Origin of the sequence: Streptobacillus canis, from assembly GCF_009733925.1 — a bacterium.
Classification (GTDB): Bacteria; Fusobacteriota; Fusobacteriia; order Fusobacteriales; family Leptotrichiaceae; genus Streptobacillus; species Streptobacillus canis.
In genome coordinates this window covers 1-57,671 of record NZ_WOEI01000005.1, presented here as the reverse complement: position 1 = coordinate 57,671, position 57,671 = coordinate 1, and the positions used below count along the sequence as shown (strand labels likewise).

60 protein-coding genes, 4 tRNA genes and 1 pseudogene (1 of these 65 running past the window's edge) are annotated in these 57,671 nt (G+C 26.6%); 15 read left to right on the top strand and 50 right to left on the bottom strand.

Annotation, left to right across the window (positions count from 1 at the left end):
- The 7 genes from GM111_RS02655 to pdxS all read right to left on the bottom strand — a co-directional run.
- On the bottom strand, positions 1–131 hold the 5' end (the start) of the coding sequence (locus GM111_RS02655; protein ID WP_156299341.1) for a hypothetical protein. Its footprint begins 1,969 nt before the window's first position; only the first 131 of its 2,100 coding nucleotides appear in the window; the start codon lies at positions 129–131; the stop codon falls past the left edge of the window.
- Positions 132–540: 409 nt separating this feature from the next.
- Entirely contained in the window at positions 541–1,320 is a 780-nt protein-coding gene (locus GM111_RS02650; protein ID WP_156299340.1) for an inositol monophosphatase family protein, read from the bottom strand.
- Positions 1,321–1,327: 7 nt separating this feature from the next.
- Positions 1,328–2,020 (bottom strand): peroxide stress protein YaaA, encoded by a 693-nt coding sequence (gene yaaA / locus GM111_RS02645; protein WP_156299339.1) that lies wholly within the window; start codon positions 2,018–2,020, stop codon positions 1,328–1,330.
- A gap of 1 nt (position 2,021) precedes the next feature.
- Positions 2,022–2,627, bottom strand: coding sequence for a class I SAM-dependent methyltransferase (locus tag GM111_RS02640; protein WP_156299338.1), 606 nt, complete (start codon positions 2,625–2,627; stop codon positions 2,022–2,024).
- An 8-nt stretch (positions 2,628–2,635) separates the two neighbouring features.
- On the bottom strand, positions 2,636–3,085 hold the full coding sequence (locus tag GM111_RS02635; protein WP_156299337.1) for a GNAT family N-acetyltransferase: 450 nt from the start codon (positions 3,083–3,085) through the stop codon (positions 2,636–2,638).
- Positions 3,072–3,650 (bottom strand): pyridoxal 5'-phosphate synthase glutaminase subunit PdxT, encoded by a 579-nt coding sequence (pdxT, locus tag GM111_RS02630; protein ID WP_156299336.1) that lies wholly within the window; start codon positions 3,648–3,650, stop codon positions 3,072–3,074. Before pdxT ends, GM111_RS02635 begins: the two co-directional genes overlap by 14 nt.
- 2 nt (positions 3,651–3,652) lie before the next feature.
- The gene (gene pdxS, locus GM111_RS02625; protein WP_156299335.1) at positions 3,653–4,528 is read right to left on the bottom strand and encodes a pyridoxal 5'-phosphate synthase lyase subunit PdxS; all 876 of its coding nucleotides are present in this window, start codon (positions 4,526–4,528) and stop codon (positions 3,653–3,655) included.
- A 122-nt stretch (positions 4,529–4,650) separates the two neighbouring features.
- Between pdxS and sppA the strand changes: the two genes are divergently transcribed.
- The 4 genes from sppA to GM111_RS02605 all read left to right on the top strand — a co-directional run bounded on the left by sppA (position 4,651) and on the right by GM111_RS02605 (position 10,137).
- Positions 4,651–6,402: a signal peptide peptidase SppA gene (gene sppA, locus GM111_RS02620; RefSeq protein ID WP_156299334.1), complete on the top strand. Its 1,752-nt coding sequence runs from the start codon at positions 4,651–4,653 to the stop codon at positions 6,400–6,402.
- A gap of 80 nt (positions 6,403–6,482) precedes the next feature.
- Positions 6,483–8,693: an ATP-dependent helicase gene (locus GM111_RS02615; RefSeq protein WP_156299333.1), complete on the top strand. Its 2,211-nt coding sequence runs from the start codon at positions 6,483–6,485 to the stop codon at positions 8,691–8,693.
- A complete protein-coding gene (locus GM111_RS02610) occupies positions 8,693–9,256 on the top strand; it encodes a hypothetical protein (RefSeq protein ID WP_156299332.1) in 564 nt (187 codons plus the stop codon). The genes GM111_RS02615 and GM111_RS02610 overlap by 1 nt, the downstream gene beginning before the upstream one ends.
- Positions 9,253–10,137, top strand: a complete 885-nt coding sequence (locus GM111_RS02605; RefSeq protein ID WP_156299331.1) for a DUF4300 family protein — start codon at positions 9,253–9,255, stop codon at positions 10,135–10,137. The genes GM111_RS02610 and GM111_RS02605 overlap by 4 nt, the downstream gene beginning before the upstream one ends.
- Positions 10,138–10,164: 27 nt before the next feature.
- On the opposite strand, the gene eno is transcribed toward GM111_RS02605, so the two are convergent.
- The 15 genes from eno to ruvC all read right to left on the bottom strand — a co-directional run bounded on the left by eno (position 10,165) and on the right by ruvC (position 26,216).
- On the bottom strand, positions 10,165–11,463 hold the full coding sequence (eno, locus tag GM111_RS02600; protein WP_156299330.1) for a phosphopyruvate hydratase: 1,299 nt from the start codon (positions 11,461–11,463) through the stop codon (positions 10,165–10,167).
- Between the two features lie 103 nt (positions 11,464–11,566).
- Positions 11,567–12,583 carry a MupG family TIM beta-alpha barrel fold protein gene (locus GM111_RS02595; protein WP_156299329.1) on the bottom strand — a complete coding sequence of 339 codons (1,017 nt, stop codon included), beginning with the start codon at positions 12,581–12,583 and terminating at the stop codon, positions 11,567–11,569.
- Positions 12,580–14,361: a penicillin binding protein PBP4B gene (pbp4b, locus tag GM111_RS02590; protein ID WP_156299328.1), complete on the bottom strand. Its 1,782-nt coding sequence runs from the start codon at positions 14,359–14,361 to the stop codon at positions 12,580–12,582. The genes GM111_RS02595 and pbp4b overlap by 4 nt, the downstream gene beginning before the upstream one ends.
- A gap of 14 nt (positions 14,362–14,375) precedes the next feature.
- Positions 14,376–15,161 carry an alpha/beta hydrolase gene (locus GM111_RS02585; RefSeq protein WP_156299327.1) on the bottom strand — a complete coding sequence of 262 codons (786 nt, stop codon included), beginning with the start codon at positions 15,159–15,161 and terminating at the stop codon, positions 14,376–14,378.
- A 38-nt stretch (positions 15,162–15,199) separates the two neighbouring features.
- Entirely contained in the window at positions 15,200–16,606 is a 1,407-nt protein-coding gene (locus GM111_RS02580) for a PTS transporter subunit EIIC (protein WP_156299326.1), read from the bottom strand.
- A gap of 16 nt (positions 16,607–16,622) precedes the next feature.
- Complete coding sequence (locus GM111_RS02575) at positions 16,623–17,468, bottom strand: MurR/RpiR family transcriptional regulator (protein ID WP_156299325.1); 846 nt, start codon at positions 17,466–17,468, stop codon at positions 16,623–16,625.
- Positions 17,446–18,360 (bottom strand): N-acetylmuramic acid 6-phosphate etherase, encoded by a 915-nt coding sequence (murQ, locus tag GM111_RS02570; RefSeq protein ID WP_156299324.1) that lies wholly within the window; start codon positions 18,358–18,360, stop codon positions 17,446–17,448. The genes GM111_RS02575 and murQ overlap by 23 nt, the downstream gene beginning before the upstream one ends.
- Positions 18,361–18,478: 118 nt before the next feature.
- Positions 18,479–19,096 (bottom strand): ABC transporter ATP-binding protein, encoded by a 618-nt coding sequence (locus GM111_RS02565; RefSeq protein WP_156299323.1) that lies wholly within the window; start codon positions 19,094–19,096, stop codon positions 18,479–18,481.
- Position 19,097: 1 nt separating this feature from the next.
- Complete coding sequence (locus GM111_RS02560) at positions 19,098–20,675, bottom strand: ABC transporter permease (RefSeq protein WP_156299322.1); 1,578 nt, start codon at positions 20,673–20,675, stop codon at positions 19,098–19,100.
- Positions 20,666–21,676, bottom strand: a complete 1,011-nt coding sequence (locus GM111_RS02555) for a Fe(3+) ABC transporter substrate-binding protein (protein WP_156299321.1) — start codon at positions 21,674–21,676, stop codon at positions 20,666–20,668. Before GM111_RS02555 ends, GM111_RS02560 begins: the two co-directional genes overlap by 10 nt.
- 105 nt (positions 21,677–21,781) lie before the next feature.
- Positions 21,782–22,855: a patatin-like phospholipase family protein gene (locus GM111_RS02550; protein ID WP_156299320.1), complete on the bottom strand. Its 1,074-nt coding sequence runs from the start codon at positions 22,853–22,855 to the stop codon at positions 21,782–21,784.
- 93 nt (positions 22,856–22,948) lie between these two features.
- On the bottom strand, positions 22,949–24,235 hold the full coding sequence (gene uraA, locus GM111_RS02545; protein WP_156299319.1) for a uracil permease: 1,287 nt from the start codon (positions 24,233–24,235) through the stop codon (positions 22,949–22,951).
- A gap of 143 nt (positions 24,236–24,378) precedes the next feature.
- Entirely contained in the window at positions 24,379–24,657 is a 279-nt protein-coding gene (locus tag GM111_RS02540) for a hypothetical protein (RefSeq protein WP_156299318.1), read from the bottom strand.
- The gene (locus GM111_RS02535; protein ID WP_156299317.1) at positions 24,657–25,607 is read right to left on the bottom strand and encodes a DHH family phosphoesterase; all 951 of its coding nucleotides are present in this window, start codon (positions 25,605–25,607) and stop codon (positions 24,657–24,659) included. Before GM111_RS02535 ends, GM111_RS02540 begins: the two co-directional genes overlap by 1 nt.
- A gap of 6 nt (positions 25,608–25,613) precedes the next feature.
- Positions 25,614–26,216, bottom strand: a complete 603-nt coding sequence (gene ruvC, locus GM111_RS02530; RefSeq protein WP_156299316.1) for a crossover junction endodeoxyribonuclease RuvC — start codon at positions 26,214–26,216, stop codon at positions 25,614–25,616.
- A 113-nt stretch (positions 26,217–26,329) separates the two neighbouring features.
- On the opposite strand from ruvC, the gene GM111_RS02525 reads away from it, so the two are divergent.
- The 4 genes from GM111_RS02525 (at position 26,330) to GM111_RS08150 (ending at position 29,062) form a co-directional block, all read left to right on the top strand.
- Positions 26,330–27,076, top strand: a complete 747-nt coding sequence (locus GM111_RS02525) for a YebC/PmpR family DNA-binding transcriptional regulator (protein WP_156299315.1) — start codon at positions 26,330–26,332, stop codon at positions 27,074–27,076.
- Between the two features lie 11 nt (positions 27,077–27,087).
- The gene (locus tag GM111_RS02520; protein ID WP_156299314.1) at positions 27,088–28,017 is read left to right on the top strand and encodes an L-lactate dehydrogenase; all 930 of its coding nucleotides are present in this window, start codon (positions 27,088–27,090) and stop codon (positions 28,015–28,017) included.
- Positions 28,018–28,170: 153 nt separating this feature from the next.
- Positions 28,171–28,524 (top strand): hypothetical protein, encoded by a 354-nt coding sequence (locus GM111_RS08155; protein WP_197034448.1) that lies wholly within the window; start codon positions 28,171–28,173, stop codon positions 28,522–28,524.
- Positions 28,525–28,534: 10 nt separating this feature from the next.
- On the top strand, positions 28,535–29,062 hold the full coding sequence (locus GM111_RS08150) for a transposase (RefSeq protein ID WP_197034447.1): 528 nt from the start codon (positions 28,535–28,537) through the stop codon (positions 29,060–29,062).
- A 190-nt stretch (positions 29,063–29,252) separates the two neighbouring features.
- Here GM111_RS08150 and GM111_RS02505 read toward each other — a convergent pair whose 3' ends face one another.
- From GM111_RS02505 to GM111_RS02415, 19 genes are all read right to left on the bottom strand, one after another.
- Positions 29,253–30,170, bottom strand: coding sequence for a nucleoside hydrolase (locus GM111_RS02505; RefSeq protein WP_156299313.1), 918 nt, complete (start codon positions 30,168–30,170; stop codon positions 29,253–29,255).
- Positions 30,171–30,635: a TlpA family protein disulfide reductase gene (locus tag GM111_RS02500; protein WP_156299312.1), complete on the bottom strand. Its 465-nt coding sequence runs from the start codon at positions 30,633–30,635 to the stop codon at positions 30,171–30,173.
- Between the two features lie 10 nt (positions 30,636–30,645).
- On the bottom strand, positions 30,646–32,004 hold the full coding sequence (locus GM111_RS02495; protein ID WP_156299311.1) for a tetratricopeptide repeat protein: 1,359 nt from the start codon (positions 32,002–32,004) through the stop codon (positions 30,646–30,648).
- A gap of 8 nt (positions 32,005–32,012) precedes the next feature.
- A complete protein-coding gene (metG, locus tag GM111_RS02490; protein ID WP_156299342.1) occupies positions 32,013–33,890 on the bottom strand; it encodes a methionine--tRNA ligase in 1,878 nt (625 codons plus the stop codon).
- Positions 33,880–34,350 carry a dihydrofolate reductase gene (locus GM111_RS02485; RefSeq protein ID WP_156299310.1) on the bottom strand — a complete coding sequence of 157 codons (471 nt, stop codon included), beginning with the start codon at positions 34,348–34,350 and terminating at the stop codon, positions 33,880–33,882. The genes metG and GM111_RS02485 overlap by 11 nt, the downstream gene beginning before the upstream one ends.
- Complete coding sequence (locus GM111_RS02480) at positions 34,347–34,865, bottom strand: tRNA (cytidine(34)-2'-O)-methyltransferase (protein WP_156299309.1); 519 nt, start codon at positions 34,863–34,865, stop codon at positions 34,347–34,349. The genes GM111_RS02485 and GM111_RS02480 overlap by 4 nt, the downstream gene beginning before the upstream one ends.
- A gap of 11 nt (positions 34,866–34,876) precedes the next feature.
- The gene (locus GM111_RS02475; RefSeq protein WP_156299308.1) at positions 34,877–35,659 is read right to left on the bottom strand and encodes a site-2 protease family protein; all 783 of its coding nucleotides are present in this window, start codon (positions 35,657–35,659) and stop codon (positions 34,877–34,879) included.
- Positions 35,659–36,300, bottom strand: coding sequence for a TrmB family transcriptional regulator (locus tag GM111_RS02470; RefSeq protein ID WP_156299307.1), 642 nt, complete (start codon positions 36,298–36,300; stop codon positions 35,659–35,661). The genes GM111_RS02475 and GM111_RS02470 overlap by 1 nt, the downstream gene beginning before the upstream one ends.
- Positions 36,300–37,826 (bottom strand): deoxyguanosinetriphosphate triphosphohydrolase, encoded by a 1,527-nt coding sequence (locus GM111_RS02465; RefSeq protein WP_156299306.1) that lies wholly within the window; start codon positions 37,824–37,826, stop codon positions 36,300–36,302. Before GM111_RS02465 ends, GM111_RS02470 begins: the two co-directional genes overlap by 1 nt.
- 10 nt (positions 37,827–37,836) lie before the next feature.
- The gene (locus GM111_RS02460) at positions 37,837–39,186 is read right to left on the bottom strand and encodes an MATE family efflux transporter (RefSeq protein WP_156299305.1); all 1,350 of its coding nucleotides are present in this window, start codon (positions 39,184–39,186) and stop codon (positions 37,837–37,839) included.
- Complete coding sequence (locus GM111_RS02455) at positions 39,173–40,006, bottom strand: endonuclease/exonuclease/phosphatase family protein (protein ID WP_156299304.1); 834 nt, start codon at positions 40,004–40,006, stop codon at positions 39,173–39,175. The genes GM111_RS02460 and GM111_RS02455 overlap by 14 nt, the downstream gene beginning before the upstream one ends.
- Before the next feature lie 98 nt (positions 40,007–40,104).
- Positions 40,105–40,605 carry a hypothetical protein gene (locus GM111_RS02450; protein WP_156299303.1) on the bottom strand — a complete coding sequence of 167 codons (501 nt, stop codon included), beginning with the start codon at positions 40,603–40,605 and terminating at the stop codon, positions 40,105–40,107.
- Entirely contained in the window at positions 40,605–41,156 is a 552-nt protein-coding gene (locus GM111_RS02445) for a hypothetical protein (protein ID WP_156299302.1), read from the bottom strand. The genes GM111_RS02450 and GM111_RS02445 overlap by 1 nt, the downstream gene beginning before the upstream one ends.
- A 53-nt stretch (positions 41,157–41,209) precedes the next feature.
- Positions 41,210–41,782, bottom strand: a complete 573-nt coding sequence (efp, locus tag GM111_RS02440; protein WP_156299301.1) for an elongation factor P — start codon at positions 41,780–41,782, stop codon at positions 41,210–41,212.
- Between the two features lie 58 nt (positions 41,783–41,840).
- A complete protein-coding gene (gene asd, locus GM111_RS02435) occupies positions 41,841–42,827 on the bottom strand; it encodes an aspartate-semialdehyde dehydrogenase (RefSeq protein ID WP_156299300.1) in 987 nt (328 codons plus the stop codon).
- Positions 42,827–43,609 carry a diaminopimelate epimerase gene (dapF, locus tag GM111_RS02430; RefSeq protein WP_156299299.1) on the bottom strand — a complete coding sequence of 261 codons (783 nt, stop codon included), beginning with the start codon at positions 43,607–43,609 and terminating at the stop codon, positions 42,827–42,829. The genes asd and dapF overlap by 1 nt, the downstream gene beginning before the upstream one ends.
- Positions 43,610–43,611: 2 nt before the next feature.
- Complete coding sequence (dapA, locus tag GM111_RS02425) at positions 43,612–44,478, bottom strand: 4-hydroxy-tetrahydrodipicolinate synthase (RefSeq protein WP_156299298.1); 867 nt, start codon at positions 44,476–44,478, stop codon at positions 43,612–43,614.
- 1 nt (position 44,479) lies between these two features.
- The gene (locus GM111_RS02420) at positions 44,480–45,307 is read right to left on the bottom strand and encodes a hypothetical protein (protein WP_156299297.1); all 828 of its coding nucleotides are present in this window, start codon (positions 45,305–45,307) and stop codon (positions 44,480–44,482) included.
- A 7-nt stretch (positions 45,308–45,314) separates the two neighbouring features.
- Complete coding sequence (locus GM111_RS02415; RefSeq protein WP_156299296.1) at positions 45,315–46,517, bottom strand: aspartate kinase; 1,203 nt, start codon at positions 46,515–46,517, stop codon at positions 45,315–45,317.
- A gap of 148 nt (positions 46,518–46,665) precedes the next feature.
- On the opposite strand from GM111_RS02415, the gene GM111_RS02410 reads away from it, so the two are divergent.
- The 4 genes from GM111_RS02410 to GM111_RS02395 all read left to right on the top strand — a co-directional run bounded on the left by GM111_RS02410 (position 46,666) and on the right by GM111_RS02395 (position 48,873).
- Positions 46,666–46,812 (top strand): hypothetical protein, encoded by a 147-nt coding sequence (locus GM111_RS02410; RefSeq protein WP_156299295.1) that lies wholly within the window; start codon positions 46,666–46,668, stop codon positions 46,810–46,812.
- An 81-nt stretch (positions 46,813–46,893) separates the two neighbouring features.
- Positions 46,894–47,352 carry a toxin-antitoxin system YwqK family antitoxin gene (locus GM111_RS02405; RefSeq protein ID WP_156299294.1) on the top strand — a complete coding sequence of 153 codons (459 nt, stop codon included), beginning with the start codon at positions 46,894–46,896 and terminating at the stop codon, positions 47,350–47,352.
- Positions 47,353–47,448: 96 nt separating this feature from the next.
- On the top strand, positions 47,449–48,735 hold the full coding sequence (locus GM111_RS02400; protein WP_156299293.1) for an FAD-dependent oxidoreductase: 1,287 nt from the start codon (positions 47,449–47,451) through the stop codon (positions 48,733–48,735).
- A gap of 62 nt (positions 48,736–48,797) precedes the next feature.
- A tRNA-Thr gene (locus GM111_RS02395) sits at positions 48,798–48,873 on the top strand.
- Between the two features lie 52 nt (positions 48,874–48,925).
- Here the strand turns inward: GM111_RS02395 and dapB are convergent.
- Genes dapB through GM111_RS02380 form a run of 3 tightly spaced genes read right to left on the bottom strand, consistent with a single transcriptional unit; the run spans position 48,926 to position 51,766 of the window.
- The gene (dapB, locus tag GM111_RS02390; RefSeq protein WP_156299292.1) at positions 48,926–49,642 is read right to left on the bottom strand and encodes a 4-hydroxy-tetrahydrodipicolinate reductase; all 717 of its coding nucleotides are present in this window, start codon (positions 49,640–49,642) and stop codon (positions 48,926–48,928) included.
- Complete coding sequence (locus GM111_RS02385; RefSeq protein ID WP_156299291.1) at positions 49,642–50,415, bottom strand: SDR family NAD(P)-dependent oxidoreductase; 774 nt, start codon at positions 50,413–50,415, stop codon at positions 49,642–49,644. Before GM111_RS02385 ends, dapB begins: the two co-directional genes overlap by 1 nt.
- Positions 50,405–51,766: an MATE family efflux transporter gene (locus GM111_RS02380; protein ID WP_156299290.1), complete on the bottom strand. Its 1,362-nt coding sequence runs from the start codon at positions 51,764–51,766 to the stop codon at positions 50,405–50,407. The genes GM111_RS02385 and GM111_RS02380 overlap by 11 nt, the downstream gene beginning before the upstream one ends.
- A 124-nt stretch (positions 51,767–51,890) precedes the next feature.
- Here GM111_RS02380 and GM111_RS02375 point away from each other — a divergent pair, with 124 nt between their 5' ends.
- A complete protein-coding gene (locus tag GM111_RS02375) occupies positions 51,891–53,003 on the top strand; it encodes an anaerobic sulfatase maturase (RefSeq protein WP_156299289.1) in 1,113 nt (370 codons plus the stop codon).
- Positions 53,004–53,031: 28 nt separating this feature from the next.
- On the opposite strand, the gene GM111_RS02370 is transcribed toward GM111_RS02375, so the two are convergent.
- The 6 genes from GM111_RS02370 to GM111_RS02345 all read right to left on the bottom strand — a co-directional run bounded on the left by GM111_RS02370 (position 53,032) and on the right by GM111_RS02345 (position 56,559).
- Positions 53,032–55,008, bottom strand: coding sequence for an elongation factor G (locus GM111_RS02370; protein WP_156299288.1), 1,977 nt, complete (start codon positions 55,006–55,008; stop codon positions 53,032–53,034).
- Between the two features lie 121 nt (positions 55,009–55,129).
- Positions 55,130–55,765, bottom strand: coding sequence for a C40 family peptidase (locus tag GM111_RS02365; RefSeq protein WP_156299287.1), 636 nt, complete (start codon positions 55,763–55,765; stop codon positions 55,130–55,132).
- Positions 55,765–56,217, bottom strand: a complete 453-nt coding sequence (gene dtd / locus GM111_RS02360; RefSeq protein ID WP_156299286.1) for a D-aminoacyl-tRNA deacylase — start codon at positions 56,215–56,217, stop codon at positions 55,765–55,767. Before dtd ends, GM111_RS02365 begins: the two co-directional genes overlap by 1 nt.
- A 96-nt stretch (positions 56,218–56,313) precedes the next feature.
- A tRNA-Lys gene (locus tag GM111_RS02355) sits at positions 56,314–56,389 on the bottom strand.
- 3 nt (positions 56,390–56,392) lie between these two features.
- Positions 56,393–56,468, bottom strand: a tRNA-Gly gene (locus GM111_RS02350).
- A 5-nt stretch (positions 56,469–56,473) separates the two neighbouring features.
- A tRNA-Leu gene (locus GM111_RS02345) sits at positions 56,474–56,559 on the bottom strand.
- 206 nt (positions 56,560–56,765) lie between these two features.
- Between GM111_RS02345 and GM111_RS02340 the strand changes: the two genes are divergently transcribed.
- Both GM111_RS02340 and GM111_RS02335 read left to right on the top strand, forming a co-directional pair.
- Positions 56,766–57,164: a hypothetical protein gene (locus GM111_RS02340; RefSeq protein ID WP_156299285.1), complete on the top strand. Its 399-nt coding sequence runs from the start codon at positions 56,766–56,768 to the stop codon at positions 57,162–57,164.
- Between the two features lie 136 nt (positions 57,165–57,300).
- Positions 57,301–57,671 (top strand): annotated as a pseudogene (locus tag GM111_RS02335) (DDE-type integrase/transposase/recombinase); the annotation flags it as partial.

Sequence of the window (57,671 nt, the reverse complement as noted above, 5' to 3'; positions counted from 1 at the left end):
TCTTCATAAGATACTGGTTTTTCAACAGATGCTTTACCATCTAATTCTAAGTATCCATGTAAATGTTCATATTTAGCACCAAAAGATGCAGCAGAAGTTAATGCAATAACTCCTAATAAGATTTTTTTCATTTCTTATCCTCCTATTTTTAATTATATATTTTCAAAAATATTATACCTTACTTCTTTTTTTTTGTCAATATTTATATTAAAAAAAAATCCCTTTATAAAAGGGAGTTTTAAACAAATGTTTACTAATATTTAAATATTTTTTTATCACTAATTTTTCTAACTTTTTAAAAATAACGCTATTTTAATATTTGTTTTTCTATATAGTAATTAATCTCTATCTTTAATTTCAATAATCATAAATTTATCTATAGAAAAAGAGTTACCCTGCCGGGCAACTCTTAAAGGGGGGGTTAATTGAGGTTGACTAACGCTATGTTAGTCAAAAATATTATACTCTAATTTTCATTTAAATGCAAGACTTTTTTTTACAATTTTATTTTAATTAAATAAAATTCGTTTTTATTAAATATTATTTACAATTTTTTTCTACAATTTCTCTTATTAAATCTATGTTTTTCTTATTTCCAGCTATAACTTTAACAGATTTCTTATCTCCCCAATTTCCATTTAGAATTTCTAAAACTCCTCCAGCTTCTTCCACTATTAGTTTCGCTGCTGCAAAATCCCAAAATGCTAATTCACCTTCATAAAAACCTTCTACCCTTCCTGCAGCTAAATAACATAAATCATTAACTGCTGAACCACTTCTTCTTACATCTTTCCCTTTTAAATAAAGTTCTTTCATAACAGCAAATGTTTCATCAGCCAATTCCTTTTTATATGGACTTGTTCCACACATAATTAAACTATTTTGTAAATCCGTTTCCCTAACCTCTATCTTTTCTCCATTTAAAAAAGCTCCATTTTCTTTTATTGCATAAAATATCTCTTCTAAATACGGATTATAACAAATACCTAAAATTACTACTTTATCTTTTAATAAAGCAACTGAAATTGCAGAATGTTTAAAATCATATATAAAATTTGTTGTTCCATCAATAGGATCTATTACCCATGTATATTCATCTGTTAATATTTCATTATCTTTTTCCTCTGCAAAAAAAATTGCATTTTCAATTAAAGGTTTTAAGCCTTTAATCAATAATTCTTGACTTTTAATATCAACATCAGTAACTACATTAACTAAATCTCCTTTTGAATATACATTAGTAATTTTACATTCTTCTATAAATTGACCTGCTTGTATAATAACTTCAACAACTTTAGTTATTAATTCATTAGTTAACATACATACCTCATCTTTCAAATATTAATATATTATCTTTTTCTTCTGTTAATTTATATCCATCAAACTCCAATTTTTTTATATCTTCAATTTTCATAACATTTTTTTCTATCATTGTAGTCAAAAATTTACCTCTTGCTTTTTTTGATATTGTTGAATGTATCTTTCCATCATCTTTAAAAATAATTTTTATCATTTTTTCTCTTAACTCTTTACTAAATACTTCTTCAAATTCACTTGATAATAAAGAAATTACAATTTTTTCATTTTCAATACTTTTATCAAAATTTTCTTGCCAATATTTTTTTAAGCTAATCCCATCAACATCCAAATTGTTTAAGAAATCCAATCTATGTAATGAAATATTTTCTTTACAATTTATCACTCCATAAAAAGAAGAAGTAATGTAAATGTTATCTAAATATTTCCATTCTAAATCATTTAAATTTTCTCTTTTTATATTTCTATACATTAAACCATCAAATAAATCAATAGCACTATATTCTTTAGCAATATTATTTCTAATTTCCTCAAATCTTTTTTTCTCTATTTTTGCTTGTTCACCTTTAATTTTAAAAAATTTAGAAAGATCATCTACTTTAAGTATAGACTCTAAAACTTTAAATGTTTTATTATTTATACCTTTTCTTTCTTTTTCATTTCTTTCTTTCATCTGCTTAGCAGTAGGTATTAATATTTTCATTTTATTTTTCCTTTTTACATAAATACACTCTATAACCGGAATGTATTCCTAAAGTTTTACAATTTCCAAAAACTTCTAGTAATTTTTTCTCTGTACTTTTAGCTCCATGTTTTGTTTGAATTACACAATAAAAATCTCCATCAGAGTTTAAATGTTTATATGCATTTTCATAAATATCAAAAATGATTGCCTTACCTGCTCTAATTGGAGGATTAGATATAATAATATCAAAACTTTTATCTATATTTTCAAAAGAATTAGATTTAAATATTTCATAATTTTTAACTTCATTATTTTTACAATTTACTTCTGCTAATTCTAAAGCCCTATCATTAACATCAGTTAATGTATATTCGCTATCTCTATATATTTTAGATAAAAGTACTGTTACTGTTCCATATCCACAACCTATATCTAATAATTTAAATTTTTGTTTTTTATTGTTTTTTATAAAATCTTCTAACATTACTTCAGTTCCATAGTCTAATTTATTTTTAGAAAATACCCCAATATCCGTTGTAAATAAATATTTATTATTAGAAAAAGTAATTTCCATATCTTTTCTATTAGTTTTTAAATCTGTATTATTTGTATAATAATGACTCATAATTCTCCTTAAATTAAAACTTCATATAGATATCTCTCTTCTCCATCTTTATACTCATCTTTTAGTAATTCTTTTACGTAGAAATTGTAATCTAAATATAGTTTATTTGCTTTAACATTTTGAGTACCTGTTGTTAATTGGACTTTTTTTATTCCTTCTTTTTTTAAATCATCTAATACTAATCCTAATATTCTATGGGCCATACCTTGATTTTGATATTTAGTATTAGTAAATAATCCATAAATATATGCCATTTCTCTATCAAATGAAGACATTACCTCAATAATTGAAACTATTTCTTTCCCATTTAATAAAGCATATACTCTCCCATACTTTGCCATAGGTTTAATATTATAGTTACCTATTGAGGCTCCTTCAAAAATAATATCTTCTAGCTCTACAATAGAATAAAGGATGTGCTCATCCTTTATTGGGTCTAATAATTTAAATTCTATCATTTTCTTTTACCATTTCTATAAAATATTCATGTATTCTAGTATCTTCTGTTAATTCAGGATGAAAAGCTGTAACTAGCATATTTCCTTGTCTTGCTGCAACAATTTTTTCATCTACAATTGATAATATCTCAACATTTCCACCAACATTTGTTGCATGTGGTGCTCTAATAAATACCATTGGATATTCAACTATACTCCCAAAATTTTCAAAAGCTTTAAATGAACCTAATTGTCTTCCATATGCATTCCTTTTTACAGTAATATCCATTAAAGCGAAATGTCTTCTATCATCATTATCTATTTCTTTTGCAAGTAATATCATTCCTGCACATGTTCCAAATACTGGCATACCTTTTTCTATTTTATTTTTTAATTCATCATATAAGTCAAGTTCTCTTAATAATTTCCCCATAACAGGACTTTCTCCACCTGGTAAAATTAGTCCATCAAACTCTTTTAAAACATCTTTTTTTTGTCTTATTTCAAAACTTTCGATACCTAATTTATCTAGCATTTTTTTATGCTCTGCAAAAGCACCTTGTAATGCTAAAATTCCTATTAACATTCCTATTTTCCTCTTTCTGCCATTAATATTTTAATTTCAGATTCATTTATACCTACCATAGCTTCTCCTAAATTGCTAGATACTTCTGCTAAAACTTTAGGATCATTATAATTTGTAACTGCTTTAACTATAGCTCTTGCTCTTGCTTCTGGATCTCCAGATTTAAATATACCTGAACCAACAAACACTCCTTCAGCTCCAAGTTGCATCATTAATGCTGCATCTGCTGGAGTTGCTACACCACCTGCTGCAAAGTTTACTACTGGTAATTTTTTATTTTCATGTACATATTTTAATAAATCATATGGAACTTGTAATTCTTTTGCTGCATTAAATAATTCTTTTTCATCAAGTGATGCAATTCTTTTTATTTCATTTTGCATAGATCTCATATGTCTAACAGCTTGAACTATATCTCCAGTACCTGGTTCTCCTTTTGTTCTTATCATAGAAGCTCCTTCATTTATTCTTCTTAAAGCTTCTCCTAAATCTTTTGCCCCACAAACAAATGGAACATTAAAGTCTCTTTTATTAATATGTAATACATCATCAGCTGGTGTTAATACTTCTGATTCATCTATATAATCAATTTCTATAGCCTCTAAAATTTGTGCTTCTACAAAATGTCCTATTCTTGCTTTTGCCATTACTGGTATACTTACCACTTCTTGAATACTTTTTATCATAGCTGGATCACTCATTCTTGCTACTCCACCAACTGCTCTGATATCTGCTGGTATTCTCTCAAGAGCCATTACAGCACATGCTCCAGCTCTTTCTGCTATTATTGCTTGTTCTGGTGTAGAAACATCCATAATTACTCCACCTTTAAGCATTTGTGCTAAATTCTTATTTAATTCATATCTGTTATTTTCCATCTCTCATTCTCCCTTAAATATATTTTTGTCTTAATTATATCATAAAACAATGTATTTTAACAACTTTAAATTGCTTTTAACTTATATATATGATATGATAAACAAAAGAAAAAGGAGGAATTATGTTTATATTTAGATTTATAAAAAATCTTTTTATATATACTATTAAAAAGATTTATTCATTTTTTGTGTATCTTTTCTTATTCTTTATATTAATTACAGGAATAATTGGTGCACTACTAGCTAAGGAGGAAATTACAAGAGATCATACAAATGTTTTAATTTCAGATGTATTCTTACCAGGTGATGATAAATTTACAAACAGCATCGAATATATTGATGGTAAAGGTATTTCTTTCTCTGATATATATACTTCATTAAACATCATTTCAAGTGATGATGATGTTCAAAATGTTTTCATTAATTTAGATACTACTGCTTTCTCACCTTCTCAACTTGAAGAATTAGAGCCTGTACTAAATAAAATAAAAGAAGCAAATAAAAAAATATATGCATATGGTACAGAAATTAATAATAGAAACTATGGAATTGCTACATTTGCAAATGAAATAATTGTACCAGATACACAAAATGCTGATATTCTTTTAACAGGATATTACAATACTGATATGTATTATAAAGATATTTTTGATAAATACGGATTTAAAATAGAAGTTATTCATGTTGGTACACACAAAAGTTTTGGACAAAACTATACTAGAAACAGTATTAGTCAAGAAGAAAAAGATACTTTAACAAGAATACTTGATAAAAGATTAGATATGTTTATTGAAAAAAATGCTAATGCTAGAAAGATTAAACCAGAAATATTTAAAGAAAAGCTTTTAAACGGAGAATATGTGTATATAAGTCCTGAAAAAGCTAGAGATTTATCATTAATTGACCATATGATGTTTTATGATAATCTAGCTGATAAAATTCAGTTAAATGATGATAATACTATTGCAATTCAAGATTATGCAATTAAAAAAATTAAAGAAATAGACACTAGCGATAATAAAATTGCAGTAATATACTTAGATGGTGAGATCTCAGAATTTAATTCAAATCCTTCTTTGCCATTTATTTCTTATGATAATTTCAGTCAAAAAATGGATAAAGCTGAAGAAATTAAAGGATTAAAAGGTATAGTAATAAGAGTTAATTCTCCTGGAGGATCTGCAATTGAGGCAAAACAAATATATAATAGAATAAGAGAATCAGAAGTTCCTGTATATATTTCTATAGGAGATATCGCAGCAAGTGGTGGATATTATATAGCTAGTGCTGGAGATAAAAGATATATTAATCCTTCTTCATTAACTGGATCAATTGGAGTTGTTTCAATGTTCCCTAAATATGGCCAAGTGCTTAATAAATTTGGGATAAACATAGATGGTGTAAGTAAAGGAAAATATGTAGGATTACTAAATCCAGAAAAAAATCTAACGGAAGAAGAAAGACAAGTTTATCAAAACAAACTTGAAGATGTATATAATGAATTCAAAGGAGATATATTAAGCAACAACAAAAAACTAACTCCTGTAAGTTTAGAAGAAATTGCTCAAGGTAAAGTTTGGTTAGGAACTGAAGCAATTGATTTAAAACTTGTTGATGAATTTGGTAGTTTAAATGATACAATTAATGCATTACAAAAAGATTTAAAACTTAATGAAAATTACAATGTTATTAACATCTACTCTGAAAAAAATTATGAAGATATGTTCTCAACGTTTAATAACCTATTAATAAGATTTAAATTAAAAAATAAAAAAGTTATCTTACTAGATGAATTAGAAGAAAAAATTAAATTTATAATCAATCAAGAAGGTAAAGCAATGTACTATTCTGATGTATTACCACTTGAATTCTAAAAATACTGTAACTTTATAGTTACAGTATTTTAATTTATATGATATAATTTACGTATAATTTTTAAAGGGAGTTGAATAAATTGAGCATTTTAGATAATTTAAATCCACAGCAAAAACAAGCAGCAGAGTTAATTGAAGGACAAACTTTAATATTAGCAGGAGCTGGAAGCGGTAAAACAAGAACATTAACATTTAAAATAGCACACATGATAAAGGAAAAAAATATAAATCCAAAAAATATATTAGCTTTAACATTCACAAATAAAGCTGCAAAAGAAATGAAAGAAAGAGTAGAAACTTTAGTCAATTCACACAACGAAGTACTAATATCTACATTCCACTCTTTTGCAGTTAGACTACTTAGAACATATTCTGAAAGAATCGGATATACAACTAATTTTAATATTTATGATAGTAATGACCAGAAGTCAATAATAAAAAAAATATTAAAAAGCCAAGGATATGAAAAGAAATACAAGGATTCACAAATTATTTCAAAAATTAGTAGATTAAAAGAATTAGGCCTAAATTATACTAATCTTGGACAAGAACTAGATATGAATTTACCATTCAACAGAGAATTTAAAGAAATATTCAAAGAATACCAAGAAAAACTTGAAAGAAGTAATGCAATGGACTTTTCAGATTTATTAGTTAATGCAAAAGCATTACTTGATGATGACTATGTATTAGATAAAATACAAAATAGATACATTTATATTCTTATAGATGAATATCAAGATACTAATGAAATTCAGTATCAAATTGTTAAAAAAATTGCAAAAAAATATAAGAATATATGTGTAGTTGGTGATGAAGATCAAAGTATTTATGCATTTAGAGGAGCTAATATACAAAATATCTTAAATTTTGAAAAAGACTATCCTAATGCTACAACAATAAAACTTGAACAAAACTACAGATCTACACAAACAATACTTAATGCAGCAAATTCTGTAATAAAAAACAATAAATCTTCTAAAGGTAAAAGACTATGGTCAGATAAAGATAAAGGAGAAAAAGTTGGAATATTTACAGCAATAAATGTAGCAGATGAAGCAAACTTTGTAACAAATAAGATAACAGAACTAAAAATAAAAAAAGAAAAGAATTTTAGAGACTTTACTATACTTTATAGAACAAATGCTCAATCAAGAGCACTTGAAGAAAGTTTAATGCAAAATAAAATACCATATAAAATATTTGGTGGTTTAAGATTCTTTGATAGAAAAGAAATCAAAGATTTAATTTCATATTTACTATTAATCAATAACACAAAAGATGATTTAAGTTTTGAAAGAATAATTAATTTTCCAAAAAGATCTATAGGTCCTAAAACATTAGAAGTTTTAGCACATATTGCAAACAAAAATCAGATTTCACTTTTTGACTCAATTTTACAAATTGAAAACGAAATATCTAACAATGCCAAGAAAAAACTTTTATCTTTCAAAGAATTAATCGATAAATATATAATTGAAAAAGAAGAATTAACAACTTCAGAAATTTTAAGAAATATAATGGATGATATCGACTATAACAATGCTTTAGAAACATATGAAAATAAAGAAGATAGGTCTGAAAATATACAAGAATTGATTAACTCTATTATATCTTTAGAAGAAGAAACAGGATTTTTATCTCTTCCAGAATATTTAGAGAATGTTGCTTTAAATTCTCCATCTGATAATTTAATCGAAGAAGAAAATTTTGTTAAATTAATGACTATACATGCTTCTAAAGGTTTAGAATTCGACACTGTTTTCTTAGTAGGAGTTGAAGAAGGCCTGTTTCCTTCTGAAGACAATACATATAATGATACAGAACTTGAAGAAGAAAGAAGAATATTTTATGTTGCCGTAACACGTGCAGAACATGACTTATTTATCTCTCATTCATTAGAAAGAAAAACTTGGGGCGCTATGACAAATTACTTTGTTAAACCTTCTAGATTCATTGAAGAAATAGATAAAGATTTAAAAACTGAAATATTTAACCCAAACAATAGACAGCCAAAAATAAATAATGATGAAGTTATCAAAATTGTAAATCCAAATAAAAAAAGTATTGAAAACTTTAATCCATTTAAGTTTATCAATAATCCAAAAATAAATATACCTACTAAAATTGATACAATATTTAAACTTAAAGACATCGTTAAACACAGTGAATATGGTAAAGGAGTCATTAAAGAAATAACTTCAAAATCAATATCTGTTGAATTCTCAGTAGGTGTAAAAAAAATAGCAATTAAATTTGCAGAAAAATTTTTAGAAAGGATTGATTATTAATGAAAAAAATATTACTTATATTATTTCTCTTTATTTCATTAAATTTATTCTCAAATCAAACAAAAACCCATTATTGGTATAGTTTTAAACATTTAAATAAAAATATAGAAAATCTTGAACCATTTGACATAGTTATATTAAGTAAAGGAAAAAAATTCGTACAACAATTTGGACATTTATTTATGGTTAATAAAGAAAAAAAATTAATTGAAATAAAAGGTTTTGAAGATTTTTATTCTGATAATCCTATATATTCATTTGCACATATTACTAATAGAAAAGTTTCAGTACTTAGGTACACTAAAATGACAAAAGAATTAATAGATGAATTAGATAAATTACTACCAAAATATTACAATAAAAAATATTCAGTTATTGTGGGTAATGATCCAGATAATTTATATACTTATTGCTCAAATTTTGCATACAATATATTTGCTGAAGCAAGTAAAAATATAGGTTTAGAAAAAATTGAATTAGTTAAAAATAAATTTCCTATACTTCCATATGATTTCTTTCAAAGTGATAATTTAGTAAATATATACTTAGGAGAAGAGATATGAAAAAAATATTAATTATTTTTTCATTCTTTATTAGTTTTTTTTCTTGTGATAAAACTAATGAAAATGAAATAAAAGAAACAAATAAGATAATGTACTCAAATTTAGCAGGAGAAAAATCTCAAAAAATTGTTAAAGATACTCTTATTAAAAATGGAATAAAACCAGAAAATGTTAATTCTTTTCTAGAGCAAGTAAAATTATTTAATGAAGCCGTTGATAACAAAGGACTTATTGATGAATTCAAAAGTATAGATAATTTAAATAAAATAGAATACGATTTAGTGTATATGATTAATAAGCTTGATGAAAAATATCCAAATTTTGCAGGATGTAATTGTAGAATAACTACATATACTCTAATGAATGATATTATAGAAATAAATAGAGATAACATTAAAGGTAAATCAGATTACCTATTTGCAGATTTTGAAACTATAGAAAATTTACCTTTAAAATTAGAATTTGATATTGAAAATTTTAAAAGTTTTTATTCTGATATTGAGACTGTACTTACTAAAGATTATAGTATACATCTAAACAAAATTTTAAGAGAATGGGAAAATAGAGAAATCAAATTTAAAAATAAGAATGTATCAATAATTTCTATTTTCTTTCATAATGAATTAGATGAACCAAATACTTTATTTATAGGTCATATTGGTATTTTAGCAAATTATTATAATAAATACATGTTTATAGAAAAATTATCACCTCAAGAACCATATCAAGCAATTATTTTTAATAATAAAGTTGAATTAAATGATTATTTAATGAATAAATATGATATATCATATAATCAACCTACAGCAAGTCCATTAATACTTGAAAATAATAATTTACTTGAAACGTATAAATTAAAAGAAAAAGAAGAAGGAAAATAAATTTCTTCTTCTTTTTATGTAAAATTCTTATCTTTTTATTGTATATAATGAATCTAATCCTTTATATAAAGCTTCTCCAGCTAAATCATCTTCAATTCTTAATAATTGATTATATTTAGCAATTCTATCAGTTCTTGAAGCTGATCCAGTTTTGATTTGTCCAGCGTTAGTTGCTACTGCAACGTCTGCTATTGTATCATCTTCAGTTTCTCCTGATCTGTGTGAAACTACTGCAGTATATCCTGCTTTTTTAGCCATTTCAATTGCATCTAAAGTTTCAGTTAATGTACCGATTTGGTTTAATTTAATTAAGATTGAGTTAGCAATTCCTTTTTTGATTCCTTCTTCTAATCTCTTAGTGTTAGTAACGAATAAATCGTCTCCAACTATTTGGATTTTGCTTCCTAATTTTTCAGTCATTAATTTGAATCCATCCCAATCATCTTCAGCTAATCCATCTTCAATTGAAACTATTGGATATTTAGCACATAACATTTCGTACCAAGCAACCATTTCTTCTGAAGTTCTTTCAACTCCACCTTCTCTTTTAAATACATATTTTCCAGTTTCAGCATTGTAGAATTCTGATGAAGCAGCATCTAAAGCGAAAGTAATATCTTTACCTAATTCATATCCTGCAGCTTTAACAGCTTCTGAAATGATATCTAAAGCTCCTTCAGTTCCATTAATTTTAGATGGTGCATATCCTCCTTCGTTTCCTACGTTAGTAGAATCTCCGTTAGCTTTTAATAATTTTCCTAAGTGGTGGAAAATTTCAGCACCCATTCTTAATGCTTCTTTGTAAGTTTTAGCTCCAACTGGTTGTACCATGAATTCTTGAACGTCAACAGCTGAGTCAGCGTGTGATCCACCGTTTAAGATGTTCATCATAGGAACAGGTAATTCTTTAGCATTAACTCCTCCTAAGTATCTATATAAAGGTAACCCTAATTGATTTGCTGCTGCTTTAGCTACTGCTAATGAAACTCCTAATATAGCGTTAGCTCCTAATTTACCTTTATTTGGTGTTCCATCTAAATCTATCATTAATTTATCGATAGCAACTTGGTCTAAAGCATCCATACCAATTATAGCTTCAGCTATTATATCGTTTACGTTTTCTACTGCTTTTAAAACACCTTTTCCTAAGTATCTTGATTTATCCTCATCTCTTAATTCTACAGCTTCGTGAATTCCTGTAGATGCTCCTGAAGGAACAGAAGCTCTTCCCATTGCTCCACCTTCTAAGTAAACTTCTACTTCAACTGTAGGATTCCCTCTTGAATCAAGGATTTCTCTTGCATAAACATTTTCAATTATTGTCATTTTAAAACCTCCGTTTTTTTGTTTTTTATATCGTTAATTATATCACAGAGAAAAAAAAAATACAAGTAAATATGCCCACAAATGTGGGCATATTTCCCTGTATCTATATAAATACAAACTTTTTATACTTTTCAATATATTTTAGTAACTCTCTATCTTCTTTAACAATTCTAGTTAATCTATCTCTTTTCTCATCCACACCTAAATCTTTAAGTGCAATTTCTAATTCACCAGAATATCTCTTATATAGTTTATTACTAACTAATACATCTCCAATTTTTATTTCTTCTCCATTAATTAAATCTTCTGTATTAATATTTTCAAAAATATATTTTTCAAATTCTGCCCTGTTATATACCATATTTCTTACTACATAACATGAAGAATCTCTTCTATCTTCAAAAATTCTATTAGTTAATACTTTATCTTCTACTCTTAATGGTATTATACCTCTAGTTAAATATTCTAATTCTTTCCAGTTATCTTCATCTAAATCTATGTCACCTACTAAAACTACATCTGTATAATTATCTAATAGCTCTAGTGTAGAAATTAATTTTCTGTTATCTCTATGATCTTCAACTGTTGGTAGACCCTCAAATACAGGACCTCTTTTTTCATCACCTGGAATAAAAGCCATATTTAATATTCCATATTTAGAATATTTCATATTTTGTTCTTTTAAAAATTCAATTGAAATCCCTGTAAATCTTTTTGGATAAAAGTTATGTAAGCTTAAAATATTACTAAAATCTACATTTTTTGATTTCATATATTCTAAGTCTTTTTCTTTTAGAACACTAGAATTTAGAACTACTTTATTTTTTTGGCTAAACTCTATAATTTCATCAAGTGAGTAACCATCATCTATTCTATAGTAAACACTAGAATGTGTTTCTAAAATATTTTTGCTATTTTCATTGATATCAACTATTAGTTTAACATCATTTTCTATACATAATTTAATAATTTCTTGAATTTGTTTTCCTTTGTCCACGTCTTCTTCTTGTACGTTTAAAGAGGTAAATACAAATTCTGCTCCATATTTTTTAGCTTTTAGAATAACAGATTTATTTTTTTCTATATCTGTACTAAGGTAAATTGAAAATCCTAATTTCATCTATTTATTTCCATTTCTCTCTTTATTTCTTTATATTGATTATTAAGTTTACCTTCTCTTTTTTCAAGTAATTTAATTAATTCTGCTACTTCCATGAAATCTGCATCAGTTGCATAATTAACATCTTTTTGCATTAAATCATATCTTCCCATAATTAAATCTTTTAACATTGAATTAAGTCTTATCTTATCTTCAGATGCATTTGTTTTAGATGTTACCATATCATATACTATCGCAGGTATTACACCATAATTTTTAGTATAATATCTATCTCCATAAAACTTATTAGGATTTACTGCTGGATCAATAACTCCTGAATTTTTAGCATTTGTTAATAATACAATTACTAAATTTTGTACAGGATCTATAACTGTTAGTGTTCCTGTCCATCCAGTATGACCTATAGTATCTTTAGAAGCAACTCCAGAAAATGCCCATCTATAAATATAATCTCCTTGTCTTCTCCATCCTAATCCATAACTTGAATTAATATCTTTAGGTTTAGCAAAATGATCTAAAGTAGTTCTATTAAAGAATTTATGTTCTCCATATCCACCTTGATTAATCATTATTTGAGCTAATTTAGCAATTTCATACGAATTTGAGAATAAACCAGCATGTCCTGATACCCCATCCATAGAATAGAATGCTTTTTCATCATGAACTTCTCCCTGTATAGTATAAGTTCTTGCATTTTTAAATGTCACAGAAAGATCTCTAGTATTACCATTTAATTCTGTAGCTGCTACATTATCTTTATTAAATCCATGTTTTAAAGGATTAAAATATGTATGTGTTAAATCTAATTTTGAATATATTTCTTCATCTAAATATTTATCTAAATCTTTACCTGAAACTTTTTCAACTAATAATCCTAATAACATATAATCTACATCAGAATATTTAGTACTAGTTTTTGGTTTATAGATTAAAGGGGTTTTCATAATTGCTTTTTCAACATTATCTTTACCTATTGCAAATAAATCATTTTTACCATTAACTATACCATCATCTTTATCATATACATCATTAAAATATTGTGGATCAGCTGGGAACCCTGCTTGATGTTTAAGTAAGTCACTTACTTGCACATCTTCTTTTCCTCCACCTGTAAATTCTGTATAGTATTTACTTACGTAATCTTCTACTTTCATTTTACCTTCTGAAACTAGTTTCATAATTGCATAGTTAGTTGCATACATCTTAGTATTACTAGCTAAGTCATATAAAGTATCATTAGTTACTTTAACTTTATTTTCTAAAACAGTTCCATCAGGATTAAAATTATTAACATATCCAAAACTATTTTGATAAACTAGATTACCATCTTTAATTACTGTTAATTGCGCTGAAGGAAAACCAGCTTTAATTTGTGAATTTAAAAATTCATCTAAGAATTTTGTTCTTTCATTTTTTTGTATATTCATCTTTATTTCTGGATAAGGTATTTTAACTGTAACCTCTCCATCTAATGAAGTAATTTGAAATACGTTGCTATCATTTCTAGTATATTTAGATATATCAACTTTTTCAGTTCCTTCACCTTTTATATTTTTTAAATCTAATTTTTTACCGTTAATAAAAATATCAGCATTTTTAAAATTTTTATATTCTAATACTAAATAACCTTGATTTTTGAATCCTTTAAATTCAAACATTTGATTAGTAAGTATAGAATCATCAAACCCTTTAGTTGTAGGAAACTCTTTAACTAACTGAAAACTATAAGAAAAAATTGTTGATATTAATGCTAATAAAACTAATAATATCTTTTTCATATTTTCACTTCCTATTATTTATTAAAGTTTTCAACAAAGAACATAGTTTGATATTTAATTGAGTTACCCCAATATGTCCAGTTATGCATTCCTGGTCTTTCAGCATAATCATGATTAATGTTTAATGCTAATAATTTGTTATGTACTGCTCTATTTACTTCAATAAAGAAGTCATCTACTCCACAATCAAAGATTATATTTGTTTTAGTGAATAATAATTTATGTACTAATGAATCTATATTATAGTTTTCCCAATTAGCATTAATGTATTTACTAATTCCCCAGTTACCTTTGTAAGCTTCAGGAATTAATCCTCCACTCATACTTCCTATATTTCCAAATACTTTTTGGTTATTTAATCCTATATAAAATGCTCCGTATCCACCCATACTTAATCCTGTAATTGCTCTATGTTTTGATTCTGGAATTGTTGAGTACATACTATCTATACCTTCAACTAAATCTTTAGCTATAAATGAAGCATATTTCGATTCTTTAACTACTTCAGAATCAACATACCAACTATCATAATTTCCATCTGGTGAAACAAATATAACACTATATTTATCTGCTAATTCACCAATAGGTGTTTTTTCTACAAAGTTTTTATTTGATCCAGACCATCCATGTAAAGTGTAAATAACTGAATATTTTTTATCTTTATTGTATGAATCTGGTAATACTACTGTTACTGGTACTTCTTTATTCATTTCTTTTGAAAATATTTTTATATCTTCTCTTTTAAAAGAGAATCCTAATGTAGAAATGAATACTAATAATAATAAAAGATATTTTTTCATAATATCACTCCTAATTTAAAAGTATGTAACTGATTTTATTATTCTCCGTAAATTTCTTCTATTCTTTCTTCGTCAACTCCAAAGAAGTAAGTTAAAACGAATCCTCCTATGTAAGCTCCTATCATTGCGATTAAGTATAAATGCCATGTACCTGGTTTAACTATTAATAATCCGAATAATCCAGAAACACCTTGAGTTATTGTACCAACTTTGAATAATGAAGCTAATAATCCTCCAAATCCAGCACCTAAACAAGCTGTAATGAATGGTCTTCCTAAAGGTAATGTAACTGCATACATTAATGGTTCTCCAATTCCTAATACTCCAACTGGTAAAGCGTCTCTTGTAAGAGTTTTAAGTTTTTTGTTTTTAGTTTTGAAGTAAATTGCAAGTCCTGCTCCAACTTGTCCTCCACCTGCCATCATTAAGATAGGCAATAAGTAGTTGATACCTTGAGTTGGTCCATCAGGGCTGTTTAATAATACGTGAATAGGTGTTAATGCTTGGTGTAATCCTACTGAAACTAATGGTAAGAATCCAGCTGATAAGATATATCCACCTGCAATACCAAATTTATTATAAACTACGTCAAGTACTGTGAAGATCGCTTTAGTAACGAAAGTTCCTACTGGTTGAATTACTAATATAGCTACGAAAACGCTTATTAATAAAGTAAATAGTGGTGTAAAGAATGTATCAAGCATTGTAGGCATAACTTTTCTAATACTTCTTTCTAATTTAGCAACTATAATACCCATAAATAATGAAGCAAGTAATCCACCTATACCTGGTGAGAATGGTTTGTCAACTATTGGTAAGTTTAATGGCACATCATTAACTTTTGCAAGTAATGGATGAGCTGCATTTCCTACGAATAAAGCACCAATAATTCCACCTAAAATAGCTGTTCCTCCAAATTCTTTAGCAGAATTCATACCAACATAAATTGCTAAGTAACTGAACATTCCAAATCCTATTGTTTTAATAGCAGCGAACCACCATTGTCCAGCAAATGCTCCTTTAGTTGTAACGTTAATAACGTTAGTTAATCCTAAAATTAACCCTGCAGCGATAATTCCTGGTAATAATGGAACGAAAATGTTAGCAATTTTTTGTAAAAATTGTTGTACTGGTCCATTGTGTTTAGCTTTGTTTACTTTTTTGTTTTCATTTGCAACTTCTTTAACATCAGCAAATCCTAAAGGTATACCAGTTAATTTTATAAATTCTTCACCAACTGTATTAACAACACCTGGTCCTAAAACTACTTGAACAGTATCGGCTTCTATAACACTTAAAACACCATCAATTTTTTTGATAGCATTAACATCAACTGCTTCTTTAACTCCTACTCTTAGTCTTGTCATGCAAACCGCATTGCTTAGAATGTTTTCTTTTCCACCTAAGGCTTCAAAGATTTCTCTTGAAACTTTTTTAGCATCCATAAACTTCACTCCAATCTTATTTTTCTTTTATTTTTTTTATTTTTGTCTCATTAATTTTTTTACTAACTTCATCAAAGTTCATATTTGAATATTTTAAATATATAACATCTATTAAATTTAACATAGAAATTCTTGAATAAATAGCTGCACTTCTTTTAAGTGATTCCCTAGATGTAACATATAGATTATGATTTGCTCTTGATGCAACTTCATTACTACCATACATAGTAATTGAAACTGTTTCTATCCCTCTATTTCTAAGTACTTCACTAATCTTGACAATATCTTCTGTCATCCCAGAATAAGAAATTACAATCGCTAAATTATCACTAGTGCTATTTATTGCTTGAATATATTGTAAATCAAATTGTCCAAAAGCATTACACACTTTACCAATTCTCATAAACTTGTATTGTGCATCTAAACATACAATATGAGAGGCACCTACTCCATAAAAATCTATTACTTTTTTCTTCTTTATTAATCCAACTACTTTATCAATAACTTCTGGATCTTGTAATAGTTTTGTTTCTTTTAATGAACTAATACTAAGTCTATTTAATTTTTCAATTATCATCTTAGTATCATTATTTCTCTCAATATCAACATGCTCAAATTCCATTTTTTGATTTTCAACATTTGCAAGTTCTTCAATTAAACCTATTTTAAATTCTTGAAAACCATGTAATCCAATTTTCTTACAAGTTCTAGTAACTGCTGAAATACTCGTAAATGTTTCTGTAGCAATTTTTACAGCATCTATATTTTTTATATTTTTATAATTTTTCATCAAGTACTTTGCAATATCTTGTTCACTTGATGTAAAATCTTTATTTTCTCTAAGCTTTATTAATAAACTCATGTATTAATCTTGCTACATCAAACTTGTAGAATTCAAGTTTTTCTTTAGCTTCCTCTTTCTCAATTTTTAATAAAATCATAGCTATTGCAACTTTAACACTCATATCTGCTTTTTCTAAATACATACCTGCATCTTCATAACTTACATTAGTTGTATTCATTAAAATTCTTTTAGCTCTTTCTATTAATTTTAAATTAGATGTTTTTACATCTACCATATATCCTGAGAAAACTTTTCCACGTTTAATCATTACACTAGTAGAAATCATATTTAATACCATTTTTTGTGCTGTTCCTGATTTCATTCTTGTAGATCCTGTAACTATTTCTGCACCTACAACTACTTCTATTGGTATATCTACACTTTGAGAAAGTTCAGAATTTTCTGAACAAGTAACACTTCCTGTAAGTGCTCCAATTTTCCTTGCATATTTTACTGCTCCTAATACATATGGTGTTCTTCCTGAAGCTGTTAATCCAATTACAACATCATCTTTAGTTAATTTTAACTCTTCAAGATCTATTCTTCCTTGTTCTGGACTATCCTCAACATTTTCTTTTGCTTTAAACATAGCATCTTTTCCACCTGCTATTAATCCTTGAACTACTTCAAAGTCAACACCATAAGTTGGAGGACACTCAGAAGCATCTAATACCCCTAATCTTCCTGAAGTTCCTGCTCCAACATAAATTATTCTTGTACTTGGAACCGTCCTTTCAACTATTGCATCAACTAACTTAGCTATAGAAGGAAGTGCTTTTTCAACACAATATGCAACTTTTTTATCTTCTTCATTTATCCTTCTTACTATTTCTAGACTATCTTGTAATTCAATATTTTTACTATTTTCATTATTTTTTTCTGTTGATAATTTCGATAAGTCTACCACCATACTCACCACCTTTACCTATTAATTTATAATATAGTATACCCCAATTTTTATAAAAATCAATTTTTATTGAAAATAATTTTCAAAGTTTGAAAAAAATGAAGTAGGAAAAATATATTTCCTACTTCATTTCTATTACTCTATCCGCTATAATACTATCATTTAAATCATGACTAACTATTATAGTTGTTATTCCTACTTTTTTCAAAATTTCTCTTAATTCTAATCTTAATTTTTCTCTTAACTCAATATTTAATGATGAAAAAGGTTCATCTAAAAGTAAAAGTTTAGGCATTACAGCAAGAGATCTTGCAAGTGCTATTCTCTGTTTTTCTCCACCAGATAATTCATGTGGATATCTTTTTTCATACCCATTAAGTTCTATCAATTCAAGAAGACTACGTACTTTTTCTTTTTTTTCATCATATTTTAAATTTGATATTCCAAAAGCTATATTATCAAATACATTTAAATGTGGGAAAAGTGCAAACTCCTGAAATAAATATCCAACATTTCTTTTTTCTATTTTTTCAAATGTAATTTCTTTACCATCTAAAAATATATTACCTTTTCTTAATGTTTCTAGACCAGAAATCAATCTTAAAAGAGTAGATTTACCTATACCTGATTTTCCCTTGATTATTAATATTTCACCTTTATCTATAGAGAATGAATAATTATCTAATACTATATTTTTATCATACGAAAAACTAACATTATTAAATTCTAAAAATTTCAAATTATTCCTCTCCTTTCGTATCTAAATAATTATATATACTAATCAATACTAATGTTATACTAATTAAAATTAAAGCAGGTAGACCAACAAGTACTAATTCTTCATCACTTGCATAATTCTTCATCTGTATTGATAAAGTGCTATTACTTAAAAGCATTGCCGCAAGTGGCATCTCTTTTATTATCTCTATTGACATTAATAATATCGCTGAAAGTATTGCTGTTTTTTGCATAAAAATATCAACTTTAAAGAATATTTTCAACTTACTCATACCTAGTAATCTTGCACTCTCATGTAAACTATTTCCAGTTTTTTCTATACTAGATTCAATAGGTGTATATGCTAAAGATAAAAACCTTGTTGTATATGCAAAGATTATTATCAATGGACTTTTAATTAGTATCATACTATCTGTAATCCCTTTTTCAATCATAAATAAATCTATTGAAATAAATATTGATAAAAATCCAATTGCAATTACTGATCCTGGCATCGAATATCCTATTGAACTTAATTTATTCATTAACCATTTATTTTTATCCAACCTATTTATATTAGTTAAAAATAAAGCAATGATTATAATAAATAAAATTGATGTAAATAGTATATATAATGAATTTTTTGTATTTATTAATACATCTGAAATACTTAAATAATCAATTGATAAATATAGCCATCTCAGGATGTATATTATTGGAAATAATAATGTTATAAAAAATACTGAGAAAAAGAATATTAATACTAAGATATGCTTAACTCCTTTTAACTCTTCTCTTTTAACTTTACTATTTCTACTTAATGAATACTTTATTTTCCTTCTACTATATTGTTCTAAAAATAAGAATAGTATTACTATTCCTATTAAAATAATAGATAATTTATTTGCACCATCTAAATCATAATAGTTAATCCAACTATCATATATACCTGTACTAAATACTCTAATTCCAAAGAAAAAAGGTACCCCAAATGCATTTAATGTTTCCATAATTACTAACATCAATCCTGTGATTATAGCTGGTCTAGATACAGGTAAAATCACTTTATAAAAAGTTTGAAAAGTACTTTGTCCCAGTAGTTTTGATGAATATATTAGATCCATTGATATTCTTTTCATATATGCTCTAGAAGTAATATATACATATGGATAAAATGATATAGATAATATAAATATTGCTCCTTTAATATTTGCAATATCTAGGTATATATTCATATCATATTTTTTTAGAAAAATATGCAAAGATCCTGTTAAAAAATCAACATAAATATATGCAAATAAATAACTAGGTATTGCAAAAGATAAAAAATTGGTATATCTAAAAAATTTTCTAAATTTAAAATCATAAAAAGTTTCAAAATATGCTAATCCTACTCCAATTAACAATGTTAAAATTATTGTAGGAATTAAAATCATTAATGTATTTAGCATATACTCTTTTAATAAGAATTCAAATATGTGATTAGTTAATTCACTATTAGGTTTGAAACTATTTGTAAATATATATATTATAGGGCTAATTATTAGCCCTATAAATATATATGATAGTATTTTCCAAACATTAATTTTTCTTATTTCCAATTTGCCGTATCCGCAACAAATTTTGCTTTTTCTAAATTTTGACCTATTTTATCAAAGTCAATTTTAGAAGGTTTAAAATTACCCCAAGATTTAACTACTGGACTCATTTGTGTTCTAGGGTTAACTGGATATTCATAATTTTCATGTGAATATATCATTTGTGCATATTGATCAGTTAAAAATTCAATAAATTTAACTGCATTCTCTTTATTTTTACTATATTTTGTAATCCCTGCTCCTGAAAGATTTATATGTGTTCCACCATCTTTTTGATTAGGGAAGAATATTTTTAATTTTGAAGCAACTTCTCTTTCTAAAGGATCTTTAGAGTCAGTCATTCTACCCATGTAATAACTGTTCATTATCGCTACATCTCCAACACCTGCAAGCACTGCTTTAGCTTGATCTCTATCATTTCCTTTTGGGTCTCTTGCAAAGTTATTAGCAAGTTTTGTAGCCCAATCCATAGTTTCTTTTTCTCCATTTTTAGCTATCATAAATGCTATTAAGTGCTTGTTATATGAACTAGAAGAACTTCTTGTAAGTACTCTATTATCCCATTTTTTATCTGCTAAAGCTTCATAAGTAGATAATTCACTCGGTTTAACTTTTTCAGGGTTATATACAAATATACGTGCTCTATATGTTAATCCAACCCAATTATTAGATTTATCTCTAAAATTAGCTGGAACATTTTTTAATACTTTTTTTGAAGTAATAGGTTGAAGTAAATTTTTCATTTTCGCTGTGTATAAGTCTCCTACACCAACAGTTATAAATACATCTGCATCTGTTGATTTACCTTCAAGTTCTAATCTTTTAATTAAAGCTGATACATCATTATTTTGTACAATATTTACTTTAATTCCAGTTTGTTTTTCAAATTCTAAATAAATTGATTTATCTGAATCATAATGTCTTGATGTGTAGACATTAACAACACCACTCGCAAACATTAAATTTGTGATTAAAATTGTCATGAATAATACTAGTTTTTTCATTTAGTTTGACCTCCAAATATTTTGATAGCAAAAGTATTTGCTTACAAAAATATTATAACATAATTTTTTTTTGTTGTAAATAAAAAAGAAAGATAAACTCTTTCTTTATCTCTCTCTATAATTCTTTATAATTTCAATAATTTTATGATTTTGTTTTTCATTTACTATTTCATTTTTTTCTTCAACTTTTACTTTTTCTTCTTCCCAAATTTCATTTGATAGCTCTACTTGTTTTTTACCAAAAATATATTCTTTAAACTTATCTGTCATTGTTTTTTCTATAAAGAATTCATCATATTTTTCAGAATATAATTTATTTTTAAAGTCTCTCATAGATGCAGCAAATAAAGTTGGCGGCATCTTATTTATTGAAGTATATTCTTTTGTTTTAAAATCTTGTTTTAAATATTTACCTTCTTTTTCGAAAATTCTCTCTAATAATTCATCATTAACATCTATTGATGAATCTATTGCATGATATAAAGTTTTTTCTAACATATAAAGCATATTTAATTTTTTATCAAATTTTTTAAGTACATTACCTATACCTAATAATTTTTTGAAATTTAATATAAAATCTTGAGCAATACTTTTATCTAAATTTCCTTGTATACAACCTATACTCATAAATGACATATCTTTTACTTTAACTCCCTTAGATAATTCATTATTGAACGCATATATTGAAGGATTTCTAGCCAAAATACTTCCATCTATAAATTTATCATTATTTATTTCTACAGGATTAAAAAATCCTGGAGCTGCGCAACTTGCAAGTATATATTCTCCTGTTTCATTTACTTCAGATAAATTAACAATTTCAGCTTTAGATTTAATAATATTATATGTAAATACATATACTTCTTTATCTTTTCTTTCTATTTTTTTACCTTTTAAAATATCAGTAACTATCATCTTTAATGCTCCAGTATCAAATACATCATAACTTGCACTATCTGTAAAAATTAAATTACTATATTTTTTATAATTCTCACAAATTTCTTTTCCAGAATACCCTAAATATAACATACTTGCAATTAATGAACCAGTACTTACACCATAAAAAACATCAAAAAATTCAGAAAACTTTATATTGTATTTCTCTTCTATTTTCATTATTACTGTGGCTGCATATATCCCTCTAGCTCCTCCACCATCAATACATAATATTTTTTTCATATCATAACTCCATATTTTTATTATGTATTTATTATATCATAAAAAAAGAAAGGAGGAAATATATTTCCTCCTTTTTAAAATTATATATCTACATTATATATCTACTTCTTCATTCCATTTTTCATTCATAATATTAAATTTATCAAATACATAGAATAATAAACTTATTACAATACCTATTATTGCTGCTAAATTCATACCTTGGAATGTTATATCAAACATTTGGATTTGTAATCCAGATAATCCAGCTATAAATGTAACTGATGTTAATATTAGATTTTGTGGTTTATTGAAGTTTACTTTTTCTTCAACTAGTAATCTTAACCCAGATGATCCTATCATACCATATAGTAAGAAAGTAACTCCTCCTATTACATTTCCTGGTATAGATTGAATTAATGCTGAGAATGGCCCAATAAATGCCATACAAATTGAGATTATTGCTGCACCTTTAATAACTTGTACACTATATACTCCAGTAATTGCCATAACTCCTATATTTTCTCCATATGTTGTAGTTGGTACTCCTCCTACAAACCCTGATAACATAGTAGAGAAGTTATCAGCAAATAAACTCTTATGTAATCCTGGATCTTTAATTAAATCTCTATTTATAATTCTACTTGTAACTACTTGGTGCGAAATATGTTCAGATACTATAACAAATATTACAGGTAACATTGTTAATATAGCTGTAACATTAAATTTAGCCATTTGGAATTTAGGGATAGTAAATAATGGTGTACTAGTTACTACTGAAAAATCAACCATTCCTAAATATATTGATGTAATATACCCTACAATAATTGCTATTAAAATCGGTATAGTTGCAAAGAATTTTCTAAATAATACTGAACCTAATATTGCTACAGATAAAGTTACTCCAAAAACTATCTTATCATTTATTGTTGAAGAATCTGTCATAATATTAGCTCCAATTTTTCCACCTGTTATAGTAATTCTTGCTAATTCAAAACCTATTAAAGCAACTACTGAACCCATAGCAGCTGGTGGTAATATTACATTAATCCATGCAGTTCCAAATTTATATATTATTCCTGCAATTATACATCCAACTAATCCTACGAATACGAATCCTCCTAAAGCATATTCATATCCCATATTAGCTATAACCATTCCTGCTGGTGCTAAGAAAGCAAAACTTGAACCTAGATAAGCTGGTGCTTTCCCTTTAGTAATTAAAATAAAAAGCAATGTACCAATACCATTCATTAATAGTACTATACCTGTATCAATTCCAAAAATAATAGGTACTAGCACTGAGGCACCGAACATTGCAAATGTGTGTTGTAAACTTAGTGGCACTAATAATTTAGCTGGCACTTTTTCATCAACTTGAATAATCTTTCTAATTGACATAATTTTTCCTCCTTAATCATTACAGTCATACTTAGAATTCACCGTAATTTTTATTATTATACCAAATTAAAAAAATAATTGTCAACACTTTTTTATGAAGAATCAAGTTTTTTAGATACTAAAAAAGCTAGTAAATACTAGCTTTATTCTGTGTAATTTATTTTTTCATATTTAGTTACATTTCCATCTTCATCTATTTCTAAAAAATATATTGCAAAATCTCCATATGCACTAATATACCATGTTCCATACCCTTTTTTATATATTCTCATATCCCTATATTTTACATTTTCAAAATTTTCATTTAAAATTTTCTCACTAGCAATACTTGCAATTTCTTTAATATGATATTTTGAAATAGGTGTTATTCCAGAACAAGATATAATTAAGAATAATATAGGTATTAAAAAAAATTTTTTCATTACTTTATACCTCTTAATTCATTTAGTACTTTATCAACTACATACTTTATTTCACCTTCAAATTTAAATCCCGCTGCAAGTATATGACCACCACCATTAAAGTTTGAAGCTATTTTATTTACATTAACATTTTTTGATCTAAAACTTCCTTTTAATCTTCCTTCTTTATCTTCTCTAACAAATAATGCTACATCAACATCCTCAATACTTAATAATAACTCAGAAATCCCATCTGTATCTTCTTCACCAATTTCCATTCTATTCATTTCCTCTTGGGTAATGTAGAAATATGCAAATCTTACATCTTCAAAGTATTTATATTCAACTAATGCTTTACCAAAAACTTTTACTTTTTCTCTTGTTTTTGAAAAAAGTATATTAGTTATTTCTCTATTGTCTACTCCAACTTTCATAAGTTTTGATGAAACCATAAATGTATCTTCAGTTACATTTGAATGTTTAAAAATTCCGGTATCATTTATTATTCCAAGATACATAAACTTTGCAATTCTTTCATCAAGTTCAATATTAAAAACATCTATAAATTTATATAATAATTCACTGGTAGAAGAAATATCTTCAACATAATTAATGTTTAAATATCTTGTATTACTTACATGATGATCTATATTTATAGTTTGTTTTGCAATTTCAAATACTTTTTTATCTATTGCTGCTCTATCAATGTTAGCAGTATCAAGCATAATTACTAATTCAACATTTTCATCGATAGTATCCTTTATGTATTTACTCTCTTCAAATTTTTGAATAAATCTTGGAAGTTCATATTGAACTACTATATCTACTTTTTTATTACTATTGTATTTTTCTATCATAAATTTAAATGCAAATAAAGCACCAAATGCATCTCCATCTGGATTAACGTGCGCTGATAAAATTATGTTATCATATTTATCTATCTCTTCTTTTATTTTAAATAATTCTTTCATCTTACCTCACTTCTTCTTTTTCAATATATTTTTATAATCTTCAATACTAATGACATTTTTATTTTTACCTTTATTTTTCTCAATTATTTGAGTAACTTTATTAACTCTATCTCTTTGATTATTTAACAATGCTCCAACACCTCTTATAGTATTTAAATGATTTATTGCTATAGCAATAGCGTCGGCAGCATCATCTGGTTTTGGAATTTCATCTAGTTTAAGTATAATTTTTACCATCTCTTGTACTTGTTTTTTTTCTGCTCTTCCATACCCTGTAATTCCAGTTTTAACTTGTAATGGTGTATAATTAAAAATTTCTATACCTGACATTTGAGCTTTAGTAACAATTACTCCTCTTGCTTGGGCAACTGTAATTATTGTTTTTTGATTTTTAAAGAAAAATAATTCTTCTATTGCCATATGATCAGGTTTATACATATTAAATAAAATTTCTAATTTGAGATAAATTTGTTCCAATCTTTCAGGCATAGGTAAATCTTTATCTGTATAAATACAACCATAATCAATTAATTCTGTTTTACCATTTTTTGAATCTATAATTGAATACCCAATTATAGCTGTTCCAGGATCTATTCCTATAACTCTCATGTCACACCTCTTTTCTTTTTAAGATTATACCATATTTATTAATACATATACAACTTGAAGAACTATTTATAAATATGCTATAATTTAATCAAAAATGAAGGGAATTTTTTAACATGGCTGGACATAGTAAATGGGCAAATATACAACATAGAAAAGGTAGACAAGATAAAATTCGTGGAAAACTATTTACAAGACTTGGTAAGGAAATTACTGTCGCTTCAAGAGTGGGAGGAGGAAATCCTGATTTTAACCCAAGACTTAGACTTGCAATAGATAAAGCCAAAGCAGCAAATGTTTCTAAAGATGTAATAGAAAAAGCAATTAAAAAAGGAACTGGTGAATTAGAAGGTGTAGAATACATTGAAATTCGTTATGAAGGTTATGGAGCTGCAGGTGTTGCATTCATAGTAGATGTAGTTACAGATAATAAAAATAGAAGTGCATCTTCAGTTAGAATGAATTTTTCAAGAAATGATGGAAATCTTGGGTCTGATGGATCAGTCTCTTTTATGTTTGATAGAAGAGGTATTATTACTTTTAATAAAGAAAATGACTTTGAAAATTTACTTGAAATTGGAATTACAGCTGGAGCTCTTGATGTAATTGAAAAAGAAAATGAAATAATTGTTTTAACAGAAGATAAAGATATGGAAAATATCCTAAACATATTAAAAGATAACAATTTAATTCCAATTGAATCAGAAATAGGAATGTATCCACAAAGTGAAATATTAATAAATGATATCGATACTGCTAAAAGCATTATGGATCTTTATGATGCTTTAGAAGATAACGAAGATGTACAAAACATTTATTCAAACTTTAATATACCAAACGAAATATTAGAGAAATTAAATTAGGAGGAATATATATGAAAAAAAATACAAAAGTATCTATAATAGGTGCTGGATTTGTTGGATCTGCTACAACATTATCTATTGTTTTATCAGGTCTAGCTTCACATGTAGTTTTAGTAGATGTAAACAAAGAAAAAGCAATGGGAGAAGTTCTAGACATTGCCCATGGTGCAGCTTTTATTAAAACTTGTGAAATAATTTCAGGAGACTATAAAGATACACAAGATTCTGACATTGTTATAGTAACAGCAGGTGCTAATCAAAAACCAGGAGAAACAAGACTTGATTTAGTAAACAAAAACGTTGAAATATTCAAGACTATTATACCTCAAGTTACTCGTTACTCTCCAAATGCTGTATTACTTATAGCATCAAATCCAGTTGACATTTTAACTTGGGTTGCATATAAGTTATCTGGTTTCCCTTCTCACAAAGTAATAGGAACTGGAACAGTTCTAGATACTTCAAGATTAAGATATTATCTTGCAGAAGAATTTGATTTAGATGCTAGAAATATTCACGCATATATTATAGGTGAACATGGAGATTCTGAATTCCCTGTTTGGTCATCAGCAAATATAGGACCATTAAGTTTTGATGATTTCTGTGCTCGAGAAGCAAAAAATGCAATAGAGTTAAAAGAAAAAATCCATCATAAAGTTAGAGACGCCGCATATGAAATTATTTCTAGAAAAGGTTATACAAACTATGCTATAGGTATGGCTATTAGAAGAATAGTTGAAGCTATATTAAGAGATGAAAATTGTATTTTAACTATTTCAACTTATAACCAACTTGAGGATGTATATTACTCTGTTCCAAATGTAGTTGGAAGAAATGGACAACATTTAAAAATATGTCCAGAATTTGAAGAAAGTGAAAAAGAAAAATTAGAAAACACTAAAAACGTACTTAAAGATGTTATTAAAACAATTAAATTATAAAAAAAGGTGATTCGGGATTTTAAAAAATCCTTGAATCACCTCTTTCTTTTCTGTATAATTTAATCACCAAACAAAAATAACAGAAAGGAGTGATAAACATGACATCTAAAATCAAATTCATCTAGATGTCATATCTGTAACTTTCAACATAAAATGAAACTTACTTGTAAATCTAGATTATGTAATTCTTGTGGTTATTATTACTATATTAAATGGACTAACTCCATCACTAATCAATTAATTAATATTCCTCAACAATTTAGAAAATTTATTGCTTATGATAAAACTATTCTTTCTAGATTAGCTGCTGATATTAATAATATTTTCAAATATCAATTCCATAATATTCATGATAAAAAGAAAAGAAAAATATATATACCTAAATCTAATAATAAATTCTTTACTGATTCTGATGTCATTTATATCGTTTCTCTTGGGGGATTAAACAAAAATTTTATCTTTAAAAAACTTAATTATTTTCATGTTAATTCTATTGCTAATCAATAATGCTTTAAATATGACTTCTAAAATGATTAAAGAAGATGTTAGATTCTTCTTTAATGTTGGTGATAATGATGTTAATAACCCTAAAGGTATTATTAAATACCTTGGTAGATATTTAGCTAGAGTTCCTATTGCTGAGTATAAAATTGTTGATATTAATATTAAAAAGAATATTGTCACTTTTATGTTTAATGATTTAGCCAATAATAAGAAAATCTCTTACCATAAATTAACTATTCAAGATTTTGTTGCTAAATTACTTTTTCATTTACCATATAAACATTTTAAGATGATTAATAGATTTGGCTTCTATGCTAGAAGAAAATCTAGTAAGTTAAAGTTAGCTCTTACTTTATTTAAGTCTAAACTTAAAAAAGTTCCTTCTCTTTTTAGAAAGAACTTTAAAGCTATTTGGGGCTTTGATCCTTTTATCTGTCCTAATTGTGATATTTATCTTGAAGCTTATGAACTCTTTATAAATAATTCTATTGGACCTCCTATTCATAAATTCTATAACCCTAATGGCCTATTATTTAAATAGGTATTTTTGTATTACTCAAATTTACTTATTAATTTTATTTTTTATAAACTGTTGTTGCGCTTTATATTAATCAATAAAATCATATACATCTTATTAGAGTTCTAATTTCCTAAATAATAAAAAAATGTACCTCCAAACTTTTCACATTTTTGTGTCTAGTTTATCGGTATATGTTCTTATTTATACCCCTTTATCTTAACTTATTAATTAACCAATTTTCAAATTCTTTCTCATTTACATCTACTACATATTTCACATTAGGCATTTTATCTTTATTTATATTTGTGTAATAATCTGTAACAAATGTTCCAATAGCTGGTCCTTCTATAATTACATCTACATATTTTTCTTCATATTTAAATATTTCTGGATTAATTAAATATGCAATAACTGTTGAATCATGCATCATTAAACCTTTTGCTACACCTTCACTTCTATAATTTTCAAAAAGTGCGTAACACATGCTTGAGATTTTAGTACCATTTTTCATGCTTAATAAAGCTTCTGGTGATACTAAGCATCTTCTTGTTATATCTAAACTTTGTACAGTAATTTTAACCCCAGATTCAAATACAATTTTTGTTGCATGAGGGTCATTATATACATTAAATTCAGCACTTGAAGTTGTATTACCTCCAGTGAAGCTACCACCCATCATCACAATTTCTTTAATGTTAATTTTAACTTCAGGATGAACTAATAATAGTAATGCAACATTAGTTAAAGATCCTAAAGTAGCAATTGTTACTGGTTCATTAGAACTTAAAATTACATCTCTCATTGCATCTATTGCTTTTTTTTCAATTGGTTTAGATGAAGGTTCTTCAAAAGTGTATCCATCCATTCCAGAATCACCATGAACATCAGTAGCGTCAATACCTTCAAAAAGCATTGATTTTTCTGCTCCCTTTGCAACTGGAATACTTCTTTCCATAAATTCTAAAATTTTCAATACATTATTTGTAGTTTTTTCTAAACTTACATTTCCAAATACTGTAGTTATCAATTTAATATCTAATTTATCTTCACTATTAATAGCGCAAATTATCGCTGCTGCATCATCTATACCTGGATCTGTATCAATAATTAATGGTATTCTTTTCTCCATTTAACCTCCGAATATCTCTAATAATTTCTCAATAGTTATTTCATCAACATTTACATCTTTGATGATTTCACCATTTTTAACTACACCAACCGCTGGAACAGAGGTAAGATTTAATTTTTCAAGTATTTCTCTATCTTTATCTAAATAGAATTCAAAATTATATTTTTTTTCATTTATATATTCTAATGTTTCTTTTTCATAATCTATATAACCTTTATCAGAACGTATAAATGGATACATTATTACAGTAATTTTAGTATTTTTTAGTTTATCTTGTATTTTGCTTAAATTTTCTAACTCTTCTTGACAATGAGGACACCATGCTGCAGCATAAACAATTATATTGTTTTCCTTCTTAACTATAGTTTCATAATTTGTGTTATTGATAACTTTTACTTCATTTTTCCCTGCTGAAAAACAAGAAAAAGTAAAAATCATCATTAATAATAATAAAATTCTTTTCATAATTAACTCCCTATTTATTGTTTATTAATATATTTGTATAAACCATTATTTTTTCTTTTAACCCTTCTCTATTAGCCAAATCTACAAGTAATTCTAGTGCTTTTACTTCATCTTGTGATAAAGCAATTATTGCATATTTTTTCTTTGTATCTTTATCATTGCTTAAAGATGCAATTTCATAACTTGCAGCTCCTAAGCCTAACTTTGAAGCTATCTTTAATTCATCAACATAATTTGAAATATCAACATCTGTTCCTGTTGTTATTGCCAAATTCTTTAACAGTGAATGATATTTTAATATTGAATCTAAATTACCACTTTCAAAGCTTTTTTTATACATTTTTAAAGCTTTATTTTCTTCATCTAAATTCTCATAATATTCTCCAAGTTTAACATAAACCGGTGAATATTCTAATAATTCTAAACTATCATAAATATGTTTAGCTTTTTCCCATTCATCATTATCATATAATAAGTTGGCTTTCATAAATTGAATATCTTTGTTATACTCTTTAATTTCATCTAAAATTTCTATTGCTTTTTCTCTTCTACTTTTAGAAGATAAATCTGAATTTTCTACTAATTTTATAGCTGCTTTAGCATATTTATGCTTTAAGTATAGCTCTCTATAAATTTTTATAGCATTTTCAATTTCACCTTCCATTTCAAGAAATCTTGCTTTTGCAAATAAAGCATCTGTATTTTGTTTTTCGATGAAAGGCTTAAGTATCTTATATGATTCTCCAATATCATCTCTATCTAATAAAAATTTTCCTAAAGCATATCTCTCAGAATCTTCAATCTTATTTTGATTAAATTTTGCATATAATTTTTCCATATGTTTAAACTCATTTAAATGGTTTTTCATATCTATATATGTTTGATACACAGTATAATTATTTTTATTATATGCTAATTCATAATATTCATAAGCTTCACTATATCTTTTTAGTGAATATAGATAAGTTGCAAGAAATGATGTTGCTCCTAGATTACCTTGATTTGAAGCTTCTTTCAGTTTATCTATAGCTTGTTCTAATTTATTTGAAAAAATTAATAATGTAGCATCTCTATATTCAGCATAACCATTTGACTTTCCTTCTTTTCCTTCGTAAAATGCATTTAATACATCTTCATCTGCTAAATAGTTAATTACTTCATAGATATCTTCATCATTACCTATATATGCTTTTTCAAAATTTTTCAAAGTAGTATCATTATCTTCTTTATATATACTAACTATCCCATCTTCAATATAATCAAAAGTTTTACTATCAAAACTTAATCTTTTATATTGAAATATTAATAGTATTAATAAAGCAAAAAGAAATATAATAGAAATCTCTTTTATTATTTTATTCTTTTTCATTTATACTCCTATTTTATACTTGTCGAAACTTTAACTGAGTTATCAATTTCTACTAATGAAACTTTCTTTTTCTCAGCAGTTGTTAATAACATCCCTTGAGAAAGTATTCCTTTAATTTCTACTGGCTCAAGATTTAATACTGCCATTACTTTTTTACCTACTAAGATTTGTTCATCTTTATAGTGTCTTGCTATTCCTGAAACTATTTGTCTAAGTTCAGTTCCAGTATCAACTATAAATCTAAGTAGGGCATTATTTTCTTCAACTCTTTCCACTTTTTTAATTTCAACAACCCTAATGTCAACAGCATTAAATTGTTCAATATTTATTGGATTATTAATTACTAAATTTTCCTCAAATTCTGATTTAGGTAATTCTATTCTTGGGAATAATACTTCAGCTTTATTTAATTTATTGTTTTCTGGATATGTCCCCCAAACTTTAATTTCATCTAACAATATATTTTTATTTTCTATTGCTAATTGATTTAAAATTTTACTAGCTGAATCAGGCATTATAGGTGAAATTAAAACTGAAATCTTATATATTCCATCTACTAAATTATATAATACTGTTTTAAGTCTATCTAAATCATTATTTTTAAATAAAGTCCATGGTTCAGACTCATCTATATATTTATTTAATCTAGATATAAATTTCCAAATTGTTTTTAACATTTCAGAAAAGTTATATTCATTGTAATATAAATCAACATTTCCTAAAGTTTCATTCCATAATGAAATAATCTCATTATCTAATTCATTTAATTCATTTTTACCATATACTACTGAATCAAAATATTTATTTTGCATTCCTATTACTCTATTTAAAAGGTTTCCTAAATCATTTGCTAAATCAGAATTTATTCTTTGTATTACTGCATTATTTGAATAATCTGCATCTTGCCCAAATGTAGCTTCTCTTAATAAGAAGTATCTAAATTGATCTAAACCATATTTATTAACCTCATCTATAGGATCAACAACATTGCCTAAAGATTTAGACATCTTTTGACCATCTTTAGTCCACCAACCATGTACAGCTAGTGTATCTGGTAATTTAATACCTGCTGCCATTAACATTGCTGGCCAAATTATTGCATGGAATCTTAATATATCTTTTCCAACCATATGAACTACTTCTGAGTTGTTCCAATAAATATCAAAGTTTTCAGTGTTATACCCAGCACCAGTTAAATATGAATTTAATGCATCAAACCATACATAAACTATATGACCTTTTTCAAGTTCTAAAGGTATACCCCAATTAAATGTTGTTCTTGAAATTGATAAATCTTGTAAACCTTGTTTAATAAATGAAATTACTTCATTTTTTCTATTTATAGGTTTAATAAAATCTGGATGTTCTTCATAAAACTTCAATAATTTATCCTCATATTTAGATAATTTAAAGAAGAATGATTTTTCTTTCATGTCTATTACTGGTTTCCCCATATATAGCCCATCTACAAGTTGTGATTCAGTAACAAAAGTTTCTTCACTTACAGAATATTTACCTATATATTCTCCACTATATATATCTCCATTTTCATATACTTTTCTAATTATATCTCCTACAGTAAATTCGTGTTTTTCACTTGTAGTTCTTACAAACTCAGAATAATCAATATTAAGCACTTCCCATAACTTAACAAAATCTTCTTTCATTTTATCCACCCATTGTTGTGGCGTTACATTATTTTTTTCTGCAGATTCTTGAATTTTTTGTCCATGTTCATCTGTACCCGTTATAAATCTTACATTTTTACCTTTTAATCTATTATATCTTGCAACAACATCACAAATTACTGTTGTATAAGCAGTACCTATATGAGGTTTTGCATTAGGATAATATATAGGTGTTGTTATATAGAAATTATTCATTATTCCTCCTTGTATATATGTATAATTTAAATGTATTGTATTCTTTAACTTCCAAACTATATTTTTCTTCATCAAACTTTGGAAAATACGTATCAGCATCAGGAAATTCTTCATCAATCTTTGAGATGTATAGTTTTTCAGCAAAATTTATTAGCTCTTTATATATACTTCCTCCACCAATTACATATACAATTTCTTCACTGTAATAGTATTTTTCAATTATTTCATTTATATCTTTAACTAATATTATACCATTTTTTTCTTCCAAAGTTCTAGTTATTACAATATTTTCTCTCAAATCTAAAGGTTTACCTATTGAAAGAAAAGTATTTTTGCCCATAATAACTTTATGATTTAAGGTTAACTCTCTAAATAACTTCAAATCTTCAGTATTATGCCATAACATTTTATTATTTTTCCCTATCTCATTGTTTAAGCCAACTGCAACTACTATATGTATCACTTATGTGTAGCCCCTTTGACAGTTAAATCAACTCTAATTTCTTCAACTTTTTCTGCATCCATATTGAATTCAAAGTTTTGTTGTCTTAGTGCTTCATATAAAATAATTACTGCTGAATTAGATAAATTAAGTGATCTTCCGATTCTAAGCATAGGTATAGTAATATTTTGATCATTGTACTCATTTAAAATATCTTCTGGTATACCACGAGACTCTGGTCCAAACATGATATAGTCATCTTCTTCAAACTTAACATCAGTATATCTTTGATTTGTTTTTGTAGTTGCAAAATATATTTTGCCTTTCCCTTTATTAGCCATAAATTCTTCAAAAGATTCCCAAATTTTTAAATCAACATATTTCCAATAATCAAGTCCTGTTCTTCTTATTTGTTTATCACTTATTTCAAATCCCAAAGGTTTAATAAGGTGTAATGTTGTATTAGTTATAACGCAACTTCTTCCTATATTTCCCGTATTATATGGCATTTCTGGTTGATACAATACTATATTCACTTTTATTCTCCTTAAAATATATATTTTTGAATGTCATTAAATAATACATATACCATAAGTAATAATAATAGTATCATCCCTATAGTATGTATTCTTTCTTCTAATTTTTTATTTAATTTAATTCCAAAGTATTCTAATAACACAAAGATTATACGACCACCATCTAAAGCTGGTATAGGTAATAAATTTAGTATTCCAATATTTACTGATAGTAATGCGAATAATGGAAGTAAAACTAAATATCCTTGTGATTCAATTTGCTTTGCAAACACTAATGGAAGTCCTACAGGACCAACCATTTCTTTCGCCTTAGCAGCACCAGTTAATAACATTTTTAATCCTTCAAAAGTTGCAGCAAAAACTTTACCAAACATTGCAAATGCATGTGTAATTGGTTGCCCTGTTATTAACATTAATATTACAAATGCTATTAAAGCTGTAACAAAATTCATAAATACACCTGCAAGTAAAACTATAATTTGTTCAACTTTAGAGTGTGATATAAATCCTTTTTTATTATATTCTTCAATTTCTTCTTCAGTATAGTCTTTAAATTCTTTATCATCTTTACTAGCTTCAACCATACCTTCAATCAATACATATCCTCCTATAGGTATAGCCCTTATACTATATTGAGTGTCATTTTTTACTTTACTGTATATTAAAGGCCCCATTCCTATAGAAAATTCTGAAACTGGCATATTAAATTTTTTGGCTGTATAAAAGTGCCCTAATTCATGTAAGAATATTATTAAACTTAATACCAGTAATGTAACTATTACTATAACTAACATTATTTTTCTTTCTCCATTTCCAATTTAATTCTCTTATTAATTTGATCAATTAATAAGTTATTTTTAGTGTATATCATATTAACACTATCTTTTAATATCATTTCTTTATTATCTTTGATTAATATTAATTCACCGGTATCAACTTCATCATTTATATACACTAATACATTTTTTTCTTCTAATAATTTAATTTTCTTAAATATAACTTCATCATAAACTTTACCATAAACAACTAAAATATTTTCTGTTTTTTGAATTAATTCCAATATCTTATATGTTAAATTATCCAATCTATCAAATTCATATATTCCAGCTTTATTGTACTGAGAATATAGAGCATCTAAACCTCTTTTTAAACTTTCAAGACTCTCAAGTATTTCTTTTTCAAATCTATTTAGATAAATATTTGGATCTATCACACTATAATTTTTAGAATCATCATTTGCAGGAAGTAATTTTATTATCCCTTTTTCTTCCATAAAGTGCATAGATTTATATGCAGCCGTTCTTGAGACATCAAGATTTTTAGATACTTGTGTAGGATTTTCTCCCGGGTGTTTTAATAAATACAAGTAAATATTTGCTTCGATTTCTGTAAATCCAATCTTTATCAATTGTTTTATTAAAAGCTCTTTTTCCATTATTTTATCCCCATTAATTCTTGATATGTTGTTTTAATGTATGAATCTGTCATACCGGAAATATAGTCTGTAACAAGTAATAATCTTAAATATAATTTATATGTATATATTTTATTCTCATATTCTTGTTCTAGTCTTTCCTTTTTATTACCTTCAAGTTTTTCTTCTTCTATTCTATTTGCAAGTTCTGCTAGTTGCTCTTCTTCATATTTTTTTGCATAAACACGATATATATATTTTTGGTTTTCACTTAAAATAATTCTATATTTTTTATGTACAGAATTATCTTTTTCAAACTTAGTATCATAATATATAACTGAATTAACAAATTTATCAAGTAAGAACTGTATCATAATATTTGCAGTAAGTTCCATTTGGTTGTTTTTCTTAGATTCAAAAATATATTTTCTTGCTGTATCTTTAAGCATTTTTACTATTTTTGCAGATCTACCTTCAGCAAGTAATTCTTTTGTAAATGTACCACTCATAATTTCATTATAGTTACTAATAAAATTATTAACTACATCTTTTATTATTAAACCTTGTATAGAAATTATCCATCTACTTGCAGCATAATTATGAGTGTTTCTATAACCATTCTTTTTTGCATCTTCTTTATATTTTATTAATCTATCATAGAAAACATCTCCAGCTTCTATTCCATATTCTCTTAAAGCATTTTCTATATTATAATAATTTAAATATTTTTTCTTTAAACCATCTTCAATATCTGCTGTAATATAAGCTATATCATCTGCAGCTTCAAGTAAAAACGTTAAAGGATGTCTATATATTTTATTTTCTTTTTCATCATAAGTTCCTGTAGATTTTACTACATCATAAAATACATCTTCTTCTGCAAGAAAATATCCCATTTTTTTATCTTTAATATTTCCACTTTGTTTATCAATATCTTGAGATGAAACAGGATATTTAATCAATGAATTTAATAATGCATATGTTAAATTCATACCATTTTCATCAACTAAGAAATGTAATTTTGAAACTACTCTTATTGCTTGTGCATTACCTTCAAAATTTTCAAAATCAGCAATCATTTGTGGTGTTAATAAATCTCTTAATTTTTTTGTTTCTCCATTTACATCTTTAACATCTGTTTTATCTATATATTCTGAAAACCACATTCTAATAGTATCTTCACCAAAATGTCCAAATGGTGGATTACCAATATCATGTATTAAGGCTGCTGAAGATAAAATTGTTGAAATTGAGTTTAATTCTTCATACCCAAAATCCGGATCTAATTTTTCTTCTATTATTCTTTTACCTATTGACTGTGCTATAGATTTAGCAAAAGATGAAACTTCTAATGAATGTGTTAATCTTGTTCTAACAAAATCATTTTCCTCTAAAGGGAAAGCTTGTGTTTTATCTTGTAATCTTCTAAATGATGGTGATGAAATTACTCTATGATAATCCTTTTCAAAATCATTTCTTATATCACTTGCTTTTATTCTACTTCTAGCACGCCTAGTATTTATTGATAATAAAGTTTTCCAATTCATTTAATCGCCTCTATTCTCTTATTATTCTTTTAATCCATTTTCTTTGTTTATATCTAAGTATAGATGGAAGTAATACTATAATATCTGAACTTCCTCCTAAGAAATATACCATGTTAATTGGTAAATTTAAACTTCTTCCAAGCATTGTTAGTGGAACTGAAATTACCCACATTCCAACTAAATCTAACATCATTGCATAGAAAATATCTCCTCCGGCTCTTAATATACCTACTATAACTAATAAGTTTAAACCTTTAAATGGTAGTATTAAACTTTCACTGAACACAACTAATCTTGTTAGACGTATCAATTCTGGTTCTGCCTTCATCATAGATAGTATTACAGGTGATATTACATTTACCATTATAGCCGCTATTATACCTAAAAGTAACATTAATCTAAAACATAGACTAGCGACTCTTTTGGCTTTTTCTAAATTATTCGCTCCAAGTTCATTTCCTACTAATACAGATGCTGCGTTTGATACCCCACTAAACATGCTAAATAGTATTGATGAAATTGTCCCTGCAATAATTATTGATGAAAACCCTACTGCACCCATATTACTATAAATAGATGCTCTAAATGTAGTTCCCATCACCCAAATAAACTCATGTATAAAAGTTGGTAAAGATATTCTAATAATATCTTTTACTAAATCAAGTTCAAAACTCATAGTTTCTTTAAAACTTGATAAAATAGGAAACTTATTCTTTTTAACTGCATATATCATATATATTAATGAGAATAATCTTGCTATTACTGTTGCTATGGCAGCACCTTTTACTCCCATGATTGGAATTAATATTAAATTACCTACAATATTAAAAACCAAACCGACTATAGATGCATAAAAAGAATATTTAGATTGACTTATTACTCTAAGCTGCATAGAAAATACAAAACCTAGTCCCGCTAATGGAAATGTAAAACATGCATATTTAAAATATTCTCTTGCTTGTATTAAAACCATAGGATCTTTACTATAAAATCCTAATAATGTATTTGGATTAGTTAATCCTATTATTACAAATGGTATTGATAATAATAGTGAAGTTGCAGATAAAAATCCTAAAATCTTATTCATTTTTGAATAATTTTCACTTCCAAAATATTGTGCAGAAAGTACCCCTGCTCCACTAAATAATCCAAACAATGAAATTATATATACAAAAAATATTTGATTTGATATTCCAAGACCAGAAACAGCATTAGTCCCTAAGCCTAAGATAGGATTTTCTTTTCCTACCATAAAATTATCTATAAAATTAATAAAATTATATACCAAGTTTTCTAAAGCTACAGGTATACCAACTATAAGTATTTTTTTATAAATACTCATATCCTTATTTTTCAACATCTAAATCTCCCTTATTCTCAAACTCCATAAATATAACTAGGTGATCTGATATATATTTTCTTATTTGTTCATGATTATTTTTAGTATAGTCATAAACTCCATATCTGCCCGTATATTCTCTTAAATTATTTCTGTTAAAGAAAGCATTATCATAAGAATTTGCAAGTCCTTTATCAGAAATAGTTGTCTTATTCTTACTAGGATTTAATGCCTCTTTCACATTAAAAGTATCCTTAAAATACTTAAACCCTTTAGAATTAGCCGGCAAATTAAAGTCACCTAATATTATTATATCTTCTTCTTTAGACTTATCCATAAAATATTTATATACTTTATGATATCTACTTGCTTCTATTTCTCTTTCAACTTTATCTTTACCATATATTGAATGTACAGATATAATTACAAAATCAAAATTATTTGATTTAATTAAGAAAGCAAATGGTTCTCTTATAAAATCTTTAGATTTACCATTTTGATATGTACCTAATGATTCTATTTTATCAACTTTTTTTCTCTTAAATAATATACCGTAATATTCTTTATATTCTTTTGAACCAACCGGAATATCAGATATTATATATCCCCATTTTTCATTTGTAAATTTTTCAACTTCATTTTTCAACTTTACTAATCCCTTTTCATTCATAACTTCTTGGATAGATATAACATCAAACTTAGACACTATTTTGGACATAGAAGTCCAATCTTTTTCATTTTCTCCTAATCTCATTGCATTAAAACTTGCAACTAAAATAGGTTCTGCCCAAATATTTATTGATAGAAAAAGTAATAAAATTATCTTAAAAATACCTCTCAAAATATACCCTCATTTCTTTTGTTTCATACATATAATTATACAATATTTTACAACTTTATTCAATAATAAAAAGAGGACATATATCCTCTTTAAATCATTTAAAAACTATCATTTTCAAAATTAATTACCGTGTTATATAGTCTTTGTTTTTCTTCTTTAGTTAAAAGTTTTTTTACTACTCCAAATTCACCTTCAAAAATTACTTCTACCTTTTCAGATTTTGAAATATTCTTTAAGATATCTAAACCAAGTTTATTAAAGCTTATAGTTCCTATTTCTCCATACTCTACATCAGTTAGTTTCTCTTCAAAAAACGGTGTTTCCGCTTCTATCATATATCCATTATCTGCTATAACTTTTACTTTATCTGTCCATAATCTCTTTTCAATATTCTTAAATCTTAAAATAAGAGTTAAAATATCTTTATCTAAATCAGCAAAAATTTTACTTTCTATAGTTTCTAAACTCTCATCAAATTTACCATTATCATCTGAAAAATATACTTCAAATTTATTCCCATCTGCTAAATATAAAGACTGAACTTCTGCATAAGAGATCAAAGTAATAAATAGCATTAATAATAAAAATAATTTTTTCATTACTTCATCATCCCCTTTAATTCATCAATTTTCTTTTCAAGTTTCATTTTCTTTTCAAATTTTAATGTTTCCATATTTGAGTCTACATTTTTAAAATTTTCATATTTTATAGTAATTTTTTTATCTGTATAGTAATAAACTTGTAAAACATTTTCAAATAATTTCATTTTTGTTTCTATATATTTTGTATAAAAGCTATTACTAGCAAAAGCTTCACCGTTATAGTCTGTAATAATCTTAGTAGGTATTTCTGTTCTTCTTACTATCCCATATACTAATTCTATGTTTTTGATATTTTTATCTGGATATCTAACTATTATTAGTGGTTCATAAGTATCTGCATGTAAAAAATATCTAACATTAAAATCTTTATTTTCTTCTTTATCTAAATAAAAATATTCTCCAGCTATTTTTATTTCATAATCCTCATCTAATTCTAACGCTTTAATTTCTTTCTTTAATTCATTGATTTTTTCATCAATTTCCTTATTACTCATAGCTCCAAAACTTAATGAAAAAATTGAAAGCAAAAAAATCATTACTTTTTTCATAAATCTCCTTTTAATAAAAAGACTAGATTGTATCTAGCCTTAATATATTACTCTTAGTTTGCTCTTTCCATGTATTCACCAGTACGAGTATCTATTCTGATTTTATCTCCTATATTACAGAATAAAGGTACTTGTAATTGGTAACCTGTTTCTATAGTTGCAGGTTTAGTTGCTCTACCTATAGTATCTCCTTTTAATCCAGGTTCTGTATATGTAATTTCTCTTACAACAGTATTTGGTAATTCAACACCAACCGCTCTTTCTTCATATAATAAAACTTGTATAACCATTTCATCTACTAAGAAATCAGTTGCATCTCCTAAATCATCTTCTGTTAATGTCATTTGTTCAAAAGTTTCTTGATTCATGAAGAAATATTCTCCATCCATTTGATATAGATATTGCATTTGTGCTCTATCTAAAATGATGTCATTCATCATTTCTGTAGATAATACTGTTATTTCTTGTACTTTTCCACTTATTAAATCTTTTATTTTGAACTTCATTTCAGCTGCCCTAGCTTTTTTCCCAGAAGTTGATTGGTGTCTGTCTGCTTTTAAAATTAAATAAGGTATATTTTCTTTAACATATACATTACCTTGTCTTAATTCCATTGCTGCTTTCATTATATTCCTCCTTAAAATTCTTCTCTAATATTATACACTAATTTTTTAAATCTGTAAATTATTTGTCTAACAATAATTCTAAGATTTGTACTGCATTAGTTGCGGCACCTTTTCTGATATTATCTGCAACTACCCATAGATTTAATCCGTTATCTACAGTATCATCTCTTCTTATTCTTCCAACAAATACTTCATCTTTACCTTCTGTCATTAACGGCATAGGATAAATTCCATTCTTAACATCATCAACTAAAACTACTCCATTTGCATTTGCTAATAATTCTTTTACTTTTTCTAAATCAAACTCACTCTTTAATTCAACATTCATTGACACAGAATGTGAATATCTCACTGGTACTCTAACACAAGTTGCACTAACTTTTAAATCTGGTAAATGTAATATTTTTCTTGTCTCATTGACCATTTTCATTTCTTCTTTTGTATATCCATTATCTAAGAAACTGTCTATATGTGGTATTAAATTAAATGCAATTTGACTTGGGAAATTAGTTGACTCTTCCCCTCTTAAATTCTTTTCTAAATCTTCTAATCCTTTTACACCAGCTCCAGAAACTGATTGATATGTTGAATATATTACTCTCTTTAAACCAAAATAATCTGATAACACTTTCAATACAGGTATTACTTGTATAGTTGAACAATTTGGATTAGCAATTATCCCTTTTTTTGTTTCTTTTGCATCTTCAATATTCGCTTCTGGTACAATTAATGGTACTTCCTCATCCATACGCCAAGCACTAGAATTATCAATTACTATTGCACCTTTTTCTGCAAATTTAGGAGCAAATTCTGTAGAAGTTGATCCCCCTGCTGAAAATAAGGCAAAATCTATATCTTCTTTTATATTTTCTTCTTTTAATTCAATAATTTCATATTCTTTTCCCATGAAATTAATTTTTTTACCTGCACTTCTACTTGAAGCATATAGATATAGTTTATTAAATTTAATATTTCTTTCTTCCATTACTTTTAAAAAAGTTGTACCTACAAGACCTGTAGCACCGACTATAGCAACATTTTTCATTATTTAACACTTCCTTTATATATCATTTCACTTGGACCATTCATATATATAGTATCATTTTTAAGTTCTATTTCTAAAGGCCCTCCTAATAGTTTTGCTTTTATTTTAGTGCCTGTTTTACCTAATAGATTAGATATATACCCTACCGCACTTGCTCCAGTTCCACATGCAAGAGTTAGTCCTGCTCCTCTTTCAAATGTCATAATTTCAACTTCCTCTGAACTTTTTACATATACAAAATTTACATTAGTTCCTTTCGGAAAAACTTCTTTATTTTGTTCAATATTCTTACCATATTTTGTTACAAATTCTTCGTTTAATTCCTCTTTATCTACATAAATGACAACATGATCTGTACCTGTAAAAGTATAAACATATTCAAAAGATTTATCTAATGCATTTATAGTTTTGATTTCTGTTGTATTAATAGCCTTATTCATGTCAACTGAAACCCAAAAATCATTTTCTTGTGCTTTAATAATTCTTATTTTCTTTATACCAGACAATGTATCTATAAGTACTTCATCATCTTTAGAAACTAAACCATGATTGTACAAATAATGAGTATAACATCTAATACCATTTCCACACATAGAAGCTAAACTCCCATCTGCGTTATAGAAATGCATATAAAAGTTTTCATCTTTTTTCTTTAATACTATTACTCCATCTGCACCTATAGACATTCTTCTTCTACAATATTTCATTACATCTTCTTTACTTAAATCTTCTTGGGTAATAATAAAATCATTACCAAGTCCACTATATTTTTCAAATTCCATGATTATATCAATCCTTTTTGAATGAATAATTTTCTTAATCTTTCTTTAGTCTCCTCAGTTGCTACTAAAAGTGGCTCTCTAACTCCATCATTTTCAAGTAAACCTAATACATTCATTGATGCTTTAATAGTTACTGGGTTACCTTCAATAAACATAGATTTATGAATATCATACATAAATTGGTGAAGTTTAAATCTTTCTTCACCTTCAAGTTCAAATTGCATTGCTACTTCTTTAGGCATTGCATTTGCAGTAACAGATATTACACCACATGAACCTATAGCTTGCATAGGTAACATAAAGTTATCTTCTCCAGATATGACCGCAAAATCTTTATCTACTCTATTTATTATTTCTATCATTTGATCAATATTCCCTGTTGCTTCCTTAATTCCTACTATATTTTTAACTTTTGATAATTCTACAGTTGTTTCAACTTCCATATTAACACCAGTTCTTGAAGGAACATTATATAATATTACATCTAATCCAACCTCTGCTACTTTTTTATAATGATTAATTATAGCTCTTTGTGTTGGTTTATTGTAATAAGGTGTTACAGATAATACAGCATCTACACCTAAATCTTTACATAATTTTGTTAAATATACTGCTTTTTCTGTTGAATTAGCCCCTGCCCCAGCAATAACTTGTATTTTACCATTAGCTTCTTCTACTACTGTTTTTATTGCTAGTACGTACTCTTCTTCACTCATAGTTGCAGCTTCACCTGTAGTACCACAAACAACTATACCTGTTGTCATATTATCTATATGAAATCTTACTAATTCTCTAATTTTTTCAACATCTACTTTTAAGTCTTTATCAAATGGTGTTACTAAAGCAACATAGCTCTTTGAATATTTCATTTTATACCTCCACTAAGAATTTTATTCTTTCATCTATAAACTTATTTATTCTTCTTAAGTCTAATTTATCTTTTAATTCTGTCTTATTTATTTCTTCTTTTATTCTAACTAATCCTTCTATATCTTTGTGTAGATAATAATAATTAGCTTGTAATAAATCAAGCATCATTAAATAATTAACTTTATAACCTTGTAATTCTGGATAAAATTTATGATTTATTGTTCTAATATCTAGTCTTGATAATCTAAAATCTTCTTCTTTTATCTTTGAAAAATCATAAAGATTATAATAAAAAATTCTATTATACTTATTCAAAGGATAATCTTTATACTTTATCTCCATATCAGCTAATACTTCTTCTACTTTTTTATCTTCATTTGTTAATATGTTTAAATACATAAATATTTCATCAACTAAATATGTACCTATCGCTGTCTTTGATATCCATGCATCATTATATGAATCTCCAAAGTAATCTCTTTTTAATTCAAGTAGAGATAGATAATTATAGACTAACGGATTAACCTTTTCTAATTTATACATCTTTGCAATATCTTCATCAGTTGCATTTAATCTTTGCATTATTAAACTTGGCAAAGTTTCTGCAAAATTTGTTACTACTATAGTATCAAGCTCACTTTGTATACTATCAAGTAACTTAAAAAATTCTCTATCATAAAAGAAATCTGATTTTTCAAGCTCTGAATAAAGATAATTATGCTCTTTTTCTTTACTTATTCTATTATAGTCCTTTTTATCTATAGTTACTTTATCTGATATCGATGAACAAGAACATATAAGTAAGAATAAAAATATATATCTTTTCATATTACTCCTATAAATCAAATTTTTCAGCAAGTAATCTTGCTACATTTTCTGCTATACTTTCTTCTACTACTATTGAAATAGTAATTTCAGAAGTAGAGATTTGATGGAAACTAATATTGTTTTCTGATAACACTTCAAATATTTTAGATATAGTATTGATTGAAGTAGCAAGTCCTATACCTACTAGTGATACTTTTACAACATTAGAATTAATTAAAATATCATAATTTAATTCTAAATCTTTAAACATTTTTCTAAGTGATTCTTCATCAGTTCTAGGTGATGTAAATGCTATACTTCCTTTTTCTGCTATTACGTCATTTTGACTTATCATATCTATTATTACACCATATTCAGATGCTTTTTTGAATATAGGGTAAAGATTTCTAGCATATGTAGGTATACCATCTATAGTTACCATTACTATATTTTTATTTATAGAAATCCCTCTAATTTCTTTCTTTTCCATAATTTTCTCCTTAAATGTAATTATTGATCCATTATCTTCACCTAAAGTTTTTCCAACATATATTTCAGTTCCATATTTAAAACCAAGCTCTACAGCTCTTGGTTCCATTACTCCTGCTCCTAAATATGCAAGTTCCATCATTTCCTCATAAGAAATATATTGTATTTTTTTTGATTTTTCATAAACCCTAGGATCTATAGTATATATTCCATCAACATCTGTATATATTCTGCATTCCGCATTTAATGAGCATGCTAAAGCAACTGCAGAAGTATCAGATCCTCCTCTTCCAAGTGTTGTAATATCTCCATTTTCATTAATTCCTTGGAATCCAGCAATAATTACTATTTTACCTTCATCAAGATTTTTTAATATTATTTCATTATTAATACTGTCTATAGTATTTTTAGTATGTAATCCTAAAGTCTTTATCCCAGCTTGTTCTCCCGTTAAAGATATAGCTTTTTGCCCCATTTCAATTAAAGCTATAGATAGTAAAGCTATAGTTTGTTGCTCCCCTGTTGACATTAATCTATCTAATTCTCTTTTATCTGGATCATTTGAAATTTCCTTAGCAAGTTTAATTAAACCATCAGTAGTTTTACCCATAGCTGAAACTACTACAACTAAGTCTTTTCCACTCTTTTTCACTTCTATTAAATGTTTGGCAATATTCATAATTTTTTCAGTAGTGGCAACTGAACTTCCACCATATTTATGTACTACAATTTTTCTATCCATAAATTCTCCTAATGTTATGCTTTTATATACATTTTACCACATTTTATACTAAATTGTATAGTGGGAAAATATTTTTAAAAATTCCTCTTCCTTTTTAGTATTTTCAAGATATAACATAGTATATAATATATGAATATGGAGGTTCTTTATGAAAGTTTATTTAGGTTTAGACAATACTCCAATATTAAATGGAGAATACAAAATATTAAGATCAGTAGATTACCTAACTGGAATTATAGGTATAGCAAGTTACAAAAATGGACTTTTAGATGGAAGAAAAATCACATTAGATTAATCTGGTATCGTTGTAGAATCACAAAATTATAAAAATGGTGTTTTAGTATCTGAAAACACTATTGATAACCCTAATGAATATATGCAACTTGCAAATGATGAAACTTCAATATTTACATTAAAAAATGGAATGTTTGAAAAAAATAAATGGATATTTAATGATAATCCTCAACTTGATACACCTGTTCTATTATCTATTGAACACTTTATAGATAATCATCATGTTGGAGAACAAGTATTTTTCCATGAAAACGGTAAAATTATGTTAATGGAATATTATAGAGAACATATGGTGGCATTACCTGAAAAATCAGCTTGGTTTGATTATGATGAAAATGGAAACTTAATTTCTGAAAGAAACTTTAGAAAAAATAAAAAAGATGGTAAACATATTACATATAACGAAAATGGTATGATAATTAAAGATATTTCATATAGAGAAGGAAAACTATTTGGTCCTTCAATTTATCATAGAGAAGACGGAACTAAACTAGTAATAGATTATGAATTTGGATTTAAAGTAGGAGAAAGAATAGAATAATTAGTAAGAGGAAATAAAAGTTTCCCTTTTTTTATTGAAAAATATTCTTAAATGATTTAAAATATAAACATAAGTAAAATAAAAGGATGGTAAAATATGAGAATAATAGTGATTGGTGGAGGAGCAGCAGGAATGATGTTTTCTACACAATATAAAAAGATGAACCCAAATAATGAAGTAATATTATTTGAAAAAACTCCCTATGTTTCATGGGCAGGATGTCCATCTCCATATTACATAGCAAATGAATTACCTTTAAAAAAAGTTACAGGTTCACCTGCACAAGCTTTTATAGATAAAGGAATAGACGTAAGAATTAACACAGCAGTAACTGAAGTAAATTATAAAGAAAAATATGTAATAGCAAATAATGAAAAAATATCTTATGATAAACTAGTTTTAGCAGTAGGGGCAAAATCAACATTAAATATCAAGAAAGATAAATACTTTAGTCTTTCTCATGCAACTGATGCTATAGAAATAAAATCATTTATAGAGCAAAATAAGCCTAAAAATGCATTAATCCTTGGATTAGGATTCATAGGTCTTGAAATGGTTGAAGCTTTTCTTTTAAATAATATTAATGTAACTGTTGTAGAAAAAGCAAATGATATATTTAATATGTTACCTCAAGAATATAGGGAAATATTAAAAAATACGATAAGAGAAAGAAATGTTAAATTAATTTTAGGTGATGGTGTAAAAGAATTTAATGAAGATAATGTAATTTTAGAAAGTAATACAAAACTTGACTTTGATATGTTAATAATTTCAACTGGAATTACTACAAAAACAGAAATTCTAGGTGAAAAATTAGAATTATTAAACGGAAAAATAGTTGTGGATGATAACTTTAAAACAAATTTAGATGATGTATATGCTCTTGGAGATGCCGTACTAAACAAAAATATAATTACTGGAGATTATACTTATGCTCCATTTGGAGATGTAGCTAATAAACACGGTATGATGCTTGCTAAATTACTTTCTGGAAAAAAATCTGAATTTATAGGTGTTACAAACACATATGCAACATCATTCTTTGATTTAAAAATTGCTGGTACTGGTTTAAGTGAAGCAGCTGCAATTGAAAAAGGATATAACATTGGAAAAGTAAGCATGGAAGTTTTAACTAAAAATTCAGGATTCAAAGATTCTATTCCTGGAAGTGCTGAAATTATTTATGACAAAGATAATAACATAGTTTTAGGTGCTACTATGATAGGTCCAGAAGCTATAGCTCAATTTATAGATCAAATTGCAATAGTAATAAGATTTAAAATTAAAATAGAAGATTTAATATCTATAGACTTTGCATATTCACCAACTAATGCAAGTGTATGGAACCCATTATTAGTACTTTACAGAAAAGTTATAAAATAAGGAGAAATTTTTCTCCTTTTTTTATTGACAAGTAAAATATTTTTATGTATAATAAAACATATGCCGCTTTAGCTCATTAGGTAGAGCAGCTGACTTGTAATCAGCAGGTGATTGGTTCGAATCCGATAAGCGGCACCACTTTAAAATAATAAATTAAGAGTAAATATAAAGGAGAGCACTGCTCTCCTTTTTAAATTATATCTTTCATATTATATAAACCCTTTTCAAGTTTAACTAATTTTTCTGCAACATTTACTGCTCCATCTGAAAATATTTTTCTAGATAATGCACTATGTTTAATCTCTATTATTTCATCACCTTTAGCATATATTACCGTATGTTCTCCTACTATAGATCCACCTCTAATTGAATGAACTCCAATTTCTTTTTCTTGTCTTTTTTCATTTCTTCTGCCATAAACTCTATTTCTTTTTTCTCCAAGACTTTCATCTATTACATCTAATAATGTATCAGCAGTCCCACTTGGTGCGTCTAATTTTCTGTTATGATGTGCTTCAACTAATTCAATATCAAACTCATTTAATATTTTAGTTGCATATTCAACAATTTTATTTAAAGCATTCACTCCAAATGAAGTATTTGTTGATTTCAATACTGCAATATATCTACTTGCTTCTTCTATTAATTTCAATTCTTCTTCTGTATGACCTGTGGTTGCAATTAATATATTTTTCTTTTTAGATACTGCAAAATCAAGTGCTTCTTTTGTTAATAAATGATTTGAAAAATCTATTATTACATCAAACTCTTTATCTACTGATGCAAAAGAATCAAATTCACCTTTACCAAAAATATCTACTCTTCCTACAAAGTCATACCCTTTTTCTTTAATAGAAATTATTAAATATTCTGACATTACGCCAGCACCGATTAATAATATTTTCATTATTTATCCTTTCTTTGTTGAATCTTTTCAACAAAATACATCATTATTTTTGTTGGTACAAATCTTGTACTAAATACTGATAATTTATTTAATACACCTGGTATTATTAATCTTTCACCTAAATTATCCAAAGCATATTTAGCTACTGTTTCTGCACTTTGAACACGCATATTATCAAATAATTTAGAATTTTCTAAATTAGAACTTTTAACAAAACCAGTACTAGTTGCACCTGGTGCTAAAATTGATACTTTAATATTAGTATCTTTTAATTCATGTGATAAAGCATTAGTAAATGATGTAACAAATGCTTTAGTTGCATAATACACACTCATTTTAGGACCTGGCATAAAACTTGCAACAGATGAAACATTTAATATTTGTCCTCTATTTTCTTTTTTCATATTAACTAAATATAATTTGGTAAGTGAAATTAACGAACTAATATTCAAATTTATCATTGATAATTCTCTTTCAAGATCTGTTTCAATAAAATCACCAAACAAACCTACTCCAGCATTGTTTATTAATGTCTCTACAAATAAACCTTTATCTTGAGTATACTCATATATTTCTTGGCAACAAGCAATATTTGCTAAATCTTTTTGTAAAATATGTATGTCTAAATTGCTATATTCATTTTTTAATTCTTCTAATATTTCTATTCTTCTAGCTACTAAAATTAAATTATGTCCTTTTTGGGCATATATCTTAGCCATTTCTTTCCCTATACCTGAGCTAGCTCCAGTTATTAATACATAGTTATTCTTCATATTTAATATTACTCCTCCAACTACTATTTCTAATTATTAAATAGAAAATAGCTGCTGCTAAAAAGTTTGAAAATAGATTTCCATAGAATATTGAATAATATCCTAAATATTTACTAGTAACAATTATAAATAAATATCTAAATACCCAAATTCTTAAAAACGACATTATTAATGGATAAATATTTCTTCCTAATGCATTAAATACAGACTGAGTTATTACAAATAATGCAAATGGGAATACTGAATAAGTATAAATATTTAACGCTTCTTGTGTCTTAATAGCTACATTTGCACTTGGGTCATATAGTGCTATTAAATATTTTGAAGTAGATAAAGTTAAAATTAATAATAATAGAGCTACTATCTCTCCTATTACTACCGCTTTTCTATATACTTCTTTAGATTTTTCTACATTACCTACCCCTATATTCATACTTATCATTGTGGTTACCGTTGTACCTATAGAAGTTGGAACTGTAAAGCAAATATTATTTATTTGTGATGCAATTGCAAGTCCAGCTAATACATCCGCTCCATATATTTCAATTTCAGCATTTATTAAATAAAAGCCAAAATTTATCGATGTATATGAAATTATTGTTGGAATTGCTAATCTTATCATCTCTTTTACTATAGGATAATCAAATTTATATTCTCTTATATCTAATTTAAATTTTGATCTTTTTATAAACAGATCATAATACATCCAAACTGTAGTAAAGAAATATGCTGTAAGCGATGCAAAGATTGCCCCCTCTAATCCCATTTTTAATACAGTTAAATAGATAGTATTAAATAATATTTTTAAAATTAATAGTACTATCATTCTATAAAAAGTAGCTTCTGGTTCTCCTGTTGCACTTTTAATCGCATTAAATATTGCAGCCATAAATTGAAATGGTATGATTAATGAACTTAATGCAAAATATGTTATTGCATAATCTCTAATAACTAGATCCGTTGGTGCTAAAAATTCAGCCCCATAATAACAGGCAGGCATTAAAATTATTCCGAGTATAAATCCAAAAACTAAAACCTGTAACGAAACATTTTTTACACCTTTGTATTCTCCTCTACCATTTAATTGACCTATCATTGACATTGCAACAACGCTTAATCCTTGTGATATTGCAATTAGCATATTATATACAGGTTGCATATATGAAACACCTGCACCTACATCAGTTCCTAAAATTTTATTGAGGAACAATCCATCTGAAAATGGTATTAATACTTGAACTATAGCCATCATAAAAGTTGGTATAGTTAAAAACATGATAGTTTTAACAGTATCACCATTTATTATCATATCTCGTCTTTCATCTAAATTCATTTTAAATAAATTATTCATATCTAACCTCTTGTTTTATTATTGATAATATAAATAATACTTTAAATCATAACCTAAGTCAAGAAAATTTAACATATTGTTATATTTAATTTTTTAATGTATAATTTGTATTAAGAGGTGACATATGAGATTACATAAATTAAGAAGCATAAATTTATTAATTAAACCTGCATCTTGTAATTGTAATTTAAGATGTAGCTACTGTTTTTACTTTGATGTAGCAGAGAATAGAGAAACTTATACATATGGAAATATGAGCTATGAAACATTAGAAAATTTAGTTAAAAATGTATTTGACTGTGTTGAGTACCAAGTAAACTTTTTATTCCAAGGTGGTGAGCCTACTATGAGAGGGATAAATTACTTTTACAAACTTCATGAATTAATAGATAAATATAACGTAAACAATATTAATACAACATTTTCTTTACAAACAAACGCAACATTATTAAATAAAAGATGGTTTGATTTATTTGAAAAATACAACTATTTAATAGGAATTTCACTTGATGGAACGAAAAATATTCATGATATTTTTAGAATAGATATAAGACATAAAGGGACTTTTGATTCTGTATTAAATAACATCAATAAATTAAGAGATAGAAACATCGATTTCAACATATTATGTGTTGTAAATTCAGAGGTTTCTAAAAATGCAAAAGAAATATATAATTTCTTTAAAGAACAAGATTTTAAATTTTTACAATTTATCCCTGCTCTTGATCCTTTAAAAAATTATGATGAACAAGATTATAGTTTAACTGCAGAAAATTATGGTAAATTTTTAGATGAAATATTCACTCTATGGCATGAAGATTTAGAAAATGGTCATTTTGTAAGTATTAGATACTTCGAAAACTTATTGTTAATCTTATCTGGAAGAAATCCAGAAGCCTGTGATATGGTCGGACATTGCTCTGTTAATACTGTAATTGAAGCTGATGGTTCAGTATATCCATGTGATTTTTACGTTATTGATGAAAGAAGACTTGGTAATATTAACACTCAAAGTATACCTGAAATAATATTTTCAGAAAAAGCAACACAATTTGTAAAAGAATCATTTAAAATAGATGAAAATTGTAAAACTTGTAAATATTTAAAAATTTGTAGAAGTGGATGTAAAAGACATAAAGATGAAGATAATGTCAATAAATTCTGCTACAGTTATAAATATTTCTTTGGTAAAAATCTAGATAAATTAGTAGATATTAGAAATAAATTTATAAAATAAAACAGGCATCATCGATGCCTGTTTCATATTATTCAGCTTTTTCTATAATTTTTTTAGCTATTTCTTCAGGTACTTGTTCATATCTAATAACTTTCATTTCAAAATATCCTCTACCTTGTGTCATTGATTTTAAATCATTAGAATATTTAAATGTTTCTGCCATCGGAGCTTCTGCAACTATTTCTTGTTTATCTTTACCTATAGCCTGCATTCCTAATACTCTTCCACGTTTCTTAGTTATATCTCCCATGATGTCTCCAACATTTTCTTCAGGTATTACTATCTTAAGTTCCATTACTGGTTCTAGTAATACTGGTTTAGCTTCAAGCATACCTTTTTTAAATGCTAGGTTAGCTGCTAATTTAAATGCCATTTCTGATGAATCTACATCATGATATGATCCATCATAAAGTACAGCTTTAATATTTGTAACTGGATATTTAGCTAATACTCCTTCTTTCATTGATTCTAATAATCCTTTTTCTACAGCTGGGATATATCCTTTAGGTACAACTCCTCCAACTATTTCTTCTTCGAATTCAAATTCTTTTTCAGAATGGCTAAATCTTATCTTAACATCACCATATTGTCCATGTCCACCAGATTGTTTTTTATGTTTACCTTGAACATCTGAAGTTCCTTTAATAGTTTCTTTATATGGTACTTTAAGTTCTTCAGTTAACACTTCAACACCATATCTTTCTTTTAATTTTGCTATTACTGAATTTGCATGTATTTCTCCTTGAACTCCTAAAACTGTTTGTCCAGTTTCAACCACACGTCTCCAATATAGTGATGAATCTTCTTCTCTAATTTTATGTAATGCAGTAGATATTTTATCTTCATCTGATTTATTTTTTGCTTGAATTGCTACTAACATTTGTTCTTTAGGGAACTTAATTTCTTCTATAGCTTCTACTTTTTCATTTTTAGCTAAAGTATCTGAATTTTGTGCGAAGTTTAATTTAGTTAATAAAACTATATCTCCCATAGTAGCTTTTTGTAATTCTACCATTTCACCATGTACTAATGTATATATTTTATTTACTTTTTCATATTCTCTCTTATTAACATTAAATATTTCAGAATCAGCTTTTATTTCTCCTGAAAGTACTTTAACATATGAAATTTTACCAACAAATGGATCTATTACTGTTTTAAATACTTGTCCTACAAATTCTGCTATATCAATATTTTTCTTATTATCTTTAGGAGTAGGTAAATATTCTCTCATCATATCAAATGTTGTATGTAATCCAATATTTTTATATGTAGAACCACAAACTACTGGAATTAATGTACCATCTAATACACCTTTTCTTAATCCTCTATGTATTTCTTCTGTAGTAAATTCTTCGCCAGCAAAATATTTATCCATTAAAGCTTCTTCAGTTTCTGCTACTGATTCAAGTAACATTTCTCTAACTGATTGTACTTCACCTTCATATTCTTCAGGCATTTTAACTGTTTCACATTCTTTTCCATTATATTTTCTTGCAAATAAATCAACTACATTTATATGTCCTTTGAAGTCATCTGCTTTACCCCATGGTATATGGAATGGAGCTATTTTCTTACCGTATTTTTCTCTTAATTGGTTAAGTATTTTTGAATAATCTGCTTTATCTGAATCTATTTTATTGATAAATATAAATTTAGGTATTTTTCTTTCTTCAGTTAATTCTAATGCAATTTCAGTCCCAACACTTAAATCTGTAGTTGCATCTATAGTGATTATTGCTCCTGCTATCGCAGCAAGTCCTGATTCTAATTCACCATAAAAATCTGAATAACCTGGAATATCTAATAAATTATACTTCATATTTTGATATTCAACTGCTGATAAAGTTGTAGTATTTGACATTTTAAATTCCTCAGTTGGAGATGAAATTCTAGAAATTAAATTTGCCGTAAATTCTAAAGATTCTAACATATTACTTTTTCCAGAACCACTATGTCCTAAAATTCCTACGTTTCTAATACTATCACTGGCATAAACTTTCATACCTGTACCTCCTAAAAATATTGATTACTACTATATTAACATTATAACTTGAAATTTTAAAAAAACAAGAAGAGATTAAAAAAAAGTGCTTAAAAAATTTAAGCACTTTAAATATTTTTTATTATCTCACTTCTCTTGCCGCATCAACTCTTACTGCGTATTTAAAATATTTACCCCAGTATGAGTTATTTAAACTTGAAAGTACTACACCTTGTGAAGATGAAGCATTGATAAATAACGAATTACCAATATATACAGCAACGTGATTTACCCTATTTTCTGGTCTGAAGAATAATATATCTCCAGGTTTCATTTCTGCTCTAGCTATTTTTCTACCTCTTTGTACTTGATCAACACTTACTCTTGGTAATTCATAACCAAAAACATCTCTAAATACTTCTCTTGTTAAGGCTGAACAATCTATACCGTTATGCCCTGTTCCACCAAGACTATACCTTGTTCCTGCCCATTTATCATAAGCGCTGAACAATTTATTTTTTAATATAATATTATCTAGGCTGTTGTATACACCTGACATAGACATTACTGATTCTTCAATTTCATTTATCTTCTTATCAATATATGATTGATCATGAATATATTCTGAATCAAACAATACTGAGTTTGAATCTTGCATAACTAATTCTCTTTGAGATTTTGCAGAAGACTTCTTTAGGCTTATTTTAGTTGCACTAAAACTTGTTACAGATAATAGCGCAAGAGATAATACTAACATCATTTTCTTGTATCTCAACATTAATTTACTCCTTCTCTTGTATCAAAAATAAAATTCATAGGCCCATCATTACTTGATTGCACGTCCATATATGTTTGAAATCTTCCTGTAGTAAATTTTACATTACTTTTTTTCAATTCTTCTAAAAATATTTCGTACATTTCATTTGCTTTTAAAGCAGGTGCTGATTCTGTAAATGAAGGTCTATTTCCCTTTTTCATACTTCCATAAAGTGAAAAATTACTTATTACCATTACTTCATAATTATTATCTAGCAATGAAAAGTTTATTTTTCCTTCTTCATCTTCAAATATTCTAAGGTTTATCAATTTTTTAATACAGATTTGTATATCTTTTAGGCTATCCTCATTATGAACTCCTAAATATACTAATAGACCTTTTCCAATAGAATTATTAGTCCCATCTTCAAATAATACCTTAGCATCATTTACTCTTTGAATTAACATTTTCATAATTTAGACACTCCTCTCACGATATTATACCACAAAAAACAAAAAAAAGGAAGAGCCTCTTCCTTATGTTGTATAAATTGATTGTTTTTATGTAGATGGTGAGTCATACTGGAATCGAACCAGTGACACCTTGATTAAAAGTCAAGTGCTCTACCGACTGAGCTAATGACTCACATGGAGCGGGAGACGAGGGTCGAACTCGCGACATTCAGCTTGGAAGGCTGACACTCTACCAACTGAGTTACTCCCGCAAACATGGTGCCTCGGGCCGGACTCGAACCGGCACGGGATTGCTCCCACAGGATTTTAAGTCCTGTGTGTCTACCATTTCACCACCAAGGCATATCTTATTGACAAAAATTATTATACATTATTTGAATATCTTTGTCAATAAAAATATATATTTTTTTAGAATATTTGTTAAACAAACATGAAAATGTCTTAAGAAAAGAAACATGAAAATGTCCCAAAAGTATTTCTAATAGGATACAATAAATATTGCTATGATAAAATATATTAAAGTTAAATAGAAAGGATTATTATGTTTTATGAAAAATGATATATTAACTGAATATGAATACCATAAATATAATGTAATTAAAAATTTAGTTGAAAATAACTCTAATAAAAAAAGAGTTGCTACATTATTAAACATCTCCATAAGACAAGTTAATAGACTTATCAAAATATATAAAGTGAAAGGAAAAGTTGGGTTCATTCACGGAAATAGAAACAAAATTTCAGAAAAAAGAATAAATGATAATATATGCGAAAAAATAGTTGACTTATTTAAAAACAAATACTCAGGATCTTCTATAAAACATTTTACTGAATTAATAGCATTACACGAAAATATACATGTAAGTTCTACATTTGTTAGAAAACTTCTTCTAAATAAATATATATTATCCCCTAGAGCATCTAAAAGAGTGAGAAGACATATGTAAAGATAAGTTAAAGCTATTAGGAGCCAAAAGTCGTTCAATTAAAGAGAGTAACGAAATTAAGGAAATTATAGAAAGAATAGATTCCTCTCCCCATGCTAAAAGAGAAAAATCAAAATACTTTGGTGAGTTAATACAAATGGATGCATCTTCTTTTGATTTTCTAGGTAATGGAAAGAAGCTTCATTTACATATAGCTATAGATGATTCTACAAATACAGTTGTCGGAGCCTATTTAGACTATCAAGAGACATTAGTTGGGTATTACAATGTATTAAATCAAATAATAGAAAATTATGGCATACCTCTGGCATTTTATACAGATAAAAGAAGTATATTTGAATATAAGAAAACTAATTCAAAAAATTTAGATAAAGATACTTATACACAATTTTCATATGCTTGTCATCAATTAGGTATTGAAATTAAAACTACCAGCATATCTCAAGCAAAGGGCTTAGTTGAAAAAGTTAACGACACCTTCCAACTAAGATTACCTATAGAGCTTAA

Coding starts and splice junctions, on each gene's coding strand:
- GM111_RS02525 (WP_156299315.1), top strand. CDS start 26,330: ATGGCTGGACATAGTAAATGGGCAAATATACAACATAGAAAAGGTAGA.
- GM111_RS02505 (WP_156299313.1), bottom strand. CDS start 30,170: ATGGAGAAAAGAATACCATTAATTATTGATACAGATCCAGGTATAGAT.
- GM111_RS02445 (WP_156299302.1), bottom strand. CDS start 41,156: ATGAAAAAAGTAATGATTTTTTTGCTTTCAATTTTTTCATTAAGTTTT.
- GM111_RS02370 (WP_156299288.1), bottom strand. CDS start 55,008: ATGAAAGTTTATGCCAGTGATAGTATTAGAAACGTAGGAATTTTAGGA.
- GM111_RS02520 (WP_156299314.1), top strand. CDS start 27,088: ATGAAAAAAAATACAAAAGTATCTATAATAGGTGCTGGATTTGTTGGA.
- GM111_RS02380 (WP_156299290.1), bottom strand. CDS start 51,766: ATGAATAATTTATTTAAAATGAATTTAGATGAAAGACGAGATATGATA.
- GM111_RS02595 (WP_156299329.1), bottom strand. CDS start 12,583: ATGAAATTAGGATTTTCAATTTACCTTAGTACAGATATAGAAAAAAAT.
- dapF (WP_156299299.1), bottom strand. CDS start 43,609: ATGGAATTTGAAAAATATAGTGGACTTGGTAATGATTTTATTATTACC.
- uraA (WP_156299319.1), bottom strand. CDS start 24,235: ATGTCAATTAGAAAGATTATTCAAGTTGATGAAAAAGTGCCAGCTAAA.
- GM111_RS02535 (WP_156299317.1), bottom strand. CDS start 25,607: ATGAAAGAATTATTTAAAATAAAAGAAGAGATAGATAAATATGATAAC.
- GM111_RS02585 (WP_156299327.1), bottom strand. CDS start 15,161: ATGAAAAAATATCTTTTATTATTATTAGTATTCATTTCTACATTAGGA.
- GM111_RS02610 (WP_156299332.1), top strand. CDS start 8,693: ATGAAAAAAATATTACTTATATTATTTCTCTTTATTTCATTAAATTTA.
- GM111_RS02500 (WP_156299312.1), bottom strand. CDS start 30,635: ATGAAAAGAATTTTATTATTATTAATGATGATTTTTACTTTTTCTTGT.
- GM111_RS02465 (WP_156299306.1), bottom strand. CDS start 37,826: ATGAATTGGAAAACTTTATTATCAATAAATACTAGGCGTGCTAGAAGT.
- pbp4b (WP_156299328.1), bottom strand. CDS start 14,361: ATGAAAAAGATATTATTAGTTTTATTAGCATTAATATCAACAATTTTT.
- GM111_RS08155 (WP_197034448.1), top strand. CDS start 28,171: ATGAAACTTACTTGTAAATCTAGATTATGTAATTCTTGTGGTTATTAT.
- GM111_RS02640 (WP_156299338.1), bottom strand. CDS start 2,627: ATGAGTCATTATTATACAAATAATACAGATTTAAAAACTAATAGAAAA.
- GM111_RS02385 (WP_156299291.1), bottom strand. CDS start 50,415: ATGAAGAATAACTATGTATTAATAACTGGAGCTAGCTCAGGTATAGGG.
- efp (WP_156299301.1), bottom strand. CDS start 41,782: ATGAAAGCAGCAATGGAATTAAGACAAGGTAATGTATATGTTAAAGAA.
- GM111_RS02540 (WP_156299318.1), bottom strand. CDS start 24,657: ATGAAAAAATTTTTTTTAATACCTATATTATTCTTAATTATATCTTGT.
- GM111_RS02650 (WP_156299340.1), bottom strand. CDS start 1,320: ATGTTAACTAATGAATTAATAACTAAAGTTGTTGAAGTTATTATACAA.
- ruvC (WP_156299316.1), bottom strand. CDS start 26,216: ATGAGAGTTATAGGAATAGATCCTGGAACAGCTATAATTGGGTATTCA.
- GM111_RS02555 (WP_156299321.1), bottom strand. CDS start 21,676: ATGAAAAAACTAGTATTATTCATGACAATTTTAATCACAAATTTAATG.
- GM111_RS02495 (WP_156299311.1), bottom strand. CDS start 32,004: ATGAAAAAGAATAAAATAATAAAAGAGATTTCTATTATATTTCTTTTT.
- GM111_RS02460 (WP_156299305.1), bottom strand. CDS start 39,186: ATGTTGAAAAATAAGGATATGAGTATTTATAAAAAAATACTTATAGTT.
- GM111_RS02375 (WP_156299289.1), top strand. CDS start 51,891: ATGAGATTACATAAATTAAGAAGCATAAATTTATTAATTAAACCTGCA.
- GM111_RS02420 (WP_156299297.1), bottom strand. CDS start 45,307: ATGAAAAGATATATATTTTTATTCTTACTTATATGTTCTTGTTCATCG.
- yaaA (WP_156299339.1), bottom strand. CDS start 2,020: ATGAAAATATTAATACCTACTGCTAAGCAGATGAAAGAAAGAAATGAA.
- dapA (WP_156299298.1), bottom strand. CDS start 44,478: ATGAAATATTCAAAGAGCTATGTTGCTTTAGTAACACCATTTGATAAA.
- GM111_RS02575 (WP_156299325.1), bottom strand. CDS start 17,468: ATGAGTTTATTAATAAAGCTTAGAGAAAATAAAGATTTTACATCAAGT.
- eno (WP_156299330.1), bottom strand. CDS start 11,463: ATGACAATAATTGAAAATGTTTATGCAAGAGAAATCCTTGATTCAAGA.
- murQ (WP_156299324.1), bottom strand. CDS start 18,360: ATGGTGGTAGACTTATCGAAATTATCAACAGAAAAAAATAATGAAAAT.
- GM111_RS02450 (WP_156299303.1), bottom strand. CDS start 40,605: ATGAAAAAATTATTTTTATTATTAATGCTATTTATTACTTTGATCTCT.
- GM111_RS02470 (WP_156299307.1), bottom strand. CDS start 36,300: ATGGAAAAAGAGCTTTTAATAAAACAATTGATAAAGATTGGATTTACA.
- GM111_RS02475 (WP_156299308.1), bottom strand. CDS start 35,659: ATGTTAGTTATAGTAATAGTTACATTACTGGTATTAAGTTTAATAATA.
- GM111_RS02340 (WP_156299285.1), top strand. CDS start 56,766: ATGAAAAATGATATATTAACTGAATATGAATACCATAAATATAATGTA.
- GM111_RS02400 (WP_156299293.1), top strand. CDS start 47,449: ATGAGAATAATAGTGATTGGTGGAGGAGCAGCAGGAATGATGTTTTCT.
- dapB (WP_156299292.1), bottom strand. CDS start 49,642: ATGAAAATATTATTAATCGGTGCTGGCGTAATGTCAGAATATTTAATA.
- dtd (WP_156299286.1), bottom strand. CDS start 56,217: ATGAAAATGTTAATTCAAAGAGTAAATGATGCTAAGGTATTATTTGAA.
- GM111_RS02550 (WP_156299320.1), bottom strand. CDS start 22,855: ATGAAAAAAATATTATGTATTGATGGTGGAGGAGCTAGAGGGATATAT.
- GM111_RS02365 (WP_156299287.1), bottom strand. CDS start 55,765: ATGTTGAGATACAAGAAAATGATGTTAGTATTATCTCTTGCGCTATTA.
- pdxT (WP_156299336.1), bottom strand. CDS start 3,650: ATGTTAATAGGAATTTTAGCATTACAAGGTGCTTTTGCAGAGCATAAA.
- GM111_RS02605 (WP_156299331.1), top strand. CDS start 9,253: ATGAAAAAAATATTAATTATTTTTTCATTCTTTATTAGTTTTTTTTCT.
- GM111_RS02410 (WP_156299295.1), top strand. CDS start 46,666: ATGAAAGTTTATTTAGGTTTAGACAATACTCCAATATTAAATGGAGAA.
- sppA (WP_156299334.1), top strand. CDS start 4,651: ATGTTTATATTTAGATTTATAAAAAATCTTTTTATATATACTATTAAA.
- GM111_RS02580 (WP_156299326.1), bottom strand. CDS start 16,606: ATGGATGCTAAAAAAGTTTCAAGAGAAATCTTTGAAGCCTTAGGTGGA.
- pdxS (WP_156299335.1), bottom strand. CDS start 4,528: ATGGAAAATAACAGATATGAATTAAATAAGAATTTAGCACAAATGCTT.
- asd (WP_156299300.1), bottom strand. CDS start 42,827: ATGAAAAATGTTGCTATAGTCGGTGCTACAGGTCTTGTAGGTACAACT.
- GM111_RS02415 (WP_156299296.1), bottom strand. CDS start 46,517: ATGGATAGAAAAATTGTAGTACATAAATATGGTGGAAGTTCAGTTGCC.
- GM111_RS02635 (WP_156299337.1), bottom strand. CDS start 3,085: ATGATAGAATTTAAATTATTAGACCCAATAAAGGATGAGCACATCCTT.
- GM111_RS02405 (WP_156299294.1), top strand. CDS start 46,894: ATGCAACTTGCAAATGATGAAACTTCAATATTTACATTAAAAAATGGA.
- GM111_RS08150 (WP_197034447.1), top strand. CDS start 28,535: ATGACTTCTAAAATGATTAAAGAAGATGTTAGATTCTTCTTTAATGTT.